Below are 57,671 nucleotides of genomic sequence, written 5' to 3'. Positions count from 1 at the left end.
ATTCCCGGCTACTAATACATTGACTCCGTGTTCCAGTAATTTTTTCGCGTTGGAGGCATTTACGCCGCCATCTACTTCAATTAACAGGTCTTTATTCAGCGTCTCCCGCATTTCACTCAGCTGGTTGAGCTTCTGGAAGGTGCGGTTAATGAATTTTTGTCCTCCAAAACCGGGATTAACAGACATGATCAATACCATATCCAAATCTTCCAGCACATTTTCCAGTAACTCTACTGGCGTATGAGGATTGAGGGCCACTCCGGCCTTACACCCCGTATCTTTAATTTGCTGGATGGTTCGGTGTAAGTGCGTGCAGGCTTCGTAATGAACCGTGATGACATCGGCCCCGGCTTTCTGGAAGGTCTCGATGTAACGCTCGGGTTGCGTGATCATCAAATGCACGTCAATGGGTTTCTGAGCGTACTTCTTAACGGCTTCGAGGACGGGAATACCGAAGGAAATATTCGGTACAAAGACACCATCCATTACATCAAAATGAATCCAGTCGGCTTCCGAACGGTTCAGCATTTCGATTTCCCGCTGCAAGTTCGCGAAGTCAGAGGCAAGGACTGAAGGAGCAATTAAAGGCGTTTTCATAGCACAAAGGTAAATTTTTCCGTCAGAAAAGTACCTTTGTAAAAAATCAGTTCTCGGCGGGTGATTTTGGAGGGAACCTATCTGAAGTTTCTTCTTTCGCCTGAATGATTTTCGGTGAGGCCACTACTTCACCATTCAAATTTCGAGACCTGTAAACCAGTAAAGAATGAATCCCCAGCAACGCATTGACGAGCTGACACAACGGCTACACTACCTCAATCAACGATATTATCAGGACGCCATCTCGGAAGTTTCTGATTATGATTTCGACCAGCTACTCCAGGAACTCACGCAACTGGAGTTACAATACCCCGAGTTCAAGCACAAAGGTTCGCCCACGCAACACGTAGGCGGGACGGTTTCGAAAGAATTCAAGACCGTTCAGCACCGCTACCCAATGCTTTCACTTTCAAATACGTACAACGAAGAGGAAGTACTGGAATGGGAAGAACGGATTCGGAAAATCATTCCAGATGAACCCGTTGAGTTTATCTGTGAACAGAAATTCGACGGAATTTCGCTGTCGATCCGTTACGAGAATGGACTTCTGACCGCCGGGGTAACCCGAGGCGATGGAACCCGGGGGGACGATATTACCAACAATGTCAAGACACTGCGGACTTTACCTCATCATATCGAAGCCGAAGATGTACCACCCATTTTTGAAGTACGGGGCGAAGGCTATATGCCTCTGATTTCGTTTAATAAGCTGAATCAGGAACGCGTGGATATTGGTGAAGAAGCCCTGATGAATCCAAGGAATGCCGCCGCCGGAACGTTTAAATTGCAGGATTCAGGTGAGGTGGCCCGCCGTCGACTGGATTGCTATCTATATTCCTTTCTGGCTGATACCGAGATTTTTAATACCCACGAAGAAAGCCTGCTGGCCTTGCAGCGGTGGGGGTTTAATGTTTCACCGACCTGGCGGAAATGTTCGAGCATCCAGGAAGTTATGGCCTACATTCACGAATGGGAAACCAAACGTTTTGATCTGCCCCTGAATACCGACGGGATTGTGGTGAAGGTAAACTCGTTTGCCCAGCAACGCGAATTGGGTTATACGTCGAAATCACCACGTTGGGCTATTGCTTATAAGTTCAAGGCCGAATCGGTGGAAACGACGCTTCGTTCCATCAGTTATCAGGTTGGACGGACGGGTGCAGTTACGCCAGTCGCTAACCTGACGCCCGTGTTACTGGCCGGAACCGTTGTGAAACGAGCCAGTCTGCACAATGCCAACGAAATTGAGCGGCTGGGCCTACGTCTAGGCGATCACGTGTTTGTCGAAAAAGGTGGGGAGATTATTCCGAAAATTACCGGAGTAAACCTGGAGAAGCGTCCCGAAGCTTCCGAAGTAATTCATTATCCCACGACCTGTCCCGTTTGTGGCACGCCACTGATTCAGCGGGAGGGCGAAGTCGCTCGCTTATGCCCTAATGAAAAAGGTTGTCCGCCGCAGATTCGGGCTCGACTGGAACACTTCATTCAGCGAAAAGCCATGAATATGGATAGTCTGGGGGAAGGGAAAATAGAATTATTATACGAAAAAGGACTGGTACGAACGGTTGCCGATTTTTATACGTTATCTTACGAAACACTTTTTGGTTTAGAAAAGGTAATCACCGATCCTGAAACGGGAAAGAGTAAAAAGATTGGTTTTCGGGAAAAAACAACGCAATCCATCCTGAATGCGATTGAGGCCTCGAAATCCGTTCCTTTTGAACGGGTGCTTTTTGCCATTGGTATTCGCTACGTCGGAGAAACGGGTGCTCAGAAACTGGCTCGTTATTTCAAAACCATCGAAGCCATTGAAAATGCCACGGCTGAAGCACTGGCCGCCGTTCCCGAAATCGGAGGAAGGATTGCCCAGAGTGTGGTAGAGTTTTTCCAGGATGCCGACAACCGGGCGTTGGTGGATCAACTAAAGGCTGCCGGCTTGCAGATGACGGTAGGTCAGGAAGCCATTGTTGAGCAATTAAGTGATAAACTTTTAGGAAAAACGTTTCTCTACACCGGAACTTTCCAGAACTTTGAACGGGAAGATCTCGAACGATTAATAGAAGCCCACGCCGGGAAAGTATTGAGTGGGGTTTCGGGTAAATTGAATTACCTGATTGTCGGCGAAAAACCCGGAGCTTCGAAGGTCGATAAAGCTAAGAAGTTGAATGTACAGTTAATTACGATAGAAGAATTTTTAGATTTACTAGTTTAGCGGAGTATAGTTGTTCGTGACTGGTTGTTCGTTGTTGGCATATTTTAAAACTAACAACAAATAACTAGCCACGATCAACGATCTTCCAGCGGCAACACTTTTTATGAACAAATTTCACGGCGTTGGAGTCGCCTTAGTTACTCCCTTTAATGAAGACGGCTCCATCGACTGGGCGGGTCTTGAACGAATGATCCAGCACGTGACTGACGGAGGGGTAGATTACCTCGTGATTCAGGGCACGACGGGCGAATCAGCGACGACGACGGACGCTGAAAAAGCCGAAATTTTACAGTTTGTAAAGGAACACAACTCCGGTAAGCTTCCTATCGTTTATGGGGTGGGTGGTAACGTAACAGCCAAGGTGGTTGATCAGATCCAGAAGATTGATTTCTCGGGAGTTGATGCCATTCTGTCGGTTTGTCCGTATTATAACAAGCCCGGTAAACAGGGTGTTATTGCTCATTATAAGGCTGTGGCGGATGCCTCTCCGGTACCTGTTATCATGTATAACATCCCGGGCCGGACGGGTATTAACATGACCAGTGCAACAGTAGTAGAGCTGGCTCAACACCCCAATATTATCGGCATGAAAGAAGCTTCCTGCATCATCGAACAATGCATGGAAATCTATCGTGATATGCCCGAAGGCTTCCTGCTGATCTCCGGTGATGACGTACAGGCTGTTCCCATTATCAGCATTGGTGGCGTAGGAGTGATGTCGGTGATTGCCAATGCATTCCCTAAAGAATTCGGCAACGTCATTCACTCGGCATTGGCCGGAGATTTTGCTACTGCTCGTAAAGGATTAGGTTCATTTTTGGATATCGATCCTTTATTATACGAAGAAGGCAACCCGGTAGGGGTTAAAGGCATCTTGGAGTCATTGGGTATTATTTCCTCCGACGTTCGTCTGCCTTTGATGAAGACATCCGAAGATTTAAAGGAGCGTCAAATGAAGGTTCTTCAGAGAGATCTTTTGAAATAATATTCTGGTAACTAAATCTTTAAAGAAATCTAGTAATGTTTGTACACGTAGTTAATTTCTGGTTGAAAGAAGGCCTCTCGGCGGAAGATCGTGCGAAGTTTGAAGAGGGGGTTTCTTCATTGAAAAATGTGGAAGGGATTGAAGTGTTTAATGTAGGAAAGCCTGCGGCAACGGATCGCCCCGTGATTGATCGTTCGTATGATTATTGCCTGCTAACCGTTTTCAAAGACGAAGCCGCTCACGATGTGTATCAGGTTGCACCCATTCACCTGAAGTTTGTTGAAACTTGCAAACAATACTGGGATCGTGTACTGATTTATGATTCAGAAAGCATTTAATCGTCCGTTGAGAAAACGTAGCTTACAGGCTCTGGGAATGATTCTGATTTCCTGGAGTGTCGTAAGTTGCTTTAGCCCCTCCGTTCCCATCAGAAGAAATCCGAAGTACGATCTGGATGTTTTCTGGGAGAACGATAAAAAGCCCGATCGTCCTTTTCAGGTAATTGATCAGGTGAGCATTCAGGAAGAAATGTTACTGACGGAAGAGCAGCGAAAAACCCGTGGCCCTATGGTAGGTCGGGGGAATGACGCCCGCCAGAAAAACCGGCTGACTGAAATGTTAGTAAAGAAAGCCGAAGCTTTGGGTGCCAACGCCGTTATGGACGTAAAGTACAAGTATTACACCACGGCCACTTCGAATGGGTACATCATGGAAGGCACGGCGGTGCTATACCGAGGCGACTAATACCTGTCGGCTGGATGCCCTAAAAAAGCTGGCGTCTGACTAAAAAACCGCTAATCAAGCCTACCGATGCCGGCTTTTTTGCTGGCATTACTACCATAGTAAATGGATAAAAGATCACAGACAGGACGGCTCATAACCGTCCTGTTCGTAATTTAGAAGAAGGAAAGACAGGGCTATACCATTGAGGATAATAGCTACAGTTGGATAACAGCAAGCAAAGCAAACAGCTACGTATAAAACAGCTAACTGAATCTGCCGATGCCAGCTTTTACGCTGGCATCATCGACTTTAGTAAACTGCGAAGAATATAGAAACGGGAGGGTTATCAGCCGTTCTATTTTATAAAAGAAAGCACAACAGTGTAGCTAATACCTTACCAGGTGGATGCCAGCAAAAAGCTGGCATCGGCAGGGCCAATTTAAGGGAGGGAGATAGATAAAGAGGGTGGTTATCAGTCGTCCTGTTTATTAAGAAAAGCACGAGAGTACTATATAGGTAGATAAAAAAAGCCAACATTTAATTATAAAACAGCTAGCTGGAATTGCCGATGCCAGCTTTTTCGCTGGCATCATTGACTATAATACACTGAGTAGAATAAAGAAAGTAAAGTGGTTATTAACCATCCTGTTTTATAGAGGAAAGTACAACAACGTGGCTAATACCTTACCAGGTGGATGACAGCAAAAAAGCTGGCATCGGCAGGGGCGAATTAAATGGAGGAAGAGATACAAACAGGACGGGTATTACTTGCCCAAGTTGACATCATAGAGTTGCAAAACATTAAATTAAGGATAAATTCCGTGTAACCAGTGATAAACCGTTTCCAAAAATGCAGGATCAATGTCGCCTTTGATGGTAGCGTATTCCTGCGGTAATCCTGTTTTTGCGGGCAGCATCAGGTGGTTTAATCCTTCTAATTTTACGATTTTATAATTTTTATTACCCGCCTTTTTCAACGATTTTTCGATTCTCCGAAGGTTTAAATCTGCATTAACCTGTACGTCTTTGGTGCCATTGACTGCCAGGGTAGGAACCGTTAATTGCTCTAAGTAAATAGAGGGATCGAAATTGATGAATTGTTGGAACCATTTCCCATGCGAAGTCTGATACACCTGACGAATGTAAGGGGCTTCTTTATCCTTCGCTGGAATCATGAAATTAAATAACTGCTTCTCTGATAATTTTTGTCGTAGAAGATCCAGTTTGGCACTGATTAACTGAGATTGCTGGGTACTATCCAGACCTTTTCCAAAACCAGAGAAAACGTCTTCGTAATAGTCATTCACGTATGTTTCAATCGCTGTCGAATCCAGCTTCATTCCCCGGAATAAATCGCGGTTTTGCTGCTTCATTAACTCCATGTGTTTCACCCCGGGAGCGGCCATTAATACCACAAACGCAATGTCTTTTCGCTGGGTTGCTACGACAGGAGCTACACTGCCGCCTTCACTGTGTCCCAATAAACCAATCTTTTTAGGATTAATTTCTGTTCTGGTTTTCAGGAAATCTACGCCAGCCGAGGCATCTTTAATGAAGTTATCAATCGTTGCATTGGTGAAAACTTTATTCATTTTTCCACCCCCGCGATCATCGTAACGCAATACAGCAAATCCGCGATCTCCCAAATACTCGGCAATGGCTTTGAAAGGTTTATGGCCTAAAATAGTCTCATTGCGATCCTGCGGGCCGGAGCCGGTGATTAGTAACACTACGGGAAATTTTTTACCAGTCGTAGGAATGGTTAACGTACCGTGTAGTTGAACAGAATCCGTTTTATTCCAGAAGCTCACATCCTCTTCGTGATACTTCCTGGTTTTCTGACCGGAACTAATTCCTGAAATGCATAATAAACTCAAAAGAAGAAATAGTCTCATTCGATTAGGTTGATTTAGGTGAAAATTATTGATTATTGGTAATAAGTTTAAGATACGTTGGTTACCTTGCAAATCATAGGGCTTACCAATAAAAAAGCTCGACTCCAAGAGCCGAGCTTTTTTAGAATGTAGTATTCGTGATTAATTAACCATAAATACAGCGTTAGCGAATACCAGTTTACCCTGATACCAGAAGCCACGGAATAGAGGGTTATTTACCAGATACACTACCTGCCCGCGACCCATATCCTGCGTACCGAACATTAAGGTGTTTTCCAGTCGTTTCTTAGCTTCGTTACCTACAAAACCCGCCACGGCTGGGCCTTTTTTCAGGTAACCTACATTCCAGCCATCTTTCAGGAATTCGTATTCGGTGGTAGATAAAACCAGACCATGGTAATACGAAGGTAACCCGTAACCGAGTGGATGCGTAGGATCAATCGTGAATTTGTAAATCGCACCGGGCGTATCCGTTGAAACTGATTCGCGTTCGCGGTTACCAAATTGTTTCAGATTATCTTCTGCCGATTCTTTTCCTTCTTTCTTGCTTTCTTTTTTCGTAATGCTGAAACCATCTTTACCCGCCAGGGCCGAAACCGCCCCTTCGAGAGCAATCAGCTTACCGCCTGCCTGAATCCAGGTACGAACTTTAGTAACAGCCGCTTCATTCAATACGCGACCGTAGTTACCGTTTGCCAGAATGAGTACATCGAAATCAGCCAGATTCACACCCATAAAATCGTTGGTGCCAATCATTGTGGCGGGGTAATGCAGTTGTTGATCGAAGTAGTGCCAAACCTCGCCCACGGCGTAAGGAGAGGTTCCTTCGCCCGTCAGGATAGCCACTTTGGGTGCTTTTAGCTGAGAAACGTAGTTAGAGCCAAAGTCAGGGCCGTTGGTTACGTAACCCGTCGCTACCGGGATCAGGCTGATTTTCTGGTGTTCTGCTTCTTCTTTGATGATCGAATCAAAGGCATCTCCCAGCTTTGTATTTTCGCCACGTGTAATAATGACCGTGCCGATTCCGTATTTCTGACCGTCTACTTCAAAAGGCTTCGTAGCCACCCGAGCCCGGACTTTCTTACGGAACAAATGAGCTAATACGTGAGCATCTTCGTGCGAACTCCAGCGTAATAAATAAGCGTAGGGTTTAGCAACGTCAGCCGTTGGTTTATCCGTTGCCGCCGGCTTGGTCGTTGTGAAAGCCAGCTTGTCTTTCGTTGCGAAAGCCTTCAAACCATAGGCGTAAGGCAAAGCCCAGGAGGTAATATCGTAGGTAACAGAATCTTCCAGCGAAGTTTTAGGCTCCATCAGGATTTTCAGGAATGTGGAGCGAGGCTGAGAGGTGCTGATGATGATATCTCCGGCTTCCACACCCGCATTCGCTGACTTATCATCCACAAAAGAGTAAGCACCAGACAGGTTTAGCGATTTCTCGGCGTACCCGTACTGAAAGCCCATTTTCGTCAGGTAGTTGGTAAAAGCTTTTACTTTACCTTCATCGCCTTTCGTCTTGATTACGTAGCTCTTATACGTGCCCGTGGGGTTATTTTTAGCGTTTGTAAAGAATTTAATGAACTCAGAAGAAGCTTTGTCCGCATTGGCTGAAAGGGCTTCCATGGTGGCTTTACTCGCCGCAACGTGGTGACTAATCCGCTCTTTCAGGGTCAGGGTATCGCCATCGGCTTTGATGATGGCTAAACCTGCCCGGCCATTACCTGCCTGCTCGAAGGTCATACCGATGGCACCGTTGAAGGTAGGGTAGGTATCGCCGTAGCTGGGGTAGAATAAATCGAAGTTTTCACGCGTGAAGTACAACCAGCCATTCTTATCAAAGGTCTTGCGGTTGTAATCACCGATGATGGTCTGGAACTCCCGTTGCCAGCTCGTTACGTCCTGATGAACGGGTTTGGCGGGAGGCGTAAAGAAATAAGGTGAGTTAATGCCCTGCTCATGAAAATCCGCAAAAACGTGCGGCATCCACTGCTGATACAGGTTGTTACGAGCCTGACTTTCTTTCTGCACCATCCAGGCCCAGTCGCGGTTCAGGTCGAACATATAGTGATTCATACGTCCACCGGGCCAGGGCTCGGTGTGTTCCCAGGCATTGGCATAGGCGTTAGCCATGCTGCCTAAACGCTGGTTGTACCCATTCACGTAGCGGTCATAGCCATCAGGGTTCACACAAGGGTCAATCACAACGATTGTGTTTTTCAGCACCTCTTTGCTATCCCCTTTCAGCAGATTATACGCTACAATCATAGCGGCTTCGGAAGACACGTTTTCGTTACCGTGAATGTTATAACTCATCCAGGAGATGGGAACCGACTTGCCCGAAGCAGAGCCTTCCATCAAACCAATCGATTTTAAGTGATTGGTACGGATGGTTTCCAGTTGGGGAAAGTTTTCTTCCGAAGCCAGCACGGCTACCATCAAAGGACGGTTTTCGTAACTGGTGCCGTAATTCTGGAGCTTAATTTGTTTAGGAAACTGCTGAGCGAGATACTCGAAGTAAGCTAAAACGCGGTAATGGGGGGTACAACGGGTGGTACCGGGTTCGTAACCTAAAAATTCTTTGGGAGAAAGCTGTGCAAAACTTTGTAACGCAAAGAAGGTTAAAAGTAAGGAAAGGGAAATCTTCTTCATGCCGATGAATAAATTGTTCGGAAAATTCAAAATTAAAAGAATTTTCTTCCCTAATTATCTAATCCTTCCAAAAGATCATTGGCAAAGCGACTAAAGTGAATTAATCCGTGATGAAGTGGTAACCAACGCCCTTGATTGTCACCAGTTGAAGCTGTTGATCTTCCCGTAAATATTCCCGCAAACGGGTAATGTACACGTCAAGGTTTCTTGAATTAAAGAAAGAGTCATCGCCCCAAACCCGCATCAGAATTTCTTTGCGGGCAATGGTTTGGTGACGATTTTCGGAGAGGATTTTCAGTAATTCATTTTCGCGATGAGATAACTTTCGAATGTGCTCATGTAAACGAAGCTCGAATTTCTGCGGCCAGAATTCATAGTTTCCAAGCGGAATCGCCTGAGTACTTTTAGGGGTCGAAAAAGGGGAGTTGAGCTTCATCCGCAGAAGGTTATCAATCCGAACGATCAGTTCTTCCATGCTAAAGGGCTTGCGGAGGTAATCATTTCCACCCACCCCGAAGCCCTGAACGACATCTTCCACCTGCGTTTTAGCGGTTAGAAAAAGAATGGGTAAGTGGGGGTGACGCTGCCGAATTTCCCGGGCAACGGAAAATCCGTCCAGGTTGGGTAACATCACATCCAGTACACAGAGGTCGGGAAGGAACTGTTCAAGTTCAGGAAGTACGGCCAATCCATCGGTTACCATATTGACTTCCAGCTCACGACTTTCCAGACTTTCCTTGACAATTCGGCCCAGAAAAGGCTCGTCTTCTACGTATAATATTTTAGTTTTCATCGCTTAAAATACAGAACAAAAGTACTACCCTGACCTGGTTCGCTGTGAAGAGTAACCGTCCCGCCGTGAGCTCCCATCACCTGATGGACGTAATTCAGGCCCAAACCGTGTCCTTTCACATTATGAATATTTCCGGTAGGTACGCGGAAAAATTTCTCAAAAACCTGTTGCTGATACTGAGGGGGAATACCAATGCCTTCGTCCTGAATCCGTACTACTAATTGCTCGCCCTGATCTTCCAGATGAAGGGTAACCCTAGGTTGATTATTGCTGTATTTCAGGGCATTGTCGATCAGATTGTAAATCACATTGGTCAGGTGAATGCGGTCGGCAGTAACCCTAAAGTTAGAGCCAGATGGATGAAAATCGACTTGTGCCTGGTGTTTCTCAAACTGAAATTTTAGTGAATGCAGAATTTCTTCGATCAGACTGGAAAGATTAATCTCCTCAAATTGATAGATCTGCTGTTTCTGATCGAATAAAGCGGTTCGGAGCACATGATCAACCAGTAAATTCAGTCGGTTGAGTTCCATTTGAGAAATGGCTAAATACTCTTTGGTGCGATGAGGGTCTTTCAAAGCATCAAAACTACTCAGAGCTTCAATGGCGACGCTAACCGTCGAAATCGGCGTTTTTAATTCGTGACTAACATTACTAATAAAGTCGTTCTTTAGTTGGGTTAATTGTTGCTGTTGTTCTAAACTTTTAAAAACCAACAAAAAGGCCCCGGATGTTAACCCTAATAGAAAAACTGAAAACAGGATTTGTGGGAGTAATCGCTTAAGAATTACTCCTGGTAATCCGTTAAATAAGCTACATAAAAATCTCTGGGGGGCAAACCTGCCTGATAGGAAGCCGTATGCAAGGAATCCAGTGAACGATGAGCCGGTGCCTGGAGACGTACAATACGGGTGCCTACGTTGATCTTGGAAGAATCCAGCTCCCGCCGAAATTGCTGCTGGAGGTCACGGATCTTGATGGAATCCCGAATCGAGTCTTGGCTGGCTCTGCCCATTAACGATGGTAATATGCGGGAAAACAAATGGGAACGCATCGGACGATGCAGTTCGCCAGTTTCTTCATCAGGTTGATAATCAGGCGGGAAAGGCCTACGGAAACGAGGCTCCCGTGAAGCAATGAACACCCGACCCCTGCTACCCAGACTAATAATTGTATCGGGTCCTTTGGAGTCCTCCCGCGGGAAAACATGAATCCGTAATTTTTTATGAGCAGTCTTTTCTCGCATGGATTCTTCCAGCGGACGAATGAGTCGCTTCATGACCAGAGAGTCCTGTAGGATATTAACCGAACGAAAAAAAGGCTGACTGGTTTCTGCCGCCAGCAGTCGTTTTTGTTCGTTGTAACTACGACTCAACCACCAGCCAAGAAAGGTAGTTAATACGAGCAGACAGCTAGTAATCAACGTAATAAGCGTACGATTGGAAGGGAGTGATTTTAAATTCCACATGGATTCAAAGATAGAAGCTTTCAAACGGTAAAACCGATTTATTAACGTTGATTAACCTTATTGTAAGAATCGTTAACGAGCCCGTGACCTAGCTTTGTCAGGTACATTAAATCCCCTTTGATTATGAAGAAAACCGCTTGGGTTGTCCTGAGTTTGATCAGTTTATCGACCTACGCCCAGAAAACGGAGGGCGTTCTGACCTATACTCAAAAAACTAATTTGAAAAGCCGATTCCAGAATATGGACCCGGCCATGCAGGCTCGTATGCCGGAGAATATTACCCGGCAATATCAGTTAGCGTTTACGCCTCAGGAAGCTTTATATGAACCCGCCGCCGTAATCGAAGAAGGGAATGGTTTTGGAGGGGGTGGCCCCATGGGCGGTCCGATGCGGTTCGGAGGTAGCTCCAGCATAGTGTATACGCAGATAGCCGAAAAGAAGAGAACCGAAGCTCGGGATATTTTTGGTGAAAAGTACCGCGTGCTGGACACCCTCGTGAACCAACGGTGGAAGTTGGGTAAGGAAACCAGAACAATCAAAGGTTTTGTCTGTCAGAAAGCCTCTTTTACGGACACTATGCGGGTTCAGCAAATCATGATGGGGCCGGGAGGCCCTCCGGCTGGAGAAAATCAACAACCCATGCTTCGAACCGTCGTGGCCTGGTACGCTCCCGAAATTCCGGTTTCAATTGGTCCGGAAAAATACAGTGGCTTACCCGGATTGATTCTGGAAGTAGACGTGAATAATGGTGAAAGCCTGTATACCGTTAGCGAAATGGAGTGGCGGAAACCAAAGTCTTCTGAGTTAAAAGCTCCGAAAGGAGGAAAGGCGGTTACCGAAAAAGAAGTGCGGGAAATTATGATGAAACGAATGGAAGAAATGCGGAAAAACGGGGGTGGTATGCGAATGCGTCCGGGTAACTAACTCTCTTAGCTTTAGTAACCTAACAAAGAAGGGGTTGAAAGTCATCATGCTTTCAACCCCTTCTTTGTTTTTTCTATGGTTGGTGGAGACACCAACCATGGCTAAGAGGATATTCCATGGCTGGTGTCTTCACCAGCCATGAAAGATGTTAGAACTAATTAAAACGAATCATCTGTGGCCCGTTGCGACGGTTATTACCTCCCATGCCTGCCTTATTTTTCAGGGAATAGGTAAAGGTAAGGAGGAAGTAACGAGCCAGCGAGGTAACCCGCTCTTCCTGATAGTAATTCACCTGAGCCGAGCGGTTAATTACTACGTTTCGATTGAGTAAATCGATAGCACTCAGCTTAATTTCACCAACATTATTTTTGAGTATATACTTGGTAATCGAGGCATTCCAGATCGGGATTTTCTGGTTATAGTTATTGCCCGTCAAGACCTGATAGTTCACGGAACTGCCAATCGACCAGGTTTGCGTTAGATTCCAGTTCGCATCCAGGGTGTAGCGTTGTGTCAGGTAATTCTGATTCATGGCTGATTGCAGCGAGTATTGCGTTTGGTTCAGCGATAAATTAGCCCCGGCATTCACATCAAATTTGGTATCATTGCGGTAATCCAATCGTGTTCCGAGCGTAGTGGCCACCGTATTTGTACGATTTTCTGCATTATTAATGATGCTGATTCCCCGATTATAAGTTACGCCCAGATTCGCATTTACCCGCATGCCCTTGATTCGCTGAATGGGGGAGCCAAAGCCAATGAATGTATTTCCCTGAATGGCGTTGGGTACGTTAACCGATTGGGTGGTGGTCACTAACTGCTCGTTTACTGACTGCGAACTGGAAATTTTGTTAGTCGTATACGTTAGGAAGGCATTACCAAAAAAGTTACGGAACCGAGTTGTATTGAAAGAGAAGTAATTCAGCGAAAACGAATGGTTATACTCGGGTCGCAGGTTAGGGTTACCAATGGTAATATTCAGCGGGTCCGTGTTATTAATAATGGGTTGTAATTGCGTCAGACTGGGCTGATTAACGCTGGTTTCGTAGTTGAAATTCAGGTTTCGACTATTGGCCAGATCGTAACGTATCCGAAGGTTAGGCAGGAGGTTACCAAACGAACGATTCAGACTCGTTTCCGTTCTCGGAAATCTACCGACCAGCGTAGCCTCCTGTACATTCAATCCCGTCGAAATATTAATTTGATTGCCCACATATCGATAACTCAAACCGCCACGATGGTAATAATATTGATTATCATACGTGTTACTCAACTGATTATTAAGTGTCGAACGTTCGCCCTTGATATCGTATACTTCACGATTGGTGTTATTCAAATTTTTCTGGTAAGAATAATTCGCTTCCAGAAAGCTTCGTTTGCTCAGGGGTTCGGTATAAAAGGTGGTTAGTCCATAATTGATTTTACCATTTTTCTGCGAATCGTTCTGAAGCGTCGTATCAGCGGTGTTCGTATCGAAGTATTGATTCAGAGCATTAATAACACCGCTTCGCTGATCATTATTTAATCCGAAAATGAGGTTGGCCGTCAGGGTGCGACCCTTTTTAGCAAATCGGTGGCGAAGGGCAAAATTGGAATTTAAGGAATAGGCATCGCCGGCGTATTGATTGATCCGGTTCCCTTCGTTTCGCAGGTTACCCCCCGTGCCATAGGTTTGAGTAAGACTGGAGGTCTGGAAATTACTGTTGGTGAGGGAAGCCGTATTCGTCCAACGAATGGTATTCACTGAATCCAGTTGGTGTTCAAGATTAAAGCTGAGCCGATGATTCAGATTTTTGTTCGTGGTGTTGCTGTTTTGCAGACTTTTGTAGTTACCACTTTCCAGGTAATTCTCCTTGTCCAAGTGTTTGTCGACGGTACTGTTCGTGTTATTAATCAGATAGTTGCCGTCAATTTTTGTTTTCTTATTTAATTGCTGATAGAAATTCAATCCCCCGGAACCAGAGTTTACGAAACCTGCCGACGTTTGCCCACCCATATTGACAGGAACGCCATTAATCGAGCCGCTACCTCCCTGAACACTCGTCGTTCGGGTTCCACCGCCCGACATTCCACCACCACCGGAGCTATTGATCGATGAAAAGTTGAAGTAATCATTCATTGTAAAACCCTGCTGGTTAATGTTATTCAACGTACCCACCAGCGAAAATTGCTGATCTTTTGCAAAGCGGTTCAGGTTCAGACGACCGGCGTATCGATGTTGAGAACCATACCCTGCCGAGCCTGTACCAAAAATCCCCTTCTTGAAATCTTCCTTTAACTCCAGGTTAATCGTTTTTTCCCGCGTGCCATCATCCACCCCCGAAAAACGCGATTGTTCTGATTTGCGGTCGAATAACTGAACGGCCTTGATGGCTTCGGCTGCCAGGTTTTTAGTAGCCATTTTGGGGTCCGTTCCGAAGAATTCCTTCCCATCCACCAGAATTCGCTGGACTTCTTTCCCATGAGCCTTGACGGTTCCATCGCTTTCTACCTCAACGCCCGGCAATCGTTTCAGTAACTCTTCAACCGTTGCGTTGGGGCGGGTCTTAAAACTGTCGGCGTTGAACTCTACGGTATCGTGACGCATCGTTACCGGAGCCTTTTCGCCTTTTACAATGACCTCATTCAAATCATTGCCTTTGGCTTTTAGTCGAATCGTACCCAGATCGGGTTTGTTGACCAGGGCTTCATACTCCGAAAAACTCAGGTGAGTTATGCGAAGAATATAAGCGTGAAGTGGTAACTTTTTAAAGGAAAATTCACCGTTGGTACCGCTAGTGGAAAATTCAATCAGGGTTGAATCTTTCGTGTCCAGCAGCATTACGGAAGCATTAGGGATGGCAATGCCCGAAGAGTCGGCAAGTTTGCCTTTCAGATTCCAGGGCGTTTGAGCAGCAGCCCAGCCCGAGATCATCGTCAGTAAGAAGAGGAGTAGGTATCGGTTTTTCATGGGGAAAATCATTTCTTTGGACGAAAGTACCCGACCCTAGAAAAGGAAAGGGTTAACGAACCTTTCTTTAAAGTTAAATAAGGTTAATGAGAAGATAGAGGGGGAGCAATGAATGCTTTCACTCAAAACTCTAAACACAAAACGTCAAACTTTCCCCGAAACCGACTAATTTTGCGGCGTTTTAAGTTGTAGAAATGATTCGTTTCGGGAAAGTTGTAGGGTTTCTGGTCGTTCTGAGTTGGGTATTGATGGGCTGTTCTTCGGAAGAACAGGAGGGCGTGCGTATCCCACCTTTACCGAATATGAACGAAGGATTCTCAACGCCTAAAGCCCTGGAATTCCTGAGTCGGGCCATTCAGCAGTATCCTGATCTGGCGGAAAATTATCAGAAAAGAGCTGAGATTTACCTGCAACGGTCGGAGTTGGACGCCGCTTTGGAAGATATTAATACGGCTATTAATCTGAAACGAAATACGGGTCGGTATTACGTAACCAAAGCCCGGATTCTACGTGAAAAAAAGCAGATTAACGAGGCTTTACAGGCCGCTCAGCGAGCCGAAATTCTCAACGAACGGAATCCAGATGTCTATGTTTTGCTGGCCGACTTATACCAGCGGGTCAATCAGCTAGGGAAATCCAGACAATACCTGGCCCGCACTTTGCAGATTAATCCTTATTACGGAGAGGCGTATTTCTACCGGGGGATGATTGCGGCCAAGCTTGGAGACACGACGGCAGCTTTGGTATTATTCATGCGAACCCGAACGCTGGTTCCCGGATTTTTGGGAGCGTATCAGCAGCTTTCTTCCATTTATTACCAGCAAAAGGACTATCTGAAAGCCTTATGGTTCGCCCGGGAAGGGCTGAATTATTACCCCAAAGATGCGGACTTGCACTACCGGCGAGGATTGGCTTTTACGCATACCGCTCAGGTAGATAGTGCCTATGCGGAATTTAACAAAACCTTAAAGGTAGAACCTGAGCATCCGGGAGCGAATATGTACGCGGCATCTATTTTATTTGGCGTGCAAAAGGTGGTCCCAGCTCTCAAGCATTTGCGAATTGTTGAGAAAACAAGCCCAAATTACCTCGGATTGAACTTTCTCATGGCTCAGTGCCTTGAATATACAGGGGACGATGACAAAGCCATGGATTATTACCTGGAGGAAGCCAGAGAAAATCCAGCCAATCGCAAAGCCGTAGGAGGGTATTGGCGAACCCGGCGGAGACAATTGACGAATTACCCGTATTTACGTCAGGAAGAAAGATACCGCCCCGGACTAGCCGTCCCCGACAAAACCAACGGCACCGCCGAAGGCGATACCATATAGTTTAGTTGTTAGGAGTTTTGGGTTTCGAGTGGTTGAAAAAGAGTAATCATAATTAACTCAAAACCCCTAACCCAAAACGCTGAACTAACAAAGCACTCACGGACTTTGTATCTCCGTGATTTTTTAATCGTTCTATTTACTAAATACAAATGGAAAACCAAATCCAAATTACCCTGCCGGACGGAAGCATCCGTACGTTTCCGAAGGGTGTCTCCGGCATGGACATCGCCCGTAGCATCAGCGAAGGCCTTGCCCGTAATGTATTAGCCGCCGTTGTAGACGGTCAGGTGTGGGACTCTAGTCGCCCTATCGACTCCGATGCCCACGTGAAATTGCTGACCTGGAACGACACGGAAGGCAAATCAACCTTCTGGCATTCGTCCGCTCACTTGCTGGCCGAAGCCCTGGAAGCTTTATATCCTGGTGTGAAATTCGGTATTGGCCCCGCCATCGAAACCGGATTTTATTACGATGTAGACCTCGGCGATCACAAATTCTCGCAGGAAGACTTCAAGAAAGTAGAAGACAAAATGCTGGAGCTGGCTCGTACGAAAGAGGTATTCACCCGTACGTCCATTTCGAAAGCGGATGCCATTGCTTACTTCGAAGAAAAAGGAGATGAGTACAAACTGGATCTGCTGAAAGATCTGGAAGATGGAAAAATCACGTTTTACAACCAGGGAAATTTCACGGACTTATGTCGTGGCCCTCACATTCCAGATACAGGATTCATCAAAGCTGCGAAAATTCTGAACGTAGCGGGTGCGTACTGGAGAGGCAACGAAAACAATAAAATGTTGACCCGTATTTACGCGGTGACCTTCCCTAAACAGAAAGAACTCGAAGAGTATCTGCACGTGTTGGAAGAAGCCAAGAAACGGGATCACCGCAAGCTGGGGAAAGAACTCGAACTCTTCACCTTCTCCGAGCGGGTAGGACAGGGTTTACCTCTGTGGTTACCCAAAGGTGCGGCTCTGCGGGAACGTCTGGAAAACTTCCTGCGTCGGGCTCAGGTTCGGGCGGGTTATTTACCCGTGGTTACTCCTCACATTGGCTCGAAGCAATTATACGTAACTTCCGGTCACTATGAAAAATATGGCAAGGATTCATTCCAGCCGATTCATACGCCGGATGAAGACGAAGAGTTCCTGCTCAAGCCCATGAACTGTCCTCACCACTGTGAGATTTATCGTTCGAAACCACGCAGTTACCGGGATTTACCGGTTCGTTTTGCGGAATTCGGAACGGTATATCGGTACGAGCAGTCGGGTGAGTTACACGGTCTGACTCGCGTGCGGGGCTTTACGCAGGATGATGCTCACATTTTCTGCCGTCCCGATCAGGTAGAAGAGGAGTTCATGAAAGTAATCGATCTGGTTCAGTATGTATTCAAAGCCTTAGGTTTCAGTGAATACAGTGCTCAGGTTTCCCTGCGTGATCAGGAAGATCGGGCGAAGTACATCGGAACCGACGAAAACTGGGATCGTGCGGAACAGGCTATTATTCGCTCCGCTGAAGCCAAAGGGCTAAATACAGTTATTGAATACGGAGAAGCGGCATTCTACGGTCCCAAACTGGACTTCATGGTGAAAGATGCCCTGGGACGGAAATGGCAGTTAGGTACTATTCAGGTAGACTATAACCTTCCCGAGCGTTTTGATCTGGAATACACCGGTTCAGATAATAAGAAATACCGCCCCGTTATGATTCACCGGGCACCTTTTGGCTCGCTCGAACGTTTCGTTGCTATCCTGATTGAAAGTACGGCAGGTAACTTCCCGCTGTGGCTTTCTCCCGATCAGCTGGCCGTATTACCGATCTCGGAAAAATATACCGACTACGCCAATGAAATTTTCCTGCTGTTACAGGAAGAAGACCTGCGTGGGTATGTGGATCACCGGGATGAAAAAATCGGTAAGAAAATTCGCGATGCCGAAGTTTCTAAAACGCCGTTTATGCTCATCGTTGGGGAGAAGGAACAGGCTGAAGGAACGGTTTCCATCCGTAAAAAAGGCGAAGGTGACTTAGGCAGTATGCCAATCGGTCAGTTTATTGCCCTTGCTAAGGAGGAAATCAATAAAAATTTGCTTAAATTTCAGAAATAGCTGATCTTAGGCACATAATTTTTGAAGCCGTTAAATAAGGAAGCTTATTTAACGGCTTCTTCTCAGTTTTCAGTCAGGATAAAGAGGTTTCGGTAAGATCTGTATCCCACTGAAAACTCGCTAACTGAAAAACTCAAAAAACACCAAATTAAGAAGTATGGCATTACGCCCTGGCGGTATGAACCGCAGACCTCCTGTAAGGAAAGAAGAACCCTACCGCATTAATCAATTGATTCGCGGAGTACAACAAGTACGATTGGTTGGAGAAAACGTAGACCAGGGTATTGTGGATATCCGTCAGGCCCTCGAAATGGCTCAACAACAAGAGCTGGATCTGGTTGAAATTTCTCCCAATGCTGAACCTCCGGTTTGTCGGATCGTTGACTATTCTAAGTTCAAGTACGAGCAGAAGAAAAAGCAAAAGGAACTTAAGTCCAAGCAAATTAAAGTTGTTATCAAGGAAATTCGTTTCAGTCCTACAACGGATGACCACGATTACGATTTTAAATTGAAACACGCGATCAACTTCCTGAAAGAAGGTTCGAAAGTAAAAGCTTACGTACAATTCTCAGGACGCGAAATCGTGTTCAAAGATCAGGGTTTCAACCTGCTGAAAAGATTTATGTCAGATCTGGAAGAGCACGGAAAACTGGAATCAGAAGCTCGCTTGGAAGGTCGCCGGATGAACATCATCATTGCACCCAAAGTGAAAAAATAAGCTTTATCTAATAGATCAAAACCCTCCGCAGTTTTCTGTGGAGGGTTTTTAGTTATAGGTATTTATCTTTTGTGGAGACGCGATTGATCGCGTTTGGGTGAGAGAAGATTTTGAGCAAATGCCGTTAGTCCGCGTTTTCTCTCGCCTCGGCTGGTGTCTTCACCAGCCATTACTAAAGGAATAGGGTGTTGGTGAGGACACCAACCAGGGAGAATGAGCATTTTATTTTTGGCAAAGGCTCATGCCTTTTTCAAAGGTGCATGCGGTAAAAAGAATTTCAATGGCCTTTACACAAGAATAAATCACGGTTTTCCTAAAATTGAATCCACCTGCCTATTAAAATCTTGTCATTTTTCCTTACCTTTGCGGTTCATTTCACAAATAGTACCTTTTTTATAACGTTAACAGGTTCAGTTTTATGCCTAAGCAAAAATCAAACTCGGGCTCCAAAAAGCGTTTTAAGCTGACTGGAACCGGACAAATCAAGCGGAAGCATGCCTTCCACAGCCACATTTTAACGAAAAAGTCTAACAAGCGTAAGGCTAACCTCGTTAAAACCACGCTGGTGCATGAGTCAGATCACGCTCGCGTAATCGCTCTGCTCGCTAAGTAATTCATTCTTCGGACTGATTACAGGTTTTCCTTGTTTAACCCGACTAATGGCCTTCAAGAGAAATGAGTTTAGCGTTTAGAGTTGTTTGTTTAGAGTTTAACTCAAAACCCTCAACCCCAAACTCAAAACCCTTTCCGCCAACGTCAAAAAACTAACACATTATGCCACGTAGTGTCAATCACGTAGCGTCTCGGGCACGTCGCAAAAAAGTGCTCAAATTGGCCAAAGGTTATTATGGCCGTCGTAAAAACGTTTGGACGGTAGCTAAAAATGCCGTTGAACGTGGTTTAAATTATGCTTACCGTGACCGTAAGCAGAAAAACGGAATTTCCGTGCTTTATGGATTGCTCGTATCAACGCCGGTGTTCGTCAACACGGTCTGAGCTACTCTCAATTCATTGGCAAACTGCATAACTCAGGTATCGAACTGAATCGTAAAGTACTTGCCGACTTAGCCATGAACCATCCTGATGCGTTCAAAGCTGTAGTTGATCATGTGAAATGATTTGTAGACTAAGCTATTAGTATCTACCTATAAAAAGACCTCCGAAAACTCGGAGGTCTTTTTCGTTTATAACCGTCAGATTGACATTCTTTTCGGTTACAGAACTCATCATAACTGACGAAAAGACATCCTGAACCTTACTCCGTTTCAGTGGCTTCGGTCTTCAGAGCTACCCATTGCTGATCGATCGTTTCGCCCACGATGTATACTTTGATTTCTACTTCGCCTACCCGATACACCTGGGTGTGTGTCAGTTGAGTAGTAACGTATTCTTTCAGTTTCTGATACCGTTCTAGCGTAGCGGTTTCTTCTTCTCCAAACCAGTCGTAACTTTTTAGTAAAGGTTTAAAGAAAGTATCCAGCCGCTGGGTTTGGATGGGCGTTCCTTCTTCCAACTCTAAAAGCCTGATAAAATCCTCTTTTTCAGGGGATTTTTCGCCCGTCCAACTCAAAGGAGTAACCTCAAAGGGAGCGTCTGATTCACTTGTGTACAATAAGCCCTCTACCTCTTTTTTTAAATCTTCAATTAACTGATTAGATGCCAGTCGGGTTGTCATAAAACGTCGAAGGTTATGTTTGGGAATGAGTTATCGGTATTGTTTTTTGGTAAATTTCTGATTAGTTATGCAGAAGTCAAATTTATTTTTCTAAATCAAAAAGCCCTTCACTCTTGTTATTCGTTTAATCAACGTATGACTAAAATTCAGAAATTATGTTAGACCAATTGTTAGATATTATCAAAAATAACTCACAGGAAGCAGTAGTGAATAATCCTGCCGTTCCAAATCAGGATAATGAAGCGGTGCAAAGCACGCTTTTAACTTCTATTGTACAAGGTTTTCAGGGCGAAGCGGCCAAAGGAAATATTGGTGGAATTATGGAATTGTTATCTGGACAACAGGACGTTAATCAAAGTCCCGTTGTGTCTGGAATTTCCCAGAATGCCATAGGAAGTCTGATGGATAAATTTGGAATCAGTGGGAGTACTGCTCAAAGCATTGTTAGCTCAGTATTACCACTCGTACTCAGCACCTTTATTAGTAAATTAAATAACTCAGGAGATAAATCCTTAGATATGAGTTCAGTATTAGGCTCGCTGTTAGCGGGCTCAGGAGCTAATACTGGAGGTTTCGATTTTAGCAAAGTAGCCGGGGCCTTTGCCGATGGCAAGTTAGACATGAACGACCTGAAAAATATCGGAGGAAGTTTGTTAGGAGGTAACAATACAGCAAAGAAAGAGGAAAATGAAGGAGGCCTCGGCGGATTACTGGGCGGGCTTTTCGGCGGCAAATAATTCGTATTGCATTCATTAACGATAGATGAGTATTGAGAAAGTCCGTGGAATTTATTTCTGCGGACTTTTCCTTTTTTACTGTCAATCTGTCATAAAAACCATAAAAAACATTTCCGGGCACGGGGATTTAGATAATAGAGGCATATCTACCGATAACCGAGAAAATTAAAACAATATATTAATCATGGGAAAAATCATTGGCATTGACTTAGGTACAACGAACTCCTGCGTTGCAGTAATGGAAGGCAACGAGCCCGTTGTAATTCCAAACAGCGAAGGTCGTCGGACTACTCCTTCGGTCGTAGCCTTTATGGATAATGGTAATGGCGAACGTAAAGTAGGAGATCCTGCCAAACGTCAGGCTATTACGAACCCAACGAATACGATTCAGTCAATCAAGCGTTTTATGGGTAAGAGTTTCTCTGAAGTACAAAATGAAATGAAAACCATTTCGTACAAAGTAGAACAAGGCCCTAACAATACTCCACGCGTTCGCATTGGCGATCGTTTATATACACCACAGGAAATTTCAGCTCAGATTCTAACGAAAATGAAGCAGACGGCTGAAGATTACCTGGGACAAACCGTTACTGAAGCCGTTATTACGGTACCTGCTTACTTCAACGATGCAGAACGTCAGGCTACGAAAGAAGCGGGACAAATTGCAGGTCTGGATGTGAAGCGTATCATTAACGAGCCTACGGCTGCCGCTCTGGCCTTTGGTCTGGACAAAAAACATGACATGAAAATTGCCGTGTTTGACTTAGGTGGTGGTACGTTTGATATTTCGATTCTTGAATTGGGTGATGGCGTTTTCGAAGTAAAATCAACCGATGGTGATACGCACCTGGGTGGTGATGACTTCGATCAGGTAATCATCGATTGGTTAGCGAATGAGTTCAAAGCTGACGAAGGCGTTGATTTACGTCAGGATCCTATGGCTCTTCAGCGTTTGAAAGAAGCCGCTGAAAAAGCTAAAGTTGAACTTTCTTCTTCAAGCCAAACCGAAATTAACCTTCCTTACATCTTCCCCGTGAACGGCATGCCTAAGCACTTGGTGCGTACGCTGACCCGGGCGAAATTCGAACAATTGGCTGACAGCCTGTTCGTACGGATGATGGAACCAGTTCGGAAGGCTATGAAGAACGCCAACATCAGTACTTCACAAATTGATGAAGTAATTCTGGTAGGTGGTTCGACGCGTATTCCTAAAGTACAGGAAGAAGTAGAAAAATTCTTTGGTAAGAAGCCTTCAAGAAACGTTAACCCTGATGAAGCGGTCGCCATTGGTGCAGCAGTACAAGGTGGGGTATTAACGGGTGAAGTGAAAGACGTTCTTCTGTTAGACGTTATTCCTTTATCATTAGGTATTGAAACGATGGGTGGTGTCTTCACTAAACTGATCGACGCCAACACTACGATTCCTACCAAGAAATCAGAAACATTCTCTACGGCATCCGATAACCAACCTTCGGTTGAAATCCACGTATTGCAAGGTGAGCGTCCAATGGCGGGTCAAAACCGTACACTGGGTCGTTTCCACCTGAGTGATATTCCACCCGCACCTCGTGGTATTCCTCAAATCGAAGTAACCTTTGACGTAGATGCTAACGGTATCCTGAACGTATCGGCGAAAGATAAAGCAACGGGTAAAGAGCAGAAGATTCGTATTGAAGCTTCCAGCGGTCTGAGCGATGCTGAAATCCAACGCATGCGTGATGAAGCCAAAGCAAATGAAGCTTCGGATAAAGCAGAACGTGAGAAAATTGAAAAACTGAATGCAGCCGATTCATTGATTTTCCAAACGGAACGTCAGTTGAAAGAATACGGTGAGAAGCTTTCAGAAGGTAATAAATCAGCCATTGAAACGGCTTTAACGGGCTTACGTACTGCTCATCAAAGCCAGGATGTCGCTGCCATTGATGCCGCTACCGAGCAATTAAACAACGCTTGGTCTGCTGCTTCTACTGAAATGTACAATGCGGCAAATGCCGGCGGTGCAGAAGGTCAACCTACGGGTTACCCCGGAGGCGAAGCCGGTAACGGTCAGGCTGATGGTTCTGCCAATGACAAAGACGTTCAGGATGTAAACTTCGAAGAAGTGAAGTAAGACAAGCTGAATTGAATTAATAAAAAAACCGATGTTCGCGAGAGCATCGGTTTTTTTATTGGTTAGTTTTAAAACCACTCTGTCGCATCATTACTATGAAAGTTGAAAACTGTACACTTGGGGATTATTTTAGTATTGTGGAGGATATCGTTGAGTTCTGGGGAAGCAATCGGACGTTAAAATATCATCATCCTATTTACATTCATGAATTTGGACAAACGGCTTTCGTCATTAGGGATGAGGGAAAGCCCATCGCCTACCTTTTCGGGTTTATTTCTGATCAATCCGCTGGGTATGTCCATTTGGTAGGTATTCGGGAGAGTTATCAGAAAAAAGGTTTAGGAAGTTTACTCTATCAGCATTTTATAGCGTACTTAAAGGCAAAAGGATACCATAAACTGAAGGCGATCACTACGCCACAAAACGAAAAATCCATTGCTTTTCATCATCACAAAATGGGAATGGAAATGATAGGAGAACTGGGTAAATATACGGTTCCGGTAGTAACGGGCTACGCCGGGAAAGGGGAAGATCGGGTCGTGTTTATAAAAGATATTTAGGTATAAAAAAAGGCTTTCGATGGATTGTCGAAAGCCTTTTGATGCATGAAAATGTATCGGATTATTTAGGCATTAACACGGCGGAAACAACATGGACAATTCCATTTTTTTGCTCTTGGTCGGGTAATACTACGACAGCCTGATGGCCTTGTTCATCCGAAATAACAAACTGATTATCTTTCTTAGAAACGATCAGATTTTGAGCAGTCATGGTTTTCAAAACGGTTCTGCCGTTACCTTTATTAATAGCATCCTGCAAATTAGCAGACGTCCATTTACCGGTTACTACGTGGTGAAATAGCGTCTTACGCAAGGCATTGGTATTCTCTGCTGATAAAAACTTGGCGGCATCAGGAACAGCTTCAAAAGCGGTGTTTGTAGGAGCAAAAACCGTAAATGGGCCAGCCGTTGAAAGCGTATTTTTTACGTTCGTCTGAGCAAGTGCTTTGGTGAAGTCGCTCAAATCAGGTGAAGTAACCGCATTATCTGAAATGCTTTTCTGAGCAGTCATGACTACCGCTAATTTCTTTGGTTCACCCTGCGTAACAGAATCAGCCTTTTGAAAATTAGGCGTAGCTTTTACATTTCGTGCGGCTTTCGCAAAAGCTCCCGTCTGAGCCTGAGCTACTGAAACCGAAGCAAGTAGAACCGCTGAAAGAATGATTTTTTTCATGACAAATTGATTTGGCGATAAAGAAATTGGGTTGATTTTTGATTGTAATTAAAAATATATACGCAAAAGTAAGCGGCAAAGTTGAGCTAATTAAGTTAAGTAATGTTAAAGAAGAGCCTATTATTTAGGCTCCAGTAAAGCATTAATACTGTGCACCACGCCATTGCTTCGTTTTAAATTAGCATCAATGATAGAAGCTCGGTTGCCGTTTGCATCCGTAATAATCCAGAGGGTATCCTGTTTCGTAACGGTCAATAATTGAGCGGTCATTGTTTTTAATTCCACACGTTTAATACCCTTGTCATCCATCATTTGCTGGAAATTCTGCGTATACCACATTCCGGGAACAATGTGATAAGCCAGAATTTTTCTAAGCTTAGCCACTTCCTGTGGTTGCGTTAAGGCGGGCATTTCATCCGATTTGTAAAAAGCGGAGTCCGTAGGAGCAAAGAAGGTAAATGGACCCGCTCCTTTTAATGTATTGGCAAATCCTGACTCTTTTAACGCTTTCGCCAGAATGGTATGCGTATTAGATTGACTGGTCTGATCGCTGATGTTCGTTCGTCCACCCGAGGCTACCGCCGGCGTGTCCGTTGATGCTGGAGTAGTAGAGGGGGTAGATTTGCTGGGGCTTTGGGTAGGAGCACAGCTGTAGAGGAATAAGGCTAGAATTCCAATCTTTTTCATCATGTTGAGGGGTAAATAGGTCAATGCTTGAGATTTAGAACGAACTAAACTATTAAAAGTTTAAACTTCGTACCCGTCGGCAACTAAATTTACGGCTCATCCATGAAAAAACCTGTTCACCTCTACGCATTACAGACATAATGGTTTGATGAACAGGCTTTTAATGAACTACTAAACGCGTGCTTATTCCGCACTAGGCTCTGCCTTTTCGAAAGCAGTAATGGATTCTTCGGCAGCTTCTTCCGTTTTTGGAGCTTTGGGTTCACTCTCAAAAGCGGAAACCGCCTCCTGCAAAGGTCTGAACTGGTCCATTCGCTGGTTATCAGCCTCGTAAGGAACAACTTCCAGAATTGGCGTTAACGAAACATCCGTAATTTCATAATCATCCACGCGACCCAGAGCTTCTTCTACGCGATCATACGCCTGTTTAATTGAATCGGCATTGACCAGAAAAGTAGCGGATGATTTTTTCTCTTTCTTCGCTTTTTCGTCAAAAGTAGTAATCACAATTTTGGCCTTAAACCACTTTAACTCAGGTCCATCTACATGAAAAACTTCCTGAACTTTCATTGGAGAAAGACTCGATACCCGAAAATCAGGAGCATTGTCACCTAACAAATCGTATAAACGAGCTTCTGCATCTGTAAATGAAACAGCATCCAGTAAATAGGCTTCTGTTACCGTTTGAAACTTCCCTGCATCAATCTCCTTCGTGAATCGAATCTTACCTAAAAACCACGTAGCCATGTAAAAATATTAAACTGTTGGATAATAACGGAAGGCAAGTTACTAGATAGCAGACACAGAAAAAGGCCCGGTGAGATTTTTTCTTTCACCGGGCCTTTGGTTACAGCATGCATGAATTATTTAGCCATTCCAGCGGTATCAATGATGTGGATGATTCCATTTTCTGAGTTCTGATCGGGCATGGTTACCCGGGAGGTGTTACCCGCTTCATCGGTCAATAAGATTGCATTGTCTGATAGCGAAGCCACAACCGTTCCCCCGGAAAGAGTCTTGAACTCTGCCTTACCTTTCCCTTGCTCAATCGCTTCTTTGATTGATTTAGAGGTGTATTTTCCCGTCAGAATATGATTAGAGAGCAGTTTGGTAAGCTTCTCTTTGTTTTCAGTTTTCATCAGATCCTCCGAAGAATTCATTTTTTCAAAAGCTTTATCCGTAGGAGCGAAGAGCGTAAATGGGCCGTTACTTTTGATAGTCTGAGACAAGCCACTTACATTCAATGCATTGGTGAACATGGAATAATCACTTGTGCTGCTCAGGTTGCTCACCAAATCCTTTCGCGAATCGTCTACAGAAGATTGAGCGAAAGAAACAGTGGCACTAAAGAGGAAAAGAACTACCAGCTTTTTCATGATTTCGAAGATTGGTTGATGATTACTTGTTAAAAAATGAGACCAGCCTGGCCAATGAACAATTCAGAAGGCTGCACGTTTGACTAGAAAACTCTGAGGATTTTATTTACGCGTTTTGGTATGCTAAAGATTGCCTATGCCCCGGAATACTGTTACCCTTTACCCGAAGGACACCGCTTTCCGATGGAAAAATATGAGTTAATCCCTCAACAGTTATTGCGGGAAGGAACCGTAGCCGAGGACTCGTTTTTTGTTCCTCAACCCATTGAGGAACAATGGATTTTGACTACCCACACGGAGCAGTACTGGCATGATCTGCGGACGCTTCAGTTATCAGATAAGATGGTGCGGCGAATTGGTTTTCCTTTGACGGAACAACTGGTTCAGCGGGAGATTATTATTGCTCAGGGTACCATCGACTGCTGTCATTATGCCCGGAAATATGGCGTAGCAATGAACGTAGCTGGTGGTACGCATCACGCTTATGCGGATAAGGGAGAGGGATTCTGCTTATTGAATGATGTAGGAATTGCCGCGAACTATTTATTGAAAACCGAACTAAGTAAGAAGATTCTGGTCATTGATCTGGACGTTCATCAGGGTAATGGGACGGCCTGTATTTTTGAAAAGGAGCCCCGAGTGTTTACTTTTTCGATGCATGGAAAAGATAACTATCCATTGCACAAAGAAAAGTCAGACCTGGACATAGAACTGGCAACGCATACGCAGGACGAGACTTACCTAGCTTTGTTGGCAGCACATTTACCTGCATTAATTGAAGAGCAAAAACCAGATTTTCTGTTTTTTATTTCCGGCGTAGACGTACTGGGTACGGACAAATTAGGTAAACTAAGTCTGACAAAAGAAGGCTGTAAAAAACGTGATGAAATGGTGTTTCATTATGCCAGGCAATACCAGTTACCAATAGTTGTAGTGATGGGAGGAGGATATTCCAAACGTCTGGCGGCTATTGTAGAAGCTCACTGCAATACGTTTCGATTAGCCGAAACAATGTATTTTCAGTAAGTTACCGCAGTTGTTGAATTTCTTTAGTGATCTCTAATTCTTCCGTTAATTTATTGATTTTTTGCTCAGCTTCATGACGGGCAGCTAGGGTAGAGTCGCTGCTGATAATGGCATTATTTAATCGTACTTGCATCGATTTTTGAGTAGTCCATTGCAGTACATTTCCAGCTACAGAAATAACTAGTAAACTAACGATAATCCAGGGAAATGTACGTTTGGCCGGGCGTGGGCGATACCGTAATCCGTTTAAATAGAAAGGCATATACAAAAACGTAAATGATCTGACAAATAACAAACAGGATACTGGCGGAGGAGTGGGGCAGGAGAAATTAAATCACTTGATTTAAGAATATGTATTTCGATTTTTTACTTAAGAATAATCGAAATATATATTAAGTAAATGGACTCGCTAGTGTGAATTATTAGCAGGATAAACTAAGTAAATTGTCCTATCATTAATCATACTCCTCAAGGGTTTAAAAAGACTACGCTGGGGCCGACGTTATGGACCCCAGCGTGTCTGCATTTCCCCCATTACAAACCATCTAACCGGATGAGAAAACTGGTTTGCTTTGCAATAGCAAATGAACGGGTGAATACTTAATGTAAGGTGAAGCAATCCTTAAAATCTACTGAAAATTTGATTTTTCCTGCGGTAATGAGACTACAAATTGAACATTTCCGTTCTGAGAGTGTACCTCAATCGTTCCATTGTGAAGTTTGATGATTCGATCGACGAGCGATAACCCGATGCCATATCCTGAAGTTCGTACGGATTTCTGGCTTCGGTAAAAGGGCTGAAAGATCAGGCCAATTTCTTCTTCAGCGATATTGGACCGATTATTGAAGATCAATTTCAATTCGCTTTCAGAAGGCTGAACGGCTACATTAACAATATGATCTACCGAGAATTTACAGCCATTTTCCATTAAATTAATAACGGCTACTTTCAGCAAATACGCGTTGCCATTTAAGGTCAAAATGGTTTCATCTTCAATATCAGCCGGAAATTCTACTTTAATGGTGTAGGTTTCGTGCGTGGTCCGTAATAAATCACGGGCATCCCAGACGATTTCATCCATCCGAACCGGAGCCGTCAGAAAGGGTTGATTCTGATCGGAAACTTTAGCTAATTCCAATAAGGTGTTTGAAAGCTGGCTTAAATCACGACTATCCGCAAGTACGGATGCAATGGTATTGCGGTATTCCTCCGAAGAACGTTCCCGAAGGAGGGTTACTTCAAGCTGGGAAATAATCTTGGTAAGTGGATTTTTTAATTCGTGCGAAACGTTCGAAATGAACATATTCTGTAAGCGGAAAGCCTGTTCAACCCGATCTAAAAGAGCATTGAAAGTAAAGGTTAATCGCCCGATTTCATCCTTTTCATTCTGGGTATTAACCCGCTTACTTAAATTCTGCGGATAAATTCGCTGTACTTCATTAATAACCGTCGAAATCGGCACTAAAGCCCTCCCTGCAAAAAACCAGCCTACAACAGCAACCAGTAAGATAGAAGAGATGTAAGCGTACACTAAAATGCGGAGTAAAGCCCGCATACTAATCTGATCGGCTACGTCAACGGCTCCGGCTACGCTGACCATGCGTTCACCTTCGTTGGTGTAGTACAACCCGTAAATTTTATATTCCCCTTTTTCAATTTTTAACTCTTTATTTAATCGAATCTGGTTCAGTATATTCCGATCTAAATTGAAGTTAATCGTGTCATTGGAAAGGTGATAAATATCGTTTCTGTAGGTATATAAAATGACGTTTTCTTTGTACAATAAGTCCCGATTAGACTGATCAATGAGCTTTAATGTTTCAGAATTTACTTCATTCTGATTAACCAATAATTCAACGGTACTTAACGCCTTCTGGCGAAGCCGGTAATAAAATTGTTCTTCTAAATTGTATTTTCTGAAATAATAAATGGCCGTAAACGCTAACAAGACAATCACTGAAACCAGCAATGTAAATTGAATGGTTAGGCGAGTACGAATCTGCATAAGTGGATACTGAATGAAGCGATCAGGAATGGGTAATCAGGAGCGTTTTTCTTAGGGAAAGTGCAGAACACTTTCCCTAAGAACGATTAATTAATCTTCTACTTTTAATACATAACCCATGCCGTATTGCGTGTGAATGAGGCGGGTCGTGAAATCTTTATCTACCTTTTTACGCAAAAGATTAATGTATACTTCAATGACATTCGTACCGGTATCGAAGTTAACGTCCCAGACTTTTTCAGCGATTTCAGCCTTCGAAAGCACCTTTCCCTGATTGCGAAGCATAAATTCCAGCAGAGCAAATTCACGGGCGGTGAGTTCAATCTTTTTCTCTCCACGGGTAACTGTCTTTGAATCCAGATTCATTTCCAGATCGGTGTATCGGAGAATGTTGGAAGCAATAGGCATTGAGCCATTCCAGCGACGGGCCAATACGCGAATACGGGCCAGTAACTCGGCGAACTCGAAAGGTTTCGTCAGATAATCATCCGCTCCAGCATCAAAACCCATCAGTTTTTCGTCGATGCCGCCCAGAGCAGTTAGTAACAAGATGGGCGTTTCAACGCCTTCGCTACGAAGTTCACGCGTAAGTTCTACGCCGTTCAGGCCGGGCATGATGATGTCTGAAACTATTAAATCATACGGATTTTTTTTCGCCAGATGTTTACCAATCAGGCCGTCGTAAGCAATGTCTACTTCAAATCCGTTTTCTTCCAAACCCTGCCGTACGGACTGAACCGTTTTGGGTTCATCTTCAATGATTAATAGCTTCATCATTTGATATATTTTAAGCAGCCGAACGGATCGATCCTGCTACGCTAAATCAACTAAAAAATAGGCTTATTCAACGGTTGAGAACCGATAAAATATACCCAAAGGTAATTTCTTGTTGAAGGAATCAGGGAGGTATAACTCGCCAAATTCGGGGTTACTGGTTGAGCCAAAAATACGGAGAATCAGACTTTCTGCGATCAAAGCCGAGAAACTTAACGAATACAGATTGATCAAAAAGAAGTGATGCTCGGGCTCTAATAATTCTTTACAAAGCTTAAGCAGTTCATTAATCTGTTCTTCCAAAACCCACTTCTCGCCATCGGGTCCGCGACCGTAAGCGGGGGGATCAAGAATAATTCCGTGGTATTTATTACCCCGGCGAACTTCCCGCTTCACAAACTTCATGGCATCTTCCACCACCCAGCGAATATTAGTTAACTCGCTGAGCTCCATGTTTTCCCGAGACCAGCTAATGACTTGCTTTACGGAATCTACGTGAGTAACATCAGCACCCGCCGCTTTGGCTGCCAGCGAAGCAACGCCGGTATACGCAAATAGATTCAAAACTTTAGGATTCGGAACGCCTAACGCTTTGGTTTTCTGGTAAATAAACTCCCAGTTAGCCGCCTGTTCTGGAAATAAGCCGACGTGTTTAAAGGAAGATAACGCCAGCTTATAAGTCAGTTTCTGGTTCGTTAACTGGTAGGTTCCGGTCCAGCGTTCGGGCATGCCTTTCTTGGTCAGCCATTCCCCTTTTTCCGTATTCCCCTTTTCCCGTTTGAAATAAGCCTGAGCTTTTTGTTCCCATTCCGCATCCGAAAGGGTTTTGTCCCAGATGGCCTGCGGTTCTGGTCGTGCCAGCGTGTAGGCACCAAAGCGTTCGAGTTTCTCAAAATTGCCGCAATCAATCAGCTCGTAATCGGGCCAGGGGGTAGGGGTAAGTAATTTCATGGTTCAATATAAAAGCTAAAAAAGGACAGATGATTCGCCATCACCTGTCCTTTTTTTCAAAAACTTGAATTAGTAAGCTACTTTATTCAGGTAAAATACATTCCGGCGGCCTTCAGCATCGTTCGTGATGCGTTGAAAACCCCAGGCCAGGAAATAGTTATCGTACCAATAATCAACGTTTTCGGTAGAATTCCGACGCACCCGATCTCCCGAATTGCCCGTAGCAAGGGCCTGAGCGGTTCCGTCTTCAACCACCATATTATTTTTAATCGATTTGGAACGTAGACTGCCATTGTCACTGTACACCAGGGTTACCTGATTGTTCTGAACATTGGCTTTCACCTTTTCTTTCAGAGACATGGTTTTCACTTTGTCAATTTCAAAGCTGTTATCCCAGATCAGAGTCGCTTTTTCTGGATCAATTCCAGCGACTACGGCGTGGGTATATTGCCAGCCGTCAAACATCTGAGCACCATTGTTGTAGAAGCCGCGATTGCCAAAATAGAAAGGATTCAGGCTGTACATACCCCAGCCCCAACCCGGATAAAATCCACCCATGGGGCTACCCCAGGGACTACCGTAGCCCCAGGCATTGCTGTTGTTACGGAACGTAGCCTGAAAAGCTTCCGCTACCAGAATGAGCTGACCGTCTTTCTGAATCAGATCATGAAGTAATAACTGCGTATTCAGCTTCAAATCGCTGCCTTTTTCTTTTTTCCGTTGAACCTGACGCTCGCGACGTTCCTGATCGCGGGGGCTTAGGTACGAGAAGAAATTCTTGAAGTCGGTGAAGCTATAGTATTTCAAGGGCAGAATTTCCTTGTCCGTTACTTTGCACAGATAAATGCCCTGCACCATGTGACCTTTTGTTTGGGACTGCATGCTGCGGTACCCGTACGTTCCGATCATCAGTTGGGTGCCATCCGGTAGAGGGCTGAGGCGACCGTCAAGTAGGGCGTAATCTTCGTCGGGAGTTACCACGATTTCAGAAAGCTGTTTTCCTTCATCATCAAATGATTTAACGACGATGGAAAACTCCCGGTTTTTCTGCTGCACGGCGTAGGTGACGTTCACGCGATTCGTTACGGAATCGACTTCAATAGCCTGTACCTCAGCTTTTCCTTTGAAAGAAGCATTCAGCAGACGATTCTGACGGGTTTGGAGGTTTGTGTAAGACAAAATGGGCTGTTCGCGAACCACGCCAGCGATGTAAATGCCATCGTGGAAGGCCTTGAACTGCGAGATTTCCATTTTATCCACCGAGTGAATTTCAAATTTTTCGGTGAAACCGGGGCCTACATAAACCTTAATGATTTCGTAGACATTACTCTTGTTCCGGCTAAAAAGCAGGTAAATGTTCTTACCGTCGTACGAATACGTCACGTATTCCAGTCCATCGGTAATGGTTCCATCCACCGACCAGCTTCGCTCCAGATTGGTATCAAAACGGTCAATGTGGTAGGAATTTCGTCCGGTTTGGGTTAATAACATCACACCTTCCTGACCCACGGGGATCGTGAAGATGTTAGCGTTTGAGCTTGGAATGGGAATTTCCAAACGCTTTTGCTGTGCAAATACATTCAAACTACCCAGCAGCAACAGGGTAATGACAAAGAGGGGGTTACGAATGTTCATGGCCTAATCCAATGATGATATCAAATTCTTCGGGCCGGACGGGGGAAACCGAAAGCCGAGACTGGCGAATCAGGGCAATGTTTTGCAGACGTTCATCGGCTTTAATCGTTTCAAGCGTAACTGATTTGGGTAGTTTTTCTACGGGTTCCAGATCAACCACTACCCAGCGTTCATCGTCGGTAGTAGGGTCGGGGTAAGCGTCCCGAACTACCTTTGCAATGCCTACGATCTCTTTACCCTCGTTAGAATGATAAAATAAAACCAAATCTCCGACCGCCATCGCTTTCAGGTTATTACGGGCCTGAAAGTTTCTCACACCGTCCCAGGTGCCTCGCTTTTCTTTAACGAAATCATCCCAGGAATATTTAAAAGGTTCGGACTTGACGAGCCAAAAATTCATCGGTTTTTTATAACTGTTTTAAAATGAGGGCATCATTAGCCAGAATTAGTACCTCATACCGCAAAACGGTAGGGATCTTCTGACCCGTTTCGGTGTAATTGATGGTGATTTCCTTGACGGAATTTCCATTCATAACCACCGTATAACTTCCTTTATAGGTCGTTAATTTAGCATTAGTAATGACTGAAACCTGCACATCGCTTTCCGTAAATGTAAATGTTTGACGAAGATTCGTGTTGGGGTAGCCATAACTGGCATTGCGATAAACGATCCGCTCATTGGCTACGTCTTCCTCCGTCGAATGCTTCCAGGTCTGATAGAGGTAACTTAGCTCATCGGTGTCCTGTGGGGTATCTTTAGTACAGCTTGAAAACAGACCGACAAGAGCCACAAATATGACGAGTGATTTGATGTAATTCATAACTAATACAGGAATGGTTGGCTTATGTATACGAGGTTTCAGGAGCAGCGGTTTTCAATAGTTTCTGAAAAGACTGCTCCTGAAACAAAAATTCTGTCCCAAGCAAAAGCCCGGGACAGAACAAGTGACTTAGGGGAACTGAGGGAATTTACGGAAATCAGGCTTCCGTTTTTCCAGAAAGGAACGTTGTCCTTCTTTGGCCTCGTCGCTGAGGTAATACAGTAAGGTTGCATTTCCGGCCAGCTCCTGAATACCCGCTTGCCCATCCAGATCGGCATTGAAGGAGGACTTCAGCATGCGAAGAGCGATGGGACTGTTCGCCAGGATTTTACGGCACCAGCTTACCGTGGTTTCTTCCAGTTCTTCCAGAGGAACTACTTTATTCACCAGACCCATCGACAGAGCATCCTGTGCGTCGTACTGATCGCAGAGATACCAGATTTCACGAGCTTTTTTCTGACCTACTACCCGGGCTAGATAACTGGCTCCAAAGCCTCCGTCGAAGCTACCCACCTTAGGGCCCGTCTGACCGAAACGAGCATTTTCGGCCGCGATGCTTAAATCGCAGATGACGTGTAAAACGTGACCGCCCCCAATGGACCAGCCCGCTACCATAGCGATTACGGGTTTAGGAATCGAGCGAATCTGACGTTGCAGATCCAGCACGTTCAGGCGAGGAACGGCATCTTCGCCTACGTACCCCCCGTGTCCGCGAACGGACTGATCGCCGCCGGAGCAGAAGGCCCGCCCGCCTTCACCCGTCAGAATGATAACCCCTACGCGGGTATCCTGACGAGCCAGTTCCATGGCTTCGATCATTTCAGATACCGTCAGAGGCGTAAATGCATTGTGCACTTCAGGACGGTTAATGGAAATCATCGCGATCCCTTCATAATAGAGGTAACGGATTTCACGGTATTCTTTAATCGGTTCCCAGGGTAATTTCCAGGAAAGGATAGGGGCAGTTTTTGGATTAACACTCATTACTTTCGGATTTTCAGTTTTCAACGATCCGTCATCCGGCAGACCGTTATAGTTTGATTCGATCTTCTTCGCCTTCTTCATTGTAGAAGAGCACATCCCAGGTATGGTCATACAACATGGTTACCTGAGCTACGAAGCGATTGTATTTAAACGAGCGGCCCCATTCGTGCGGGGCCACCAGCGAAAGCAGATCACTGCCGTCGGCCTTTTCGTAGAGATACATCGTCTGACCGATAAAAGGTTCAAAATTAACCGTTGCGGTGTATACCCGTTCGGATACTTCCACTCTTCGCTGGATTTCTTTCGCCTGTTCGAGTAAGGTCTTCATCTGGCCCGCGAGCTGATCGTATTGCTTACCCGTTTGCTGACGCATGGCGGTCAGAGCTTTGGCTTTGATTTTTCCCTCATCTTCAGGCGTACTACCGCACTGCCTGCATTGTGAGCGTAGGGAAGGAGGCCGGGATTTTCAGCCACCTGATCTGGTCTTATGGGGTTTTCGAACGCCCCTGCTTCCGTGTTTTCCGGCATGGTACCGAGGTTTTTTTGTATGAAAAACGCCCAAAAATAGGGATTGTTTAGCAGGAAACCGGAAAGAAAAGCAAGGAATCGATGAAGTAAAGGTTGAGTAATGCGGGATGAGTAAAGAATACGGATAAAAATAAAATCAAACGAAAGGGGGATAAAATAACTGATTCCCGGTTATGAAGAAGAGGAGCGTTTGTTTCGGGAGGTATGCCGAGTTCTGGCAATGCCGTTCTGTAGCTGTCGGTTGTGATCGTAAAATTCCAGAGCCCGCTGCATATTTCGGCGATTCACAGCCACCAAGTACGGCTGTTTGCCGGGTAACTGAACCAGTTTGGCATCCAGTTTATAAATGGTTCCTTCGGGAAAACGATTGAGTAAACGAGCGGGGCAACTTACCGCAAGATCGCCCGGAACCCTTTGACTACAAATGGTTTTCAGTCTGGGACGATTCCGACGGGTATCAAACACCACCTGAGCGAAGAGGTCAAGAAAATAACGTTGTTCGTCGCTGGGGAGTAAAGAGAGTTGCATGAAGTAAAAGGGGGGTAATACAAGCACGAAATTAATGGATAACTAGCCAGAAATCAAGCCTTTGCCCACAGTATGTCACGAGAAGCGGAAAGTGATCCCCTGAATTTTCCAGTGGGAATATTGGAAAGACAGGCCAACCAGACCTTAGGAATACGTATCTTTGAAGCTGATTTTTGTTTTATCATTTTAGAGCAAGAGAGTATGCAATTAATTGACGGCAAGGCCGTTGCTGCCCGTTATAAGGATCAGATCGCCGCAGAAGTACAACAACTGAAGGCCAGCAATGGTAAAACGCCTCACCTGGTGGCTATTTTGGTTGGTACGAATGGAGCTTCGGAAACCTATGTAGCCCATAAAGTAAAAGCCTGTGCAGAGCTGGGCTTTGAATCCACGCTGTTTCGTTTTGACGAAACCGTAACGGAAGCAGAACTACTGGACAAAGTTCGGGAAATCAATGAAAACCCAGACATGGACGGCCTGATCGTTCAGTTGCCCTTACCTGCCCATATTAACCCTGACCGTGTGATGGAAACCATTCATCCCGCGAAGGACGTGGACGGCTTTCACCCAATTAACATTGGTCGCATGGCGAAAGGGCTGCCTGCCTACATTTCTGCCACGCCTCAGGGCTGCCTGATGTTGCTGGAGCATTACGGCATTGAAACCGCAGGTAAGCACTGCGTGGTAGTGGGCCGTAGTCAGATTGTGGGCTTACCCATGAGCATCCTGATGCAACGGAATTCCTATCCCGGTAACTGTACGGTAACCATTACGCACTCCAAAACTAAAAATCTGGCTGAAATCTGCCGTCAGGCGGATATTCTGGTAGGAGCTTTGGGCCGCCCGGAATTTATTACGGCAGACATGGTCAAAGAAGGAGCTGTGGTATTGGACGTAGGACTGGAACGCGTAGCTGATGCAACCAAAAAATCGGGTTTCTCGCTGAAAGGTGACGTGAAATTTGACGAAGTGGCCCCTAAGGCCAGCTTCATTACGCCCGTTCCCGGTGGTGTTGGACAAATGACCATTATTTCCTTGATGCAGAATACACTTTTGGCTGCTAAAGGCGAAATTTATAAAAAGTAATACGTTATCAATGGCCGGGTTACCCTTTCGAGAGTAATCCGGCCATTAGTCTATTTCCAACCGACATAGTATCAATTTCTGATTTAGAGAATGGCCTCCAATTCTGTTCGGCAGGTGCCTTTACTGACACTGTTGCTGGTGGCTTGTTTAGTAGGTTTTTCATTTATTCCCGAACAATTCTGGAGTGAATACGAGCTAAAGCCCATTCGATTATTTTCTTCTATTGAGAAAAATTCGAAGCCGGTTTTACCCGAAAACCCTGCTTTAATTGCTGATGTAAGCGAAGAAAAAGAACCAGATTCGGTAACCGTTGCCCCCAAGGTCATTACCAAAGATTCTGGTCTGGTTGCTTCAGTGCCTTGTCCGAAAGGGCAAACCTGCATTGAAGATTATGATTCAACGGGACAGGGCCTGAAGCAAATCATGAAAGCACTGGCGGAAGAAGCCCAGCACAAACCCGTTCGGATTGCTTTTTTCGGTGATTCTTTCATTGAAGGAGATATGCTTTGCGGCGATTTCCGCGATACCTTACAGGCTTTGTTCGGCGGGAAAGGGGTGGGTTACGTACCTGTTACGTCGCCCGTAGCTAATTTCCGCGTGACCATTCGTCACCAGTTTAAAAATTTTAAAACGTATTCCGTTCAGGAAAAAACGCCCGGAGGGCCTCCCCTGGGAGTTTCGGGTTACAGCTTTGTACCGGAAGGCAATAACGTAGTAAATTTTAAAACGGCTGCTCCTTACGGTCCCAGCCATTTTGAGAGGGTACGATTGTTCTACCGGGCTAATCAGAACAGCCGGGTTACCTACACGCTTGGTAAAAATGCTGAGCAATCGGACTCACTGGCGGGGCAGGGGTATTTAACCGAACACGATTTACATACTTCGGGCGATCAGATTCGTATGTCGTTCGGGGGAAGCCTGGCTCTGTACGGGCTGAGTTTTGAATCCGATCATGGCGTTTACGTGGATAATTTCAGCATGCGGGGTAACTCCGGTTGGGGATTGTTAGGCGTTTCCGAATCCATGTATCAGCAGTTTAATAAGCTTCAGCATTACAAGCTGGTGATTTTGCAGTATGGCTTAAATGTGATTCAGCCTAATACGACGCAACTCGGATGGTACGTTCCTAAAATGATGGCTGCCATTGAACGCATTAAACGGGGATTTCCTGAGGCCAGCATTCTCATCATTGGGGTTTCTGACCGGAGCATGAAGCAGGAGGATAACTATATTTCCTTCCCCAGTATTCCGTATTTGATCGCTGCTCAACGGAAAATGTCCCAAAAAACCGGGGTTACCTTCTGGAATCTGTGGGAAGCGATGGGGGGCGAAGGTTCTATGGTGAAATACGTCAATGCTGGGCTGGCTAACAAAGATTACACCCACATGAAATATGCCGGTGGCCGCAAAATTGCCCGCCTCCTAACCAGAGCATTTTTATTTGAAAAGAAAAAATATGATCAGAATCGCACTGCTGGGACTACTCCTGGGGCTTTACACAAACGTCCAGGCACAGAAAACGCTAGTCACAGCGACGCTAGCCTTACCGTACGAAACACAGCAACCAAACGCGATCTCTCAGGTCGAAAGCCTGAATCCGTTTTTCGATAAACTGGCTGAACTTAAAACCAGACAGACCGGAGTTATTAATATCCTGCACATTGGCGATTCGCATTTGCAGGCTGATCTTATGACTCATATCGTTCGCAAGCGATTTCAATATGAGTTTGGGAATGCAGGCCGGGGGTTTATTGTGCCCTTTCACGTAGCCCGAACCAACGAACCCTATACGTATAAAACCAATAGCGATGTCATCTGGGAGTCGCGTCGGTGTGTAATGCCAAACGATCTGATTCCCAACGGAATTGGAGGCGTGACGGTTCGAAACACTGTAGCTGGAAAACGGATCAACGTAGAAATTCGCTCGGATTCTGCTCTGGGGTATCAGTTTGATCGGCTGAAATTGTTTTGCTTAAGGGATAGTAACAGTTATGATTATAACATTCTGGATGCGAGTGGAGCCATCATGGCTTCGGCTGAATACGCGGATAGTGTCGCCGGACAACAGCCTTACCAGATTGATCTACACGAACTAAACGATTCGTTCACCCTTGAGTCTGTTCAGAGTCGTCCCGGACAAACTCATGCTACCATCTTTGGCTTTAGTCTGGAAAATGGGCAACCCGGCGTTTTGTATCATACCGTGGGCGTAAACGGAGCTCAGTATTCGCATTACAACGAATCGCAATATTTTGCTGAACAAACCAGGGGGTTAGCTCCTCACTTGGTGATTGTTTCTCTGGGAACTAATGAATCCCACAGCAGTAAACTGACCATGCCGGAGTTGACGATGCAGATTGATTCAATGGTGCAGGCCATTCAGCGAAATAATCCCGAAGCCATCGTTTTATTAACTACGCCGGCAGACTCCTACAAAAGACGAACGCAACCCAATGCCAAAATGGGCGAGGTACGGCAGACCATCCTCGACTACGCCAATCAGCACCACCTGCCTTGCTGGGACCTGTATGGCATTACGGGAGCGGCCTCTTTCTGGCGAAAGAATCATCTCATTGGCAGCGACGGCGTTCACTACACCCGCAAAGGCTACGAGTTTCAGGGGAATTTATTATACCAGGCTTTGATGAATGCCTTCAATGAATATGTTACAGATCGACTTTAATAAGTTAGCCGATTTATTCCAGTACCATGCCAATGCACCGATGTTGTTCAACAGCGGTTTATTCCTGTGGTTATTTTTGGGTTTTTCCTGCCTTTACGTAATTCTTCGGCCTCATCATCGGGCTAAAGTTATTTTTGTTACGCTCTTTTCGCTGTACTTCTATTATAAGTCTTCGGGCTGGTATTTTCTGTTGCTAGTGCTGGCTACAGTCGTTGATTACGTGCTGGGATGGTTCATTTACGATGCCGAACAGCGATTTTACAAAAGAGTATGGATGATTATAAACCTAGTGCTCAATCTGGGCTTACTGGCGTATTTTAAGTACACCAATTTCTTTTACGAAGCCTGGACGCAATGGACGCACGAACCCTTTAATCCGCTACCGATTTTTCTTCCGGTGGGTGTTTCGTTCTATACGTTTCAGTCGCTGAGTTATACCATTGATATTTACCGGGGCGAAATCAAACCCGTGAAGAGTATTCTAGATTACGCCTTTTTTGTGTCCTTTTTCCCGCAATTGGTGGCAGGTCCCATCGTTCGGGCCAAGGATTTTATTCCGCAGTTATACCGTCCGGTTGTCGTGACTCCCGAGCAGTTCGGACGAGCCATTTTCCTGATTGGTAGCGGGATGTTCAAAAAAGTAATCATTTCCGATTACATCAGTATCAATTTCGTTGACCGTATTTTCGATAACCCCACGCTCTATTCAGGACTCGAAAACCTGTTTGGCGTGTATGGGTATGCCTTACAGATTTATTGTGATTTCTCGGGGTATTCAGACATGGCGATTGGAATTGCTTTGTTACTGGGTTTTCAGTATCCTATCAATTTTGATTCCCCTTACCAATCCCGAAACGTAACTGAATTCTGGCGTCGCTGGCATATTTCGCTTTCCAGTTGGTTACGCGACTACCTCTACATTTCATTGGGAGGGAATCGGAAAGGTACGTTTCGCACCTATTTCAATCTATTTATGACGATGGTGCTGGGTGGATTATGGCACGGAGCAGCCTGGCGATTTATTCTCTGGGGAATGCTTCACGGCGGAGCTCTGGTGGTGCATCGCTTCTTTCGCTCGTATTTTTCAGTGGGAAATTTTCCGTTGCCCCGGTTGCTGTCTCAGGTGTTAACCTTTCATTTTGTCTGCTTCTGCTGGATATTTTTCCGGGCCGACTCCATGGAAATTGCCCGTGAGGTACTCACCCAGATTGCCACGCAATTCAAACCTGAAATCTTCACAGAATTTGTGCTGGGCTACCAGAATGTATTACTGGTCATGGTTTTAGGGTACTTCCTGCATTTCATTCCACGTTCAGTAGAGTTACAGGCAGAAGGCTTGGTTACCCGCTTACCACTGGTCGGAAAACTGGCCTGGTTATTAGGAGTGATTATTTTAATGACTCAGGTACAATCCGCCGAAGTCCAGCCTTTTATCTATTTTCAGTTTTAAAGAGTAGTAGTGCATAAAGTAGCAAGAGAGGCTCGTAGTAACGGGCCTCTCTTGCTGCTTTATGCAATGATAAGTGATGGATTAATATCTGGTACGACTGACAATAATCGAAGAAATACGATCATTCCAGCCAATATTTCTCAGACGGTCTGAGCTGCTGGTTAAGGTATAGGAAGGACCAGAGAAGCTGTCATTTTCAAAAACCTGAATGCTATACCCCTCTGGAATCTGAATGGAAGAAGCCTGACGATTTAACTGACCTAGAGCCGACGAACGGTGACGACCTACGTTCAGGGTAGCAGAGCCCCCACGGTAGTTATCATCCATGTATAAAACGACAGCACCATTGCGGTCATTGGAACCGGGACGTCTGGAGTTATCGGGGCGGCCTGGACGACCCGGACGGCCACCATTATCGTAATCAGGGCGATCGTTGGTATAATCCCGGCTAATGCGAAGCGAACGGATCTGGTTACCCGACTGAGCAACGTTACCCATCAGTTTTACGGACTCACCCCGGAAGTTAGGCTGTGAGAAAGCTTCTACGACATACCCCTGAGGAACCTGAATGGAATTGATGGTCCAGTCAATGGTTCGGTAAGTACCTATGCCTTGTCGAATGACATCGCCTTTATAGTTGGAACGGGAATAAAACTGAACCGTCTGATTGTTGGCATTACCGTTTCGGTTGGGACGAAACTGGGCGAATGATAAGGTAGTGCTCCACAACAGAGCAAAGGCTAAAAGGAATGATTTCATGGCTGAAAAGTGAATGGCTTAACAAAATTTGAGGGGGGCAATGTATGGCATCAAAGCTGACATTAGCAATACCCATCTTTCTTTTCAGCGACAAAATCGACGTTCCAGGAGTTAAAAAATGTGAAAGGGCTGGCCTGATACCCCATAGAGACACCATTAATCGAGAACAAGCGTAGCATTAAAAGCCAATATCTACTACTAAAAGCTGAGCAGAATATCTCCTTTCCTGCGTGATAACTTGCCGGAATCCCAGTTCCAGCGGCTGCCGGAAACGGAGCAGATTAAAATCAAAAATGATGTCCAAACCCGCAGATCCGTAATAACGATCCCGCAGACCATTATTCCGCACCGGAATCAACGCATGGCCGCCATCCACAAAGGCATTGAGTTTCACTCGCTGAATGTATAACAAGGGCCCGATGGCCAGATCGGGGTAAAGTAGGGGTAATTGATATTGAATCGATCCGGTCGTCAGGCGTTGAGCGTTTTCGTAAGCATAACCTCTTGGGAAAAATAGCGGGCTACTGAAAACATAAGTATCCGAAGATCCCTGAAACTGAATACCCCCAAAGACGCGGAGCGAATGGTGTTTGGCAAAACCCGGAAAGTACAACCGCGTTTGTAAAGCTAGTAGGTTCCCCTGCAAAGTACCGCCAAAGGGCGTATTGCGGGCGTAGGCCAAAAAGGTTTGTCCCCAGCGAGGTTGAACATCGCGTTTGGATTGCCGTAACAAGCGGTTATACGCGAAAGATACCGTCGTTGCAGCCAGGTTATTAGAGCCCGGTTCGTTCCGGTTTCGAACCCAAAGGTCATACCCTTTCGTTTGAATGAAATTGCCATAAACGGCCATTGATAGCCCTTCCCGATACTTGGAATGCGTGAAGGTAAGGGGTAAACGAAGGCCCACATTCAGGTCGTTTTGACGCCAGCGATCCACACCCGTGCTGTCGAGCGGAGCTTGCCGGTCTAAGGCATATCGGGTGGCTCGGGAGCCGCTGCTCACACTCACATCCAGCACGGGGTACCAGCCGTAATAACTGAAGTTGCCATACCATTGGCCCTGCCTTTCGGCTGCGTTGTAGGTGTAGCCAGCAGAGGTAAAAGCGGTTGAAATCAGATTCTGGGATTCAATACCCACATTCAAGTCCGTAATGCTGGAACTGAACGTAGGTCCCCAATGATAAATATTGAATAGATTGGCTTTGGAATAAGAGCGAGTAGGGTAGTCCTGACCAGGGACTTTTGAGAGTATAGAGGCATTGTTTTCCTGCTGAACCAAAGGCCCAAAAGAGCGATCAGGAGCGGCCGGGATTTCCTGTATTTCCGGCCAGTGGGAAGGATCAAAAGGCATAGTACCGATCCGAAATCCTTTTTCACCAAAATCCTGAAAAGCCAGCGTTTTTCGATCAGGAGAAAGGGCCGCGTGGTAAGCCCCAAAAGGTCTACGGGTGACCTGATACGTCTTTTTAGTGGTAAGATGATAGGCGTAAATCTGGTCAATGCCCGTATACGGAGCGTTGTAAATCAACCAGTTCTGGTGAAGTAAAGGTTGAGCAATGTTCTGAATAAGGGGTGTAAAGACTTCCTGGGTACTGCCGTTGGCAAGCGTTACTATCTCGAACGTCTTTTTACGGCCTATTTGCTTGGTAACCACTACCTGCTGTCCGTCGGTTGAAAAACGGGGCTGTTGATAAAATGCCTGATCTGGATTGGGGAATACCTGCAAAACTTGTCCAGTGGAAGCATCAAGTAATACCAGTTGACTTTTGCCCTGCGTATCCACTTCAACGGTAATAATGCGAGAATCGTCGGGCGAAATGCTCGGGGCGAAGTAACGGCTAAGGGAGCTTAATTTATTCAGTTTTCCCGTTTGCGTGTGCAGGGTTTTTAGTACGGTATAATCCCGCATTCCCCACCGGGGATCAAAATGCTGTTCCGCCCAAACGAGCGTATGGGTACCGAAAGAAAGGGTAGCAGAATTATTGAGGTAACCCGTTTCAAAAAGCGTTTCTTCCTTTAATGTATCCAGTCTAACAAACGCTGGAATATTCGCTAAACCTGATTTAAGAGCGATCAAGCGGCCATCGGGTAAATACTGGGGAAATTGATAATCTGTATATACCTTCGGAAGGGCCGATTGGTAATCCACAGGGGTTAAGTTCCTGGGTTGTTGTTCCGACCATTGCTTTTTAAAGTCCTCATTGGCCAATCTATACAAGCCCTCTACGCCAACTTTTGTCGTTTTTCGTAATTTATCCGAGAATGAAAAAGGGTAGAAGGGGAAACGGTAATACTTGTTCAACGCCTGGTCCCAAACCTCCGGGCCGAAAGTTCGGCGGGTATAGTTGGTCAGTTGATACCCCAGCACATACCAGTCCGGCACATTATCCTTATACGATCCCGCGACGGCTTTAAAGTAAGAGAAAGGTTTAGGCCGACTTAATAACTGCGTCCGTTGCAGCAGGTTAAATTCAGGAATTCGACCGCGACCTCCCGCCGTTAGAGCGGTCTCCGTACAAACGGCATCCCCTTCACTGAACCAGTCTGGAACGCCCAGGTTGATAAAAGAAGTGGCGTTATAGCCAAAGGCGTAAAACAAAGCTTTACTAAGGCCCGTCATGGCCTTCTCATACTGCACCACATGCCGAAATTCATGGACGGCCAGTAAATCCAGCCAGCGGTTATTCCCCAGAAAATTAGCGTCCTGAGGTGGTGTGATGTAAAACTCTGTATGTCGGGGCATGAGGGTTACAAACCCATTGGAAACGGTAGTTTGGGTTTGTAATACTAAAGAAATAGGTCGGGGTCTTCGTCCCAGGGTTTTCGCGACAGGATCATAAACTGTTTCGAGGGTATTCGCTAAATGATTACTCAGGGAATCATAGCCCTTTGGGTAGATTAACCGGAAGTGAGGGGTGCGTTTTTGTGACCATTGCAGCGAAGACTGATTTTGAGAAGTATTGCCAAGTTGAGCCCAGGATGGGATTGCTAAAAAGCTGATCGTTAGTAGGATAACTAATAATCGTAAACAAGTCGACATACCTAAGGTGGGGTATTAACTGAACGCGTCAGGGATTTGCAATAAATAAGTGTGGAAAGCTACTCACAAACTGTGAAAGTAACACCTTTGAGAATTGTAGAATATAGTGGTAAGTCGAGTAAAAATGGGCAAGAAAATCGAATACCTCAATTAATGCTTGCCTGATTTTCAATTTTAAATAGTTTTGCTAAAAATTTTGTCAAAACGCGAGGAGGTATGAGCATCATTAGTGAAAATATTCGATATTTACGGAATCGTAACGATCTGACTCAGGAGCAGTTAGCTCGTCGGTTGGGAACCAAACGACCCAATATTGGAGCCTATGAAGAAGCTCGGGCCAATCCGCCGCGTGAGACGCTAATCAAGCTTTCCCAGCTATTTGGGGTTACGCTGGATCAATTACTAACGGCTGATTTACGCCGCATTCGGGACACGCCCAGTTTGAATCTGGGGACTTCGGCTCCGCCACCTCCGGTTTACCGGGCAGAGCCTTCGAGGCCCCTCAGCCCATTCAGAAAGTGGTTGATACGTACTTTCGGCAAAAATCTCAGGTTAATCTGGTTGCTCAGCGGGTGACACTGCGAAAATTAAATCGTCTGGATTATCCGGCTGCGACCCTACCTGTTGAAAAGCCAAAGTCCTTCGATACGCCAATTCAAACGCCCGCCCTGACACCTTCGGTCAATGCACCGAGTACCAATGTGAGTCAGGATTCAGGTATTCGGTTGGTTAAGAAGGAGCAGACAAGTGAGTATCTTACTAAATCAAGACAGGGCGAATACATTCAGCAATTGCCGCCCTTCCAGGGCCCGCGAACGCAATCGGGCGTTGTCCGGGCTTTTGAGGTAGGTGAAGACTTTTCCATTCCCGGCTCAATCATCATTGCTGAGCAGGTAAATGACTGGTATAAACTGGAAGACTCCAAGCATTACGTCATTGTGGCCCGTCCGCAGGGTATTATGTATCGACGGGTGTATAATCAGTTGAAGATCAAAAGTACGCTGTTATTAAGTTCCGATAACCCAGCCATTCAAACGCTGGAAGTGTCTTCGAAAGATATTATTGAAGTCTGGGCAGTAAAGGGATTTTACAGCACCCAGCTACCCGAGCCGCCCTTGTCGCTGGACCGAATGAAAGCTTTGGTTGAAGAACTGAAAATGGAACTGGATCGGGTGAAGTAAATGGAAGGTTTTGCTTCACTTTGGATGACCCAGGGTATACAATAAGTACCTCTACCTGTCCCGTCTCAAACCTGGAGAGAGAACTTCTGTAGGAATGGGTTAGGGTTAGTAAAGTTTGTTTATGACCTAATACGTTCGCAAAGGTCAGTAAGGTCCTTCGACCCGCTCTGGATGACAGGGTGAAGGGGAGTGTATACATCCCCGGCCTGTCATCTCGACCGTAGGGAGAAAACTTCTGTGGGAATGGGACGAGCGTAAAGCAAGGCTAATGAACTCTCCATTAGAAACTATACCCCATCATCATAAGGTTCTTCGCTTCGCTCTGAATGACAGCCTGTGAAAATAAAAAGGAGAGTAAAGTAATCCCGCTTGTGCTTTTGAAAGTAATAAGAAATGAGAGGCCTTTAATTATACAGACACTCGGAAGAGCATGACCCCTGAAAAACAAAAGCCGGATTCTAAGTCCGGCTTTTGTCTTTGTTAAGAAAGTCCTGAAATTTCGTCCAGTGACTTTTCAATATCGTTTAAAAAGCGATTATTACCACTGGGGTTAACCAATGAAGTTCCGAATTCATACCAGAGGCCATCGCCCACATTAATGTAATTACCGGGGCGTTCCGGGGTTTTTTGCGTGGCTTTTTCTGCGAGAAATTCGCCCGCGTAAATGAGCTTTAAAACCGGATTTAACGTATCCCAACGAACCTCATTAGACTTTTCGGTATTATCAATCTGAAGATTCATCTTTACCGTTCGCTTCGAGAAAAAGACATTCATTTCAACCTGAATGGATTTGTCTTTTAGCTTTTTCAGGTAGATTAGTTTAAGTGGAGCTTCGAGTTTAGCGGTTTCATAAATCGCCTGAATTAACTCCTGCGACAAATACTCCCAGGCTTCCCGGTTTTTAGGCTTCCCCAGCACCGGCTCCTGATCTTTATATTCCAGACTAAGCCAGAACTGATTTTCTGCTTCGTTGGCTAGGCGATTACTTTTATAGAACTCTGTTTTTGCTCCAAGCGAGCGAATTTCATTGGTCCAGACGGGCAGAAGGGTGCCTTCCCAGGCGAAATCGTCGCTTCCGGTAAATCCTTCTCCCCAGATTTCATCTTCTGTCAAATCTTCCCGATCGATATACTCAATCTGAAAGTTGACTTGCAATTCATCAGCCCGATTGATAGTCGCCCGGATGGAGTATTTGTGGGAATAAGGAGCCGGAATGAGTTCGGCTGTCTGGTAATTAATCTCGATGGATCGTAAAGGAGTTTCCATAAACGCATTTCTAAAGGGGAAAAATAATGAATAGTTTTCAGTTTATACCCTTTATGGTGTGCTTTTAGCTAATAAAAGCCGAATCAAATACAAGTAGTTGATCGTTTCTAATGGATAGCTGGTTAATTGATAGTCAACGTTTTAGGGTCGAACGATCTATTATTAAATCATTATAAGAACTTACGTGCTTTTCATGGACACTTAGCAAAGCAAGTATAAGATTTCTCCCTTCGTTTGAGAAGGTAAACTAGAGTATTGTTAATATAGAGGGCTGCCAGCTTTTTTGCTGGCAGCGGTAATGGCGTCCGTTGTTAGTCGCCTTTGCCACGCTTAGCGTCGCAGACGCTTTTTTCAGTCGCGAACGAACAGTGGCTGAACAATTACGATCTCATCTCCTCTGTCATCCAGAGCAAAGGAACTTGCTTACGTTTCCTTCTACTCTCCATCAGGAAAGGTTATCCTAAATAAGGTCTCTCCCTTCCTCTGAGAGGACAGGTGGGTAATAGTAAAAAGAAAAGCCGCACTAGCGTGGATGCACAGGCGTGCCACAACACCCCATTTGTCATTCAGAGCGAAGCGAAGGACTTTACTGGAATGACAGGTGAGTTCATTACTGGCAAATGCGTTTGTTAGGGCCGTTAGTCCTGGCAACGCTAAACATCGCTTCGTCCGAGGTGATGGAAACGAAAGCTCTAACACTCCGGTTCAGTTGAGCGACGCTGGTTTTTTTATCAATTTTATTGCTGGGCGTATGCATAAACTGAGAAATAAAATGAATGCTGCGAGGATTTTTATAAGTTGGCAAGACGCTTTTCAGGTGTTCTAAAAACCTGTTGATCTGACCGGAAACCTGGGTTTCGCCTTCAATGACTAACGCTAACTGCTGGCCTAATGTCTCATTGGGAAAGCCCCAGGTAAAATACCGCTTACCTGGAAAGTGTTCGTGCATGATCGGTTCCAGCAAACGATCTACTTCTTCCAGTTGAATCTTGACGCCCCCAGAGTTAATAATATTATCGGCTCGGCCCAGAATTCGAAAACGGCTTTCTCCCAGCATCTCCGCCACGTCGTTTGTTTGGATACGTTCGTGATTGGATGCGGCTGCGGTAATGTGCAGACAGCCCCGCTCGTCCAGCCCTAATTCCACGCCGGGGAGAGCCTGAAAATAATCCGTTTTTCCCGGCCCGTTTAACCGTTGAACCGCAATGTGCGAAACCGTCTCGGTCATGCCATAGGTCGCATATACGGGTGAGGATAACGCGTTCAGGTTTTCCTGTAAGCTTGATGATACGGCGGCTCCACCCAAAATAATCGCCTTCATTTTTTGCAAAGCGGGCAAATGCTGTTCGGGATTTTCAAGCAGCTTCTGTAGCTGAAGCGGAACGAGTGCCACGAAATCAATGCCGTTCAGATACGGCGATAACGCAGACGTAGGCTCGATTACCACCAATTCCAGACCAATCTCGAGGGCACGAACCAACATCATCATTCCGGCGATGTACTCCACATTTAGGCAACACAAAGCCCGGTCGCCTTTTTGAAGCTGAAACGTATCGGCGGTCAGTTGGGCCGACGCTTGCATCTGGCTTCGCGTTAATTCGATGGCTTTGGGAATACCCGTCGACCCGGACGTATGGATGGTAAACATGGATTGTCCGGCGAGCCATTGTTCACAAAAACCAATGACTTTTTCTTCGTATGACGTGTGAGGAATGGGCAGCGGCTGATCCCGATGAATGACTATCATTCCTGATTCGTAGTTTTGAGAAATGCAGAGCGGAATAACGTCCAGTTAATTTGACTAATGAATTTTCCATTGAAAAAACGATTCTCCCGGAAATGACCTTCCTGCTGAAATCCGTATTGCGTAAGCACTGCGGCGGAGGCTATGTTTTCAGGATCAGTAATGGCCTCAATCGTGTGTAGATGCATCGTTTCAAATCCGTATCGAATTACTTGGTTTAATGCTTCCCGAATGATGCCTTTCCGATGGAAATTGCCGTGAAGCATATAGCCCACTTCAGCCCTGAAATGCTCAGGATACAGATTCACGAATCCGATGAATCCGAGCAGAGCCGGGTTCTCTCGAAGAGAAATTCCCCAAATGATGGATTTCTGCTCTTGTGTACGCTGATTCATTTGCTCAATCAGAACCAGAGCATCGTTGCTCGATAGAGCAAGGGGCCGTGGAATGTATTTCATCAACTCAGGATTAGATCGGAGCGAAAACATATCTTCCGTATCGTCAGGCGTGAGCTGTCGTAAGACTAATCGGTCAGTGGTTAATACGGGGAAAGGATCGAATGAGTAGGGCATAGGATTAAAAAGAAGAACGACTCAAAGATACCTCTGAGCCGTTCCTTATGACGTTAATAGGAGTGAATTTACTGGGAAAAAGAACCAATTAAGCCTTATCAACTGCCGCAATAGCCCGTTCTTCGCCATTGACCCAGACATTCAGAGCATCGCCTTCACGGTTTTCAACAGTAACTCCTCCATCGGCACTTACCTTAATATCCAGTAAGTTATCCCGGAAGCGAATGTTGAAGGAATATCCCTGCCATTGCTGCGGACACGTGGGTGACAAATGCAACTGCCCGTCTTTGATCCGTAGACCACCAAAACCTTTCACAATACTCATCCAGGTTCCGGCCATAGAGGTAATGTGCAGCCCGTCTTCGGTATCATTATTGTAATCGTCCAGATCGAGACGGCTGGTGCGGAGATACATCTCGTACGCTTTCTCGGGTCTGTTTAAACCCGAAGCCAGAATGCCGTGAACACAGGGAGATAACGATGATTCGTGAACGGTGCGGGGTTCGTAATAATCGTAATTCCGGCGAATCACCTCTTCTGAAAATTCTTCCTCGAAAAAGTAAAGCCCCTGTAAGACATCCGCCTGCTTAATGAAAGGCGAACGCAAAATCCGGTCCCAGGACCATTTCTGGTTCAGCGGTCGATCTTCTGGACGTAAATCGCTGACGAGAATGTTTTCCTTGTCCAGGTAATTGTCCTGCTGGAGGAAAATACCCAACTCTTCCGAGGCTGGGTAATGCATTTGATCGATAATTTGCTGGAAACGAGCGAACTCTGTTTCTTCGGCGAGGTAAAGTTGCTGAACCAGGGCTTGGTAACGTTCGCCATTGGTTGACTTCAATTCTTCCGCTACCTCCAGCACATACCGAAGACACCAGCAAGCGATGTAGTTCGTGTACCAGTTGTTATTAACGTTGTTTTCGTATTCATTTGGTCCCGTAACACCCAGCATGACAAACTTCTGCCGCTCTTCCGACCAGGTAATGCGTTGCGACCAGAAACGGGCAATGCCCAGTAGGACTTCAAAGCCATACTCGCCCAGATAAGCCCGATCACCCGTGTAACGCACGTAATCGTGGATAGCGTAGGCGATGGCTCCGTTCCGGTGAATTTCCTCGAACGTAATTTCCCATTCGTTATGGCACTCTTCCCCATTCATGGTAACCATCGGGTAAAGAGCAGCTCCGTCCTTAAATCCAAGTTTCTCGGCATTCTCAATTGCTTTGCCCAGTTGCTTCCAACGGTAAATCAACAAGTTACGAGCTACTTTGGGCTCAGCCGTAGAAAGATAAAAAGGAATGCAATAGGCTTCGGTATCCCAATAGGTTACTCCGCCGTATTTTTCGCCAGTAAAGCCTTTCGGACCGATGTTTAAACGATCGTCTTCGCCCGTGTACGTCTGACTTAACTGGAAGAGATTGAAACGGATGGCCTGCTGGGCTGCTACATCGCCTTCAATCACAATATCCATGTGCTGCCATTTCTGATCCCAGGCCTGAATTTGCTCTTTCAGCAAAGCTTCATACCCTTTATCAGACATTTTCTGCAGGTAATTCTTGGCTACGGATAATAACTCTTCGCGGCTATGATTCTGGTCGCTGATGTTACAAGCGTATTTTACCAGGGCAATTTCTTCGCCAGCAATCACGTCTAACTGAATGCGGCTACTCACGTAACGATCCTGCTTGACGGGTAATGCCTTGAAATGGAAAGGAGCTCCGTCGCGGTATAGATCAAATTTTTGACCCGTAACGACTTCAAACTGAGGAACGTTATAAGGGTTAGGAATCGTGGTTAAATGCAGATACCCTTCCGCAAAACCCGTTTCGCGATGAATTTCCTGCCAGAATTTCTGATCATAATTCGAATCCCGGTTGGAAATTGTACCGTCGATGTAAGGAATGATCGTAAGTTTTCCATCGAAGTTAAGCGGCTTGATGCAGTAACGAATAACGGCCCCCTCGTCATACGTAAGCGAGCAGAAGCGTTTTGCCGTAACCCCAACCTGTTTGCCGGAAGGTAACATGGCCACAAAAGAACGACTGAGCCAGCCTTCTTTCATGTTCAGGGTTCGCTGAAAATGATGCACCTGGCAGTTCGCCAAATCCAGCTTTTCGTCTTCCAGTTCAATCTGAACGCCGAGCCAGTTGGCGGCATTGATTACCTTGGCGAAGTAATTAGGGTACCCGTTTTTCCACCAGCTACGCGAGTTTTATCGGGAAAATAAACGCCGGCAACGTAGTTACCCTGGAGCGTTTTTCCCGAGTATCCTTCTTCGAAATTACCCCGTTGGCCCATTCGCCCATTGCCAATCGACATGATGGATTCGGTGATTTCATTGTATTCGGGATGAAAGCCCTCTTCAATGATGCACCATTCGTCGTGTGTTAGATAATTTTTCATCCGAGTTTTTCATAAATCAGCCTTAAGCGACTGATTTTGTATGTTTAATGGTCATAAAGTCAATCTAGCAAGAGAGGCAAGCTTATTGCCAGCCTAATAGTTCATCGCTGAGTTTGGATAAACTAGTTTCCGTAAAGGACGAAATCACAATATCGGCTTCGGTAAGTACCTCCGCTGAACCCACCCCCACGGCTTTCATGCCTCCGCGATGGGCCGCTTCAATGCCCGCTACTGCGTCTTCAAAGACGACACAGTCGGCAGGAGGCAGGTTGAAAGCTTTGGCTCCCAGCAAGAACACTTCGGGATCAGGCTTGCTTTTGGTGATGTGCGTACCGTCGATAATGACGTCGAAGGAGTCAACCATACCGATTTGTTCCAGAATGAGTCGGGCGTTTTTACTGGCCGAACCCAAACCAATGCCAATGTCGGCCTTGCGAAGTGATTCCAGAAAGTCTTTCACTCCGGGTAATATTTCGTCGGGAGTCATTTGATGAATGTATTCGAGATACCATTCATTCTTTTGAGTCGCCCATTTATTTTTTTCTTCGTCCGATAAGGTAACGCCGCCCCAACCCAAAATTAATTCCAGCGATTCCATGCGGGAAACGCCTTTGAGTTGTTCGTTTTGATGTTCAGTAAAATCAAAACCCAGTTCATTGGCCATGCGTCTCCAGGCTTTGTAATGGTAAATGGCCGTATCGACAATCACTCCATCCAGATCAAAAAGGCAAGCTTTCAAAGTAGTCAAAATTTTGGTTTTCAGATTAGTGTAATTCCAGCACCAGCGAAGACCAGGGTGATAATTGTATTTGTTTGAATGAAGGAAGCGAGGCTCCTGTCATTACATTTCTAGCAGAGGTTACCCCGTTTAGCAGTTCGCTGAAACGATCCGTTTGAACGGTTCTGGCATCTTTGGTAGGGTTCAGTAAAACCATTACTTTCCCTTGAGAATCGTGCCTAAAATAAGCATAGATTCCGTCCTGTGGCAAAAAGTGAGTCAATTTTCCGGTTTGCAGGGCTGTGGATTGCTGCCGGTAACGGGCAAGGGTTCGAACGAAGGAATACGCTTCATTCTCAGTTGACGTTCGACCTTCAGCCGTGAATTTACTCGAGGGGTCATTGGGAAAGCCCCCCGGAAAATCCTTACGAACTTCCGCGTCAGATGGATTTTTGAAATTCTTCATAAGAATCTCGGTGCCGTAGTAAAGTTGTGGGATGCCTCGCGTGGTGAGCAAAAAAGTTATGCCCATTTTATACTTGTTCAAATCTTCCCCAATCACCGAAAAATACCGATCTAAATCGTGGTTATCCAGAAAGATAAGGTTACGAAAAGCGTCGTCATAGAGGATATCCTGCCCCAGAATCTCGTACCAACGGTTATTCGACTGATTGAGGGATTCATTGGTGGCAAAATACAACTGAAAATCAATGGCTCCGGGCAGATTACTCTTCCAGGGAACGTTCAGTTTATTTTTTGCAAAATAAGCCTGATTGGGCACATTATTCACCCAGCTTTCTCCGCAGATGTACAAATTGGGATGCTCGTCCAGCAGACGCTGGTTGAGCGTATTCATGAATTCCAGGTTATTGTAGAAATAGGTATCCACCCGCCAGGCGTCAATGCCAAAATATTCAACCGTCCATAACGCATGCTGAATCAGAAAATTAGCAACGAATGGGTTTTTATGATTCCAGTCGGGCAGGAAGGAGGTAAACCAGCCATCCTGACTGATTTTTCGATCCTGTTCAGAGGCATAGGGATCAACAACGGGCTGATCTTTGTACGTCGTATTCTGATACTGGGGCCATTGATTAAGCCAGTCTTTAGCGGGTAAATCCCGAACAATCCAGTGCCGATTTCCAACGTGATTGTACACCGCATCCTGCATGATTTTCAAGCCTTTGGCATGAGCGGACTGAATTAGTTTCAGGTAAGCTTCATTCCCGCCCAGGCGTTTGTCCACGTTATAATGATCGGTAAATGCATAACCGTGGTACGCGGAACGCTTCGTGCCGCCTTCATCCGTTAACGCCTGATCGTTTTCAATAACGGGATTGAGCCAAAGCGTGGTTACGCCTAAGTCCCTGAAGTAATCGAGGTGTTTGGTAATGCCCTGTAAATCCCCGCCGTGCCTCAGAAAAGGACTAGTGCGGTCGGATTGCGTATCTGCCATATCCGAAAAACGATCATTCGTCGGATCGCCGTTTGCGAAGCGGTCGGGGAGCAGGAGATAGACAAAGTCTTTGGAACTTACCGTCTGCGGTTTCGCGGTTCGGGCTTTCAGTTCGTAAGGATGGTAATGGTTATTTCCCGACCGCCATTGATTACCGTTGCGTTTTGTCTTTTTTCGGTAAGGGGAAAAATTTTAGTGCATTGTAACTGAACCGTGCCGGGTTTGGCAGCGGCAGCAATGGTTAAATCAACCAGTATATAATTGGAATTATCAACGGTTTGTACCCGCTCGACAAAGACACCGGGATAATTAACCTTTACCTTCGTTCCTTTCAGATTAGGACCGTGCATCAGCAATTGTAACTGCTGATTTTTCATCCCCACAAACCAGTTAGTAGGGTTAATATGATCTACTTTAAGTCCCTGAGCTTCTGCAAAATAAGCCAGGCAGAAGAGAAGGCAGGTCAGTACGATCCATCGATGGGCAAGTCGGTGCATGTAAGATAGTGCTAAGCTTGGGGGTAAATGTAAGGTATACGTAAGGTAATTCTTTAGCGAATAAATATTAATTTAATTAGATATAATATATTTTTAAGGCGAAAATCAGTGTTAAAGATTGATATTTTCAAGAATGCTACCGAAATATAAGTCTAAAGCCGCATTTAATTACAGGATTTTAAAACACAGTAGATTCTGCATTGTTAATGAATTTTACGATACTTAACGAATCAATCGGAAAAACACGGACTGTTCAGAAGTTTGCGTTAGTTTTTCCTGCCAGTACCCTTTAAACTTCCCTGATAACCACATGTCTAGCACCTCACCCAATCATAAGTTACTTATTTACCAATTGACCATTCGTTTATTCGGTAATAAAAATAAGCAGGTAAAGCCCTGGGGCTCCCTGAAGGAAAACGGCACCGGAACCTTTAGTGACGTAAACGAAACGGCTTTAAAAAGCCTCAAGAAATTTGGCATTACCCACGTCTGGACTATGGGCGTTATTGAACACGCCACCATGGAGGATTTCTCAGAGCTGGGCATTCCGAAAGATCATCCAGCGGTGATCAAGGGTCGGGCGGGTTCGCCTTATGCCATTAAAGATTATTACGACGTAAACCCTTTTTTAGCTGAGAACCCAACCCATCGCATGGCCGAATTTGAGGCAATGGTCGAACGGGTTCATAAGCAGAAGCTGAAATTAATCATTGATTTCGTGCCCAATCACGTTGCTCGTCAGTATCATTCTGACGTGAAACCTACGGGCGTTCTGGATTTGGGCGAAGGCGATTTATCGGGCGTAGCTTTTTCTCCCGAAAACAATTTTTATTACCTGCCCGGCGAGGAATTTATCATTCCCGAAGGCGTACACGTACCCGTTGAATCAGTACAGCCTTACCATGAGTACCCCGCCAAAGCGACGGGTGATGACGTATTTTCTTCCCGTCCGAACATTAATCACTGGTATGAAACCACGAAGCTGAATTATGGCGTGGATTACCTGAAAAATCGGGCTACGCATTTTGATCCTATTCCCAACACCTGGTTCAAGATGCGGGATATTCTGCTGTTTTGGGCCAGCAAGGGCGTCGATGGTTTCCGTTGCGATATGGCCGAAATGGTTCCGGTGGAGTTCTGGGGCTGGTGTATTCCGCAAGTGAAGGCCAAATATACCGTTGATTTCATCGCCGAAATCTATAATCCGGCTCAGTATCATAACTACATCTTCAACGGAAAATTTGATTACCTCTACGACAAAGTAGGACTTTACGATACCTTGAGAGCGTTGATGGAAGGCCGGGGAAATGTGGCGGATATTACCAGAATCTGGCAACAGGAATCGGGGGATATCGATCAGCACATGTTACGGTTTCTGGAAAACCACGACGAACAACGTATTGCCAGTGAGTTTTTTGCTCGAAACCCTAACTATGCGATTCCGGCCTGGGTGGTAAGTGCTACGATGGGACGGGGGCCACTGATGTTGTTCTTCGGCCAGGAAGTAGGCGAGCCCGCGGCGGACGCGGAGGGCTTTCAGACGAAAGACGGAAGAACGACGATTTTGACTGGTGGGCCGTTCCTCAATGGCAAAAGTTGATGAACGAAGGTAAATTTGATGGAGGTCAGTTAAACGCCGAAGAAAAGCAGTTGTATGATTTCTACGCGGCCGTTAATAAGCTCTGTCAAAAATCGGAAGCCGTTCAGACGGGTCATTTTTATGATTTACAATACGTCAATAACTGGGGGCAATCGCCGGGTTATGATGACGTGCATATGTACAGTTACCTTCGTTACACGGAAAATCAGATTCTATTGTTCGTAACCAACTTCCATCGGGAAGAATCCCGGACGGCGGAAGTTCGCATTCCCCAACACTTCTGGACATTAGTCGGGCTGAACCCGGAAGGAAATTATCAATACAAAGACCTACTGCTGGCGAAAAAAGTAAAGGGGTCATTCCGGGCTACGGAAAGCATTTCAATACAAATTCCGGCCAATGGTGTGTTCGTTTTCGAAATTACCCCCCAATAAAAACCTGCGGTATGACCCATACTTCCGTTGTGAACCGACCCCGATTATCGTTCTGGCAAATCTGGAACATGAGCTTTGGATTTATGGGCATACAGTTTGGCCTGGGGTTGCAGAATGCCAATACCAGCCGCATTTTTTCCACGCTGGGAGCGAATGCCGATGAAATTCCCATCCTCTGGATTGCGGCACCAATCACGGGAATGCTCGTACAACCCGTGATTGGTTACCTGAGTGATCGCACTTGGCATACGACCTGGGGTCGTCGGCGACCTTTTTTCTTTCTGGGTTCGGTATTGGCTTCGCTTGCTCTGATTCTGATGCCCAATTCCTCGGAGTTGTGGATGGCAGGAACCGTGCTGTGGCT

The 57,671-nt window shown here is 45.5% G+C and carries 54 protein-coding genes and 1 pseudogene (2 of these 55 running past the window's edge); 23 read left to right on the top strand and 32 right to left on the bottom strand.

The annotated features are described in order from the left end of the window. Positions 1-597 carry the 5' portion of a ribulose-phosphate 3-epimerase gene (rpe, locus tag BWI96_RS01265; protein ID WP_106634884.1) on the bottom strand. Its footprint begins 54 nt before the window's first position, so only the first 597 of its 651 coding nucleotides appear in the window; the start codon lies at positions 595-597; its stop codon lies off the left edge, out of view. Positions 598-763: 166 nt separating this feature from the next. Here rpe and ligA point away from each other — a divergent pair, with 166 nt between their 5' ends. The 4 genes from ligA (at position 764) to BWI96_RS01245 (ending at position 4,538) form a co-directional block, all read left to right on the top strand. Beyond that, entirely contained in the window at positions 764-2,809 is a 2,046-nt protein-coding gene (gene ligA, locus BWI96_RS01260) for an NAD-dependent DNA ligase LigA (RefSeq protein ID WP_106634883.1), read from the top strand. Between the two features lie 103 nt (positions 2,810-2,912). Next, positions 2,913-3,794: a 4-hydroxy-tetrahydrodipicolinate synthase gene (gene dapA, locus BWI96_RS01255; RefSeq protein ID WP_106634882.1), complete on the top strand. Its 882-nt coding sequence runs from the start codon at positions 2,913-2,915 to the stop codon at positions 3,792-3,794. A gap of 35 nt (positions 3,795-3,829) precedes the next feature. Continuing rightward, a complete protein-coding gene (locus tag BWI96_RS01250) occupies positions 3,830-4,132 on the top strand; it encodes a Dabb family protein (RefSeq protein ID WP_106634881.1) in 303 nt (100 codons plus the stop codon). After that, the gene (locus BWI96_RS01245; RefSeq protein ID WP_106634880.1) at positions 4,113-4,538 is read left to right on the top strand and encodes a heavy metal-binding domain-containing protein; all 426 of its coding nucleotides are present in this window, start codon (positions 4,113-4,115) and stop codon (positions 4,536-4,538) included. Before BWI96_RS01250 ends, BWI96_RS01245 begins: the two co-directional genes overlap by 20 nt. Before the next feature lie 785 nt (positions 4,539-5,323). Here the strand turns inward: BWI96_RS01245 and BWI96_RS01240 are convergent. From BWI96_RS01240 to BWI96_RS01220, 5 genes are all read right to left on the bottom strand, one after another. Continuing rightward, positions 5,324-6,412, bottom strand: coding sequence for a S9 family peptidase (locus tag BWI96_RS01240; protein ID WP_106634879.1), 1,089 nt, complete (start codon positions 6,410-6,412; stop codon positions 5,324-5,326). A gap of 141 nt (positions 6,413-6,553) precedes the next feature. Further along, the gene (locus BWI96_RS01235) at positions 6,554-9,058 is read right to left on the bottom strand and encodes a M14 metallopeptidase family protein (RefSeq protein WP_106635045.1); all 2,505 of its coding nucleotides are present in this window, start codon (positions 9,056-9,058) and stop codon (positions 6,554-6,556) included. Between the two features lie 100 nt (positions 9,059-9,158). Continuing rightward, positions 9,159-9,851: a response regulator transcription factor gene (locus BWI96_RS01230; RefSeq protein WP_106634878.1), complete on the bottom strand. Its 693-nt coding sequence runs from the start codon at positions 9,849-9,851 to the stop codon at positions 9,159-9,161. Beyond that, entirely contained in the window at positions 9,848-10,570 is a 723-nt protein-coding gene (locus tag BWI96_RS01225; RefSeq protein ID WP_106634877.1) for a sensor histidine kinase KdpD, read from the bottom strand. The genes BWI96_RS01230 and BWI96_RS01225 overlap by 4 nt, the downstream gene beginning before the upstream one ends. Before the next feature lie 68 nt (positions 10,571-10,638). Continuing rightward, complete coding sequence (locus BWI96_RS01220) at positions 10,639-11,319, bottom strand: hypothetical protein (protein WP_106634876.1); 681 nt, start codon at positions 11,317-11,319, stop codon at positions 10,639-10,641. Positions 11,320-11,442: 123 nt separating this feature from the next. Here BWI96_RS01220 and BWI96_RS01215 point away from each other — a divergent pair, with 123 nt between their 5' ends. Next, the gene (locus tag BWI96_RS01215; RefSeq protein WP_106634875.1) at positions 11,443-12,243 is read left to right on the top strand and encodes a GLPGLI family protein; all 801 of its coding nucleotides are present in this window, start codon (positions 11,443-11,445) and stop codon (positions 12,241-12,243) included. 154 nt (positions 12,244-12,397) lie between these two features. Here BWI96_RS01215 and BWI96_RS01210 read toward each other — a convergent pair whose 3' ends face one another. Further along, a complete protein-coding gene (locus BWI96_RS01210; protein ID WP_198555108.1) occupies positions 12,398-15,193 on the bottom strand; it encodes an outer membrane beta-barrel family protein in 2,796 nt (931 codons plus the stop codon). A gap of 194 nt (positions 15,194-15,387) precedes the next feature. Between BWI96_RS01210 and BWI96_RS01205 the strand changes: the two genes are divergently transcribed. The 5 genes and pseudogenes from BWI96_RS01205 (at position 15,388) to rplT (ending at position 20,465) form a co-directional block, all read left to right on the top strand. Continuing rightward, the gene (locus BWI96_RS01205; RefSeq protein ID WP_106634873.1) at positions 15,388-16,524 is read left to right on the top strand and encodes a lipopolysaccharide assembly protein LapB; all 1,137 of its coding nucleotides are present in this window, start codon (positions 15,388-15,390) and stop codon (positions 16,522-16,524) included. A 149-nt stretch (positions 16,525-16,673) separates the two neighbouring features. Beyond that, the gene (gene thrS, locus BWI96_RS01200; protein WP_106634872.1) at positions 16,674-18,629 is read left to right on the top strand and encodes a threonine--tRNA ligase; all 1,956 of its coding nucleotides are present in this window, start codon (positions 16,674-16,676) and stop codon (positions 18,627-18,629) included. Positions 18,630-18,786: 157 nt separating this feature from the next. Next, positions 18,787-19,347: a translation initiation factor IF-3 gene (gene infC / locus BWI96_RS01195; RefSeq protein ID WP_106634871.1), complete on the top strand. Its 561-nt coding sequence runs from the start codon at positions 18,787-18,789 to the stop codon at positions 19,345-19,347. 418 nt (positions 19,348-19,765) lie between these two features. After that, complete coding sequence (gene rpmI / locus BWI96_RS01190) at positions 19,766-19,960, top strand: 50S ribosomal protein L35 (RefSeq protein WP_106634870.1); 195 nt, start codon at positions 19,766-19,768, stop codon at positions 19,958-19,960. Positions 19,961-20,121: 161 nt separating this feature from the next. After that, positions 20,122-20,465 (top strand): annotated as a pseudogene (gene rplT / locus BWI96_RS01185) (50S ribosomal protein L20). Between the two features lie 137 nt (positions 20,466-20,602). Here rplT and BWI96_RS01180 read toward each other — a convergent pair. After that, positions 20,603-21,022, bottom strand: a complete 420-nt coding sequence (locus BWI96_RS01180; RefSeq protein ID WP_106634869.1) for a nuclease A inhibitor family protein — start codon at positions 21,020-21,022, stop codon at positions 20,603-20,605. A gap of 155 nt (positions 21,023-21,177) precedes the next feature. Here BWI96_RS01180 and BWI96_RS01175 point away from each other — a divergent pair, with 155 nt between their 5' ends. The 3 genes from BWI96_RS01175 (at position 21,178) to BWI96_RS01165 (ending at position 24,429) form a co-directional block, all read left to right on the top strand. Then, positions 21,178-21,759: a hypothetical protein gene (locus BWI96_RS01175; protein ID WP_106634868.1), complete on the top strand. Its 582-nt coding sequence runs from the start codon at positions 21,178-21,180 to the stop codon at positions 21,757-21,759. A gap of 184 nt (positions 21,760-21,943) precedes the next feature. Then, entirely contained in the window at positions 21,944-23,869 is a 1,926-nt protein-coding gene (gene dnaK / locus BWI96_RS01170; RefSeq protein WP_106634867.1) for a molecular chaperone DnaK, read from the top strand. Positions 23,870-23,964: 95 nt separating this feature from the next. Continuing rightward, entirely contained in the window at positions 23,965-24,429 is a 465-nt protein-coding gene (locus BWI96_RS01165; protein WP_106634866.1) for a GNAT family N-acetyltransferase, read from the top strand. A 61-nt stretch (positions 24,430-24,490) separates the two neighbouring features. Here the strand turns inward: BWI96_RS01165 and BWI96_RS01160 are convergent, their stop codons facing one another. From BWI96_RS01160 to BWI96_RS01145, 4 genes are all read right to left on the bottom strand, one after another. Then, on the bottom strand, positions 24,491-25,102 hold the full coding sequence (locus BWI96_RS01160) for a fasciclin domain-containing protein (protein WP_106634865.1): 612 nt from the start codon (positions 25,100-25,102) through the stop codon (positions 24,491-24,493). A 120-nt stretch (positions 25,103-25,222) separates the two neighbouring features. Further along, a complete protein-coding gene (locus BWI96_RS01155; RefSeq protein ID WP_106634864.1) occupies positions 25,223-25,792 on the bottom strand; it encodes a fasciclin domain-containing protein in 570 nt (189 codons plus the stop codon). A 180-nt stretch (positions 25,793-25,972) separates the two neighbouring features. Further along, a complete protein-coding gene (locus tag BWI96_RS01150) occupies positions 25,973-26,536 on the bottom strand; it encodes a DUF4494 domain-containing protein (RefSeq protein WP_106634863.1) in 564 nt (187 codons plus the stop codon). Positions 26,537-26,652: 116 nt separating this feature from the next. Then, entirely contained in the window at positions 26,653-27,165 is a 513-nt protein-coding gene (locus tag BWI96_RS01145) for a fasciclin domain-containing protein (protein ID WP_106634862.1), read from the bottom strand. A gap of 120 nt (positions 27,166-27,285) precedes the next feature. Between BWI96_RS01145 and BWI96_RS01140 the strand changes: the two genes are divergently transcribed. Continuing rightward, on the top strand, positions 27,286-28,191 hold the full coding sequence (locus tag BWI96_RS01140; RefSeq protein WP_106634861.1) for a histone deacetylase: 906 nt from the start codon (positions 27,286-27,288) through the stop codon (positions 28,189-28,191). A gap of 1 nt (position 28,192) precedes the next feature. Here BWI96_RS01140 and BWI96_RS01135 read toward each other — a convergent pair whose 3' ends face one another. From BWI96_RS01135 to BWI96_RS01090, 10 genes are all read right to left on the bottom strand, one after another. Further along, on the bottom strand, positions 28,193-28,453 hold the full coding sequence (locus BWI96_RS01135) for a hypothetical protein (protein ID WP_106634860.1): 261 nt from the start codon (positions 28,451-28,453) through the stop codon (positions 28,193-28,195). A 367-nt stretch (positions 28,454-28,820) separates the two neighbouring features. After that, positions 28,821-30,197 (bottom strand): HAMP domain-containing sensor histidine kinase, encoded by a 1,377-nt coding sequence (locus BWI96_RS01130; RefSeq protein ID WP_106634859.1) that lies wholly within the window; start codon positions 30,195-30,197, stop codon positions 28,821-28,823. Positions 30,198-30,287: 90 nt separating this feature from the next. Then, positions 30,288-30,971: a response regulator gene (locus tag BWI96_RS01125; protein ID WP_106635044.1), complete on the bottom strand. Its 684-nt coding sequence runs from the start codon at positions 30,969-30,971 to the stop codon at positions 30,288-30,290. Positions 30,972-31,037: 66 nt separating this feature from the next. After that, a complete protein-coding gene (locus BWI96_RS01120) occupies positions 31,038-31,922 on the bottom strand; it encodes a class I SAM-dependent methyltransferase (RefSeq protein ID WP_106634858.1) in 885 nt (294 codons plus the stop codon). 69 nt (positions 31,923-31,991) lie between these two features. Continuing rightward, positions 31,992-33,557 (bottom strand): hypothetical protein, encoded by a 1,566-nt coding sequence (locus tag BWI96_RS01115; protein WP_106634857.1) that lies wholly within the window; start codon positions 33,555-33,557, stop codon positions 31,992-31,994. Then, positions 33,544-33,957, bottom strand: a complete 414-nt coding sequence (locus BWI96_RS01110; RefSeq protein ID WP_106634856.1) for an EVE domain-containing protein — start codon at positions 33,955-33,957, stop codon at positions 33,544-33,546. The genes BWI96_RS01115 and BWI96_RS01110 overlap by 14 nt, the downstream gene beginning before the upstream one ends. Positions 33,958-33,964: 7 nt before the next feature. Next, complete coding sequence (locus BWI96_RS01105; RefSeq protein ID WP_106634855.1) at positions 33,965-34,378, bottom strand: hypothetical protein; 414 nt, start codon at positions 34,376-34,378, stop codon at positions 33,965-33,967. 129 nt (positions 34,379-34,507) lie between these two features. Next, positions 34,508-35,362, bottom strand: a complete 855-nt coding sequence (menB, locus tag BWI96_RS01100; RefSeq protein ID WP_106635043.1) for a 1,4-dihydroxy-2-naphthoyl-CoA synthase — start codon at positions 35,360-35,362, stop codon at positions 34,508-34,510. A gap of 46 nt (positions 35,363-35,408) precedes the next feature. Then, complete coding sequence (locus tag BWI96_RS01095) at positions 35,409-35,735, bottom strand: DUF2452 domain-containing protein (protein WP_369804034.1); 327 nt, start codon at positions 35,733-35,735, stop codon at positions 35,409-35,411. A 326-nt stretch (positions 35,736-36,061) separates the two neighbouring features. Then, positions 36,062-36,445: a hypothetical protein gene (locus tag BWI96_RS01090; RefSeq protein WP_232793532.1), complete on the bottom strand. Its 384-nt coding sequence runs from the start codon at positions 36,443-36,445 to the stop codon at positions 36,062-36,064. 174 nt (positions 36,446-36,619) lie between these two features. Between BWI96_RS01090 and BWI96_RS01085 the strand changes: the two genes are divergently transcribed. The 4 genes from BWI96_RS01085 to BWI96_RS01070 all read left to right on the top strand — a co-directional run bounded on the left by BWI96_RS01085 (position 36,620) and on the right by BWI96_RS01070 (position 41,637). Then, positions 36,620-37,504, top strand: coding sequence for a bifunctional 5,10-methylenetetrahydrofolate dehydrogenase/5,10-methenyltetrahydrofolate cyclohydrolase (locus tag BWI96_RS01085; RefSeq protein WP_106635041.1), 885 nt, complete (start codon positions 36,620-36,622; stop codon positions 37,502-37,504). A gap of 90 nt (positions 37,505-37,594) precedes the next feature. After that, positions 37,595-39,115, top strand: coding sequence for a hypothetical protein (locus BWI96_RS01080; RefSeq protein WP_106634854.1), 1,521 nt, complete (start codon positions 37,595-37,597; stop codon positions 39,113-39,115). A gap of 79 nt (positions 39,116-39,194) precedes the next feature. After that, a complete protein-coding gene (locus BWI96_RS22085) occupies positions 39,195-40,187 on the top strand; it encodes a GDSL-type esterase/lipase family protein (protein WP_307142966.1) in 993 nt (330 codons plus the stop codon). Continuing rightward, positions 40,168-41,637, top strand: coding sequence for an MBOAT family protein (locus tag BWI96_RS01070; protein ID WP_106634852.1), 1,470 nt, complete (start codon positions 40,168-40,170; stop codon positions 41,635-41,637). The genes BWI96_RS22085 and BWI96_RS01070 overlap by 20 nt, the downstream gene beginning before the upstream one ends. Before the next feature lie 81 nt (positions 41,638-41,718). Here the strand turns inward: BWI96_RS01070 and BWI96_RS01065 are convergent, their stop codons facing one another. Together BWI96_RS01065 and BWI96_RS01060 are read right to left on the bottom strand one after the other, a co-directional pair. Further along, the gene (locus BWI96_RS01065; RefSeq protein ID WP_106634851.1) at positions 41,719-42,396 is read right to left on the bottom strand and encodes a hypothetical protein; all 678 of its coding nucleotides are present in this window, start codon (positions 42,394-42,396) and stop codon (positions 41,719-41,721) included. 178 nt (positions 42,397-42,574) lie between these two features. Further along, a complete protein-coding gene (locus BWI96_RS01060; protein WP_106634850.1) occupies positions 42,575-45,436 on the bottom strand; it encodes a hypothetical protein in 2,862 nt (953 codons plus the stop codon). A gap of 216 nt (positions 45,437-45,652) precedes the next feature. Between BWI96_RS01060 and BWI96_RS01055 the strand changes: the two genes are divergently transcribed. Continuing rightward, positions 45,653-46,012, top strand: coding sequence for a helix-turn-helix transcriptional regulator (locus tag BWI96_RS01055; RefSeq protein ID WP_106634849.1), 360 nt, complete (start codon positions 45,653-45,655; stop codon positions 46,010-46,012). Then, complete coding sequence (locus BWI96_RS01050) at positions 45,955-46,617, top strand: hypothetical protein (protein WP_198555107.1); 663 nt, start codon at positions 45,955-45,957, stop codon at positions 46,615-46,617. Before BWI96_RS01055 ends, BWI96_RS01050 begins: the two co-directional genes overlap by 58 nt. A gap of 480 nt (positions 46,618-47,097) precedes the next feature. On the opposite strand, the gene BWI96_RS01045 is transcribed toward BWI96_RS01050, so the two are convergent. The 8 genes from BWI96_RS01045 to BWI96_RS22080 form a co-directional block, all read right to left on the bottom strand. Continuing rightward, a complete protein-coding gene (locus BWI96_RS01045) occupies positions 47,098-47,883 on the bottom strand; it encodes a hypothetical protein (RefSeq protein ID WP_106634847.1) in 786 nt (261 codons plus the stop codon). A gap of 610 nt (positions 47,884-48,493) precedes the next feature. Further along, positions 48,494-49,630 carry an AMP-binding protein gene (locus BWI96_RS01040; RefSeq protein ID WP_106634846.1) on the bottom strand — a complete coding sequence of 379 codons (1,137 nt, stop codon included), beginning with the start codon at positions 49,628-49,630 and terminating at the stop codon, positions 48,494-48,496. Next, on the bottom strand, positions 49,627-50,199 hold the full coding sequence (locus tag BWI96_RS01035; RefSeq protein ID WP_106634845.1) for a GNAT family N-acetyltransferase: 573 nt from the start codon (positions 50,197-50,199) through the stop codon (positions 49,627-49,629). Before BWI96_RS01035 ends, BWI96_RS01040 begins: the two co-directional genes overlap by 4 nt. A gap of 88 nt (positions 50,200-50,287) precedes the next feature. After that, complete coding sequence (locus BWI96_RS01030) at positions 50,288-52,360, bottom strand: family 65 glycosyl hydrolase domain-containing protein (RefSeq protein WP_369804048.1); 2,073 nt, start codon at positions 52,358-52,360, stop codon at positions 50,288-50,290. Beyond that, positions 52,360-52,602: a hypothetical protein gene (locus BWI96_RS23085; RefSeq protein WP_369804033.1), complete on the bottom strand. Its 243-nt coding sequence runs from the start codon at positions 52,600-52,602 to the stop codon at positions 52,360-52,362. Before BWI96_RS23085 ends, BWI96_RS01030 begins: the two co-directional genes overlap by 1 nt. An 82-nt stretch (positions 52,603-52,684) precedes the next feature. Then, positions 52,685-53,350 (bottom strand): beta-phosphoglucomutase, encoded by a 666-nt coding sequence (gene pgmB, locus BWI96_RS01025; RefSeq protein ID WP_106634844.1) that lies wholly within the window; start codon positions 53,348-53,350, stop codon positions 52,685-52,687. A gap of 16 nt (positions 53,351-53,366) precedes the next feature. Then, the gene (locus BWI96_RS01020; RefSeq protein ID WP_232793531.1) at positions 53,367-54,776 is read right to left on the bottom strand and encodes an alpha-amylase family glycosyl hydrolase; all 1,410 of its coding nucleotides are present in this window, start codon (positions 54,774-54,776) and stop codon (positions 53,367-53,369) included. Positions 54,777-54,883: 107 nt separating this feature from the next. After that, entirely contained in the window at positions 54,884-55,273 is a 390-nt protein-coding gene (locus tag BWI96_RS22080) for a cyclomaltodextrinase N-terminal domain-containing protein (protein WP_232793530.1), read from the bottom strand. Between the two features lie 310 nt (positions 55,274-55,583). On the opposite strand from BWI96_RS22080, the gene BWI96_RS01015 reads away from it, so the two are divergent. The 3 genes in view from BWI96_RS01015 to BWI96_RS01010 are tightly spaced (at most 11 nt apart) and all read left to right on the top strand, a layout consistent with a single transcriptional unit that may run on beyond the window. After that, positions 55,584-56,873, top strand: coding sequence for an alpha-amylase family protein (locus BWI96_RS01015; RefSeq protein WP_232793529.1), 1,290 nt, complete (start codon positions 55,584-55,586; stop codon positions 56,871-56,873). After that, positions 56,873-57,307 carry an alpha amylase C-terminal domain-containing protein gene (locus tag BWI96_RS22075; protein WP_232793528.1) on the top strand — a complete coding sequence of 145 codons (435 nt, stop codon included), beginning with the start codon at positions 56,873-56,875 and terminating at the stop codon, positions 57,305-57,307. The genes BWI96_RS01015 and BWI96_RS22075 overlap by 1 nt, the downstream gene beginning before the upstream one ends. Positions 57,308-57,318: 11 nt before the next feature. Continuing rightward, a protein-coding gene (locus tag BWI96_RS01010) for an MFS transporter (protein ID WP_369804032.1) crosses the window boundary here: on the top strand, positions 57,319-57,671 show its beginning. 841 nt of this gene lie beyond the right edge of the window; the window shows 353 of its 1,194 coding nt (coding positions 1-353); it begins with the start codon at positions 57,319-57,321; its stop codon lies off the right edge, out of view.

Origin of the sequence: Siphonobacter sp. SORGH_AS_0500 (assembly GCF_002838835.1) — a bacterium.
Lineage (GTDB): Bacteria > Bacteroidota > Bacteroidia > Cytophagales > Spirosomataceae > Siphonobacter.
This window is presented reverse-complemented; position numbering and strand designations above follow the sequence as displayed.

Excerpts from the sequence above, each read along its gene's own strand:
- BWI96_RS22085 (WP_307142966.1), top strand. The coding sequence starts at position 39,195 with ATGACTCATATCGTTCGCAAGCGATTTCAATATGAGTTTGGGAATGCA.
- BWI96_RS01205 (WP_106634873.1), top strand. The coding sequence starts at position 15,388 with ATGATTCGTTTCGGGAAAGTTGTAGGGTTTCTGGTCGTTCTGAGTTGG.
- BWI96_RS01105 (WP_106634855.1), bottom strand. The coding sequence starts at position 34,378 with ATGAATTACATCAAATCACTCGTCATATTTGTGGCTCTTGTCGGTCTG.
- BWI96_RS01045 (WP_106634847.1), bottom strand. The coding sequence starts at position 47,883 with ATGGAAACTCCTTTACGATCCATCGAGATTAATTACCAGACAGCCGAA.
- BWI96_RS01060 (WP_106634850.1), bottom strand. The coding sequence starts at position 45,436 with ATGTCGACTTGTTTACGATTATTAGTTATCCTACTAACGATCAGCTTT.
- BWI96_RS01115 (WP_106634857.1), bottom strand. The coding sequence starts at position 33,557 with ATGAACATTCGTAACCCCCTCTTTGTCATTACCCTGTTGCTGCTGGGT.
- BWI96_RS01080 (WP_106634854.1), top strand. The coding sequence starts at position 37,595 with ATGGCCTCCAATTCTGTTCGGCAGGTGCCTTTACTGACACTGTTGCTG.
- BWI96_RS01125 (WP_106635044.1), bottom strand. The coding sequence starts at position 30,971 with ATGAAGCTATTAATCATTGAAGATGAACCCAAAACGGTTCAGTCCGTA.
- BWI96_RS01035 (WP_106634845.1), bottom strand. The coding sequence starts at position 50,199 with ATGCCCTACTCATTCGATCCTTTCCCCGTATTAACCACTGACCGATTA.
- dnaK (WP_106634867.1), top strand. The coding sequence starts at position 21,944 with ATGGGAAAAATCATTGGCATTGACTTAGGTACAACGAACTCCTGCGTT.
- BWI96_RS01160 (WP_106634865.1), bottom strand. The coding sequence starts at position 25,102 with ATGAAAAAAATCATTCTTTCAGCGGTTCTACTTGCTTCGGTTTCAGTA.
- dapA (WP_106634882.1), top strand. The coding sequence starts at position 2,913 with ATGAACAAATTTCACGGCGTTGGAGTCGCCTTAGTTACTCCCTTTAAT.
- BWI96_RS01145 (WP_106634862.1), bottom strand. The coding sequence starts at position 27,165 with ATGAAAAAGCTGGTAGTTCTTTTCCTCTTTAGTGCCACTGTTTCTTTC.
- BWI96_RS01180 (WP_106634869.1), bottom strand. The coding sequence starts at position 21,022 with ATGACAACCCGACTGGCATCTAATCAGTTAATTGAAGATTTAAAAAAA.
- BWI96_RS01015 (WP_232793529.1), top strand. The coding sequence starts at position 55,584 with ATGTCTAGCACCTCACCCAATCATAAGTTACTTATTTACCAATTGACC.
- BWI96_RS01095 (WP_369804034.1), bottom strand. The coding sequence starts at position 35,735 with ATGCGTCAGCAAACGGGTAAGCAATACGATCAGCTCGCGGGCCAGATG.
- BWI96_RS22080 (WP_232793530.1), bottom strand. The coding sequence starts at position 55,273 with ATGCACCGACTTGCCCATCGATGGATCGTACTGACCTGCCTTCTCTTC.
- BWI96_RS01135 (WP_106634860.1), bottom strand. The coding sequence starts at position 28,453 with ATGCCTTTCTATTTAAACGGATTACGGTATCGCCCACGCCCGGCCAAA.
- BWI96_RS01165 (WP_106634866.1), top strand. The coding sequence starts at position 23,965 with ATGAAAGTTGAAAACTGTACACTTGGGGATTATTTTAGTATTGTGGAG.
- BWI96_RS01220 (WP_106634876.1), bottom strand. The coding sequence starts at position 11,319 with ATGTGGAATTTAAAATCACTCCCTTCCAATCGTACGCTTATTACGTTG.
- BWI96_RS01250 (WP_106634881.1), top strand. The coding sequence starts at position 3,830 with ATGTTTGTACACGTAGTTAATTTCTGGTTGAAAGAAGGCCTCTCGGCG.
- infC (WP_106634871.1), top strand. The coding sequence starts at position 18,787 with ATGGCATTACGCCCTGGCGGTATGAACCGCAGACCTCCTGTAAGGAAA.
- BWI96_RS01155 (WP_106634864.1), bottom strand. The coding sequence starts at position 25,792 with ATGATGAAAAAGATTGGAATTCTAGCCTTATTCCTCTACAGCTGTGCT.
- BWI96_RS01070 (WP_106634852.1), top strand. The coding sequence starts at position 40,168 with ATGTTACAGATCGACTTTAATAAGTTAGCCGATTTATTCCAGTACCAT.
- BWI96_RS01055 (WP_106634849.1), top strand. The coding sequence starts at position 45,653 with ATGAGCATCATTAGTGAAAATATTCGATATTTACGGAATCGTAACGAT.
- BWI96_RS01210 (WP_198555108.1), bottom strand. The coding sequence starts at position 15,193 with ATGAAAAACCGATACCTACTCCTCTTCTTACTGACGATGATCTCGGGC.
- BWI96_RS01215 (WP_106634875.1), top strand. The coding sequence starts at position 11,443 with ATGAAGAAAACCGCTTGGGTTGTCCTGAGTTTGATCAGTTTATCGACC.
- BWI96_RS23085 (WP_369804033.1), bottom strand. The coding sequence starts at position 52,602 with ATGAAAAATTATCTAACACACGACGAATGGTGCATCATTGAAGAGGGC.
- BWI96_RS01150 (WP_106634863.1), bottom strand. The coding sequence starts at position 26,536 with ATGGCTACGTGGTTTTTAGGTAAGATTCGATTCACGAAGGAGATTGAT.
- rpmI (WP_106634870.1), top strand. The coding sequence starts at position 19,766 with ATGCCTAAGCAAAAATCAAACTCGGGCTCCAAAAAGCGTTTTAAGCTG.
- BWI96_RS22075 (WP_232793528.1), top strand. The coding sequence starts at position 56,873 with ATGAACGAAGGTAAATTTGATGGAGGTCAGTTAAACGCCGAAGAAAAG.
- BWI96_RS01230 (WP_106634878.1), bottom strand. The coding sequence starts at position 9,851 with ATGAAAACTAAAATATTATACGTAGAAGACGAGCCTTTTCTGGGCCGA.
- menB (WP_106635043.1), bottom strand. The coding sequence starts at position 35,362 with ATGAGTGTTAATCCAAAAACTGCCCCTATCCTTTCCTGGAAATTACCC.
- BWI96_RS01065 (WP_106634851.1), bottom strand. The coding sequence starts at position 42,396 with ATGAAATCATTCCTTTTAGCCTTTGCTCTGTTGTGGAGCACTACCTTA.
- BWI96_RS01245 (WP_106634880.1), top strand. The coding sequence starts at position 4,113 with ATGATTCAGAAAGCATTTAATCGTCCGTTGAGAAAACGTAGCTTACAG.
- BWI96_RS01110 (WP_106634856.1), bottom strand. The coding sequence starts at position 33,957 with ATGAATTTTTGGCTCGTCAAGTCCGAACCTTTTAAATATTCCTGGGAT.
- BWI96_RS01085 (WP_106635041.1), top strand. The coding sequence starts at position 36,620 with ATGCAATTAATTGACGGCAAGGCCGTTGCTGCCCGTTATAAGGATCAG.
- ligA (WP_106634883.1), top strand. The coding sequence starts at position 764 with ATGAATCCCCAGCAACGCATTGACGAGCTGACACAACGGCTACACTAC.
- BWI96_RS01020 (WP_232793531.1), bottom strand. The coding sequence starts at position 54,776 with ATGGCAGATACGCAATCCGACCGCACTAGTCCTTTTCTGAGGCACGGC.
- BWI96_RS01240 (WP_106634879.1), bottom strand. The coding sequence starts at position 6,412 with ATGAGACTATTTCTTCTTTTGAGTTTATTATGCATTTCAGGAATTAGT.
- BWI96_RS01140 (WP_106634861.1), top strand. The coding sequence starts at position 27,286 with ATGCTAAAGATTGCCTATGCCCCGGAATACTGTTACCCTTTACCCGAA.
- BWI96_RS01040 (WP_106634846.1), bottom strand. The coding sequence starts at position 49,630 with ATGATAGTCATTCATCGGGATCAGCCGCTGCCCATTCCTCACACGTCA.
- BWI96_RS01235 (WP_106635045.1), bottom strand. The coding sequence starts at position 9,058 with ATGAAGAAGATTTCCCTTTCCTTACTTTTAACCTTCTTTGCGTTACAA.
- thrS (WP_106634872.1), top strand. The coding sequence starts at position 16,674 with ATGGAAAACCAAATCCAAATTACCCTGCCGGACGGAAGCATCCGTACG.
- BWI96_RS01120 (WP_106634858.1), bottom strand. The coding sequence starts at position 31,922 with ATGAAATTACTTACCCCTACCCCCTGGCCCGATTACGAGCTGATTGAT.
- BWI96_RS01175 (WP_106634868.1), top strand. The coding sequence starts at position 21,178 with ATGTTAGACCAATTGTTAGATATTATCAAAAATAACTCACAGGAAGCA.
- BWI96_RS01130 (WP_106634859.1), bottom strand. The coding sequence starts at position 30,197 with ATGCAGATTCGTACTCGCCTAACCATTCAATTTACATTGCTGGTTTCA.